Raw genomic sequence first — 57,298 nt, 5'->3', positions numbered from 1 at the left:
TGGCCTCGATGCGTTGGGTGCGCGTCGTCGAGACGAAGATGCTGCCCCCGGCGACCCCGCAACCCGCGATCTGTGGTCGGTCCGGCCACGTCCACAGCACCTTGGGTCCGCCTTCTTCGAGCACCTGCACGCGATCCTCGGTGGCCGTCTGGTCGGCGACGTAGACCGTCCCGGTGGAAGCGTTGGGACACAACGCCACCGACGAACCGAAACCGGATGCGAGGATCGCCGGGCGCGGGCCGTCGCCAGAGGTGAACGAGGTCACCAGCAGTACCTTGCCCGCGAGGGATGACGGATCGTCCGCGGCCGCGGGATTCCCGGCATTGCCGGTGGCGACGACGAGTTCGGTCGGGGACCGGAAGTACATCGCGCCCATGTTCCCGGTGGCGCCCTTGGGGATGCCGGTCAGGATCGGCTTGGGCACGTCTCCCGGTGCCAGGCGGACGATGCGGTTGTCCGAGGGGGTCGTGATGTAGGCGTAGATCAACCGGTCCTGAGAATAGGTGGGGGAGTAGGCGAAATCGATCAGACCGCCGTCACCGGACGCATCGACCGGCGTCTCTCCCAGGGTCCGGGCAGGACCGTAGCGTTTGGTCGTGATGATCTTGCCGGTCGTGCGTTCGGCGACGACGGTGACCTCGCCCTGCTCGTCGCCGGGCATCACACCGCCGGTGGACGCGAGGCACGTCGCGATCACCGCGGGGTCGGGGTCGACGCACGGGCCGGTCGGTGGCGGTTGCGTCTCGCGCGGGGTCTCCGGCGGTGGCGTCGGCTCGGGCTGGCCGCTCGGCCGGTTGTTCGGGCTGAACGCACCCGCCTCGCGTTGATTGTCCTGGGCGCTGAAGTCCGCGCAGCCGCCGACCAGCACCACGACCGCCGTCAGCACCGTCACCAGCACTCGCCACCGGGCCCACACCCGGCGGTCCGCCGTCGCGGCTGAACTCGTCCGGGCATCGTCGCGCGTGCCCGTCGGGCGCCCCTTCCACATGGCGTCCACAGTAATGGTGCTCCGGGTGACGGTGCCCCGAGCGTGGTGCCCCGACTCACCCCGTCGGGGTCCGGTGACCGCAGTCCGCGAGCCTCTAGAGTCGGGCGTGTGAGCGAACGCGACACGTCGGGCACCAGCGAGCGCGACACACCGGCGACGAGCCCCTACGACGAACCGACCGGACAGATCCCGGTCCCGGGCGGCGCGACCGGCGCACCCGGCACGGGACCCGGGGCGGGCAGTTCGCGTCCCGACGCCGGCCCGCCGACGCCACCCGCGGTGACCGACCGCGACGACTTCTACAACCGGCACGCCCGGCGGTCGCCGGCCCCCTACTCCCGGGTGGACGATCTCGACGACCTCGATCCCGGCGACGTCGAGACCCGTTCGGTCGCCGCTGGTCCGCCCGCGGCTCCTCGGTCCGGTCCGGCGCCGACGCGACCGGCCGCGACGACCGCGGGGCCCGGCGCCGGAACGGGTGCATCGTCCGATGACGACTTCGAGACCGTGCAGTTCGCCAAACAGCCCGGCCCCGTGCGTGTGCAGACCGCCGACGACGCGGTCACCACCCCGGAGCCCGCCCTGCCGCCGGTCGGCACCGCGCGCTATGACTTCGTCGATGACGACGACGATCTGATCTCCCGCGCCCGAGCGCACGACGCCGCGTCCGACACCGAAGTACTTGACGACGAGCCGCGCGGTCGACGTCGGTTCGGGCGGCGCCGAACCGACGACGACACCGATGATCGTCGCGATGTCGCGGTCGACGACGACCTCGAGGACGCGCTCGCGAAATCGCGACGCGGCACCATCGACCTGGGTTTGCTGCTGTTGCGTGTTGCACTCGGCGGCCTGGTCGGTGCGCACGGCCTGCAGAAGCTCTTCGGGTTGTGGAACGGTCCGCAGCTGAGCGGCTTCGAGTCCATGCTCGTCGACGCCGGCTTCACCGCCGACTACGCCCAGATCCTCGCGATCGTCGGTGCGCTCTCGGAGACGATCGGTGGACTGATGGTGATCCTCGGACTGCTGACCCCGATCGGGGCGTCGGCGATCCTCGGCACCATGCTCGTCGCCGCGGCCTACAAGATGTCGATGGCCGATGGCTTCTCGTTCTTCGCCGCCGCCGGCGGGGTCGAGTTCGAGCTCTTCCTCGCGGTGGCCGCGGCGGTCGTCATCCTGACCGGCCCGGGTCTGTACTCACTCGACTATCCACGGGGTTGGGCGCGACGGCCGTTCGTCGGCTCGTTCCTCTGGCTCATCGTCGGCGTGGCGGCAGCTGTCGCCGTCTGGGTCCTGGCCAACGGGAGCAACCCGCTCATCTGAGTCGGCACCGACACAGAACGCGGGGACGTATCGGAATCCGATACGTCCCCGCACTCTGTGCTGAGTAGTCAGTCGACCTGACGCACCGCGCCGCGGTCGGCAGACGTCGCGAGCTTGGCGTACGCGCGCAGTGCGGTGGTCACCGTGCGCTGACGATCCTTCGGCTGCCATGGCCGTTCGGAGGCCTCCATCTTGGCGCGCCGCTCGGCGAGCACCTCGTCGTCGACCAGGACCTCGAGGCGGCGGGTCTTGACGTCGATGAGGATCGGGTCGCCGTCCTCGACGAGTCCGATGGCACCACCCGACGCGGCTTCGGGGGACATGTGACCGACCGAGAGGCCCGACGACCCGCCGGAGAACCGGCCGTCGGTGATGAGGGCGCACTTCTTGCCCATCCCGGTGCCCTTCATGAAGGCCGTCGGATGCAGCATCTCCTGCATGCCGGGGCCGCCCGCGGGACCCTCGTACCGCACGACGAGGACCTCGCCGGCCTGGATGGTCTTGGAGAGGATGACCTGGACGGCGTCTTCCTGGCTCTCGACGACACGGGCCGGCCCTTCGAAGTGCCACAGGTCCTCGTCGATGCCCGCGGTCTTCAGGACAGCGCCGTCGGGGGCGAGGTTGCCGCGCAGCACGCACAGACCGCCCTCGACGGTGTAGGCGTGCTCGAGGTCGCGGATGCAACCGCCCGCGGCATCGGTGTCGAGCGAACTCCACCGGTTCGACGTCGAGAACGGAGTGGTGGTGCGGACGCCGCCCGGTGCGGCGTGGAAGAGCTCGACGGCCTCGTCGATCGCCTTGCCGCCGCGGATGTCCCAGTCGTCGAGCGCCTGGGCCATGGTCGGGGTGTACACGGTCGACGCGGTGTCGTCGAGCAGGCCCGCGCGGCGCAGTTCTCCGAGGATCGCCGGGATTCCGCCGGCCCGGTGGACGTCCTCCATGTGGTAGTCCGAATTCGGCGAGACCTTCGACAGACACGGCACGTTGCGGCTGATCTCGTCGATGACCCCGAGGTCGAAATCGGCGACCTCCCCTTCCTGCGCGGCGGCGAGGATGTGCAGGACGGTGTTGGTCGAACCGCCCATCGCGACGTCGAGGGCCATCGCGTTGCGAAACGCGGTCGGCGTGGCGATGTTCCGCGGCAGCACCGATGCGTCGTCGTCGCGATACCAACGTGTCGCCGCATCGACGACGACCGTGCCGGCGCGCGCGAACAGGGCGCGGCGGGCCTCGTGGGTGGCCAGCGTCGAGCCGTTGCCTGGCAGTGCCAGTCCGAGAGCCTCGGTGAGGCAGTTCATCGAGTTGGCCGTGAACATGCCCGAGCACGAACCGCACGTGGGGCACGCCGACCGCTCGACCTCGTCGAGTCCGGCGTCGTCGACAGCGCTGTTCGCCGACGCCGAGATCGTGGTGATCAGGTCCGACGACGGATGTGCGACATCGCCGACGACGACTGCCTTGCCGGCTTCCATCGGCCCGCCGGAGACGAACACCGTCGGGATGTTCAGGCGCATCGCGGCGTTGAGCATGCCGGGAGTGATCTTGTCGCAGTTGGAGATACACACCAGCGCGTCCGCGGTGTGGGCGTTGACCATGTATTCGACCGAGTCGGCGATGATCTCGCGACTGGGCAGCGAGTAGAGCATGCCGCCGTGACCCATCGCGATGCCGTCGTCGACGGCGATGGTGTGGAACTCCCGCGGCACGCCACCGGCGGCCCGCACGGCCTCGGCCACGATGTCGCCGACGTCTTTCAGGTGCACATGCCCCGGCACGAACTGGGTGTACGAGTTGGCGATGGCCACGATCGGCTTGCCGAAGTCGTCGTCGGTCATCCCGGTGGCGCGCCACAGGGAGCGGGCGCCGGCGGCTTCGCGGCCGACGGTGGTGGTACGTGACCTCAGAGCAGGCATGGGTTCCTCGAATCGATCGTGTGGCTCAGGCGGGCCCGGCGCGATCGGACGTGCGGTGACGGACCGGCGCCGGACTCTTCGGCTCAACACCGCGACCCCGGGTGTGTTCCCACGGGCTGTGGCCGGGGCGGAACTGTGTTGACGGGCGCCGCCTCGCTGAGGGTGGGCGTGAGGGAGCGCCGAGAAGCAGGCTACTCCGCTGTGACAAGGGGGCACAAAACGATTCGGACGGCGGCTCTGGCACGACCTTCCCGCCGCCGCCCGTGGGTCGGGATCAGATCCCCAGCACCGCCTTGGCGATCGAGAAGTAGACGAGGAGACCGGTGGCGTCGCAGAACGTCGAGATGAACGGCGTGGAGAACACCGCGGGGTCGACGCGGATCGACTTCGCGATCAGCGGCATCACGCCGCCCACGGTCGCGGCCAGGGTGCACACCGACAGGATCGTCAGTCCGATGACCGCGCCGATGTCGAGACCGTAGACGAGTGCGGCGACGGCGAAACCGGCGAGTCCGAGTAGCGCGCCCATGGTCAGTCCGACCCGGACGTCCTTGGCGGTGACGCGTGCGACGTCGCGCGGCGTGACCTCGTCGGTGGCGAGCGCGCGGGTCACGGTCGTCGCCGCCTGCGAACCGGTGTTGCCGCCGATCCCGGTGAGCAGCGGGATGAACAGCGCCAGCGCGACCCGCTGCTCGAGGGTGCCCTCGAAGATCTCCAGCACGTTGACGGTGAGGATCGCCGACACCGCGAGGACGAACAGCCACACGATCTGCGCCCGGGTGATCGACAGGATGGAGGACACCAGGTAGGGCTCGCGCAGCGGTTCGCGCGCTCCGGCACGCGCCTCGTCCGTGTCGCGGGCCTGCTCGACGACCTCGACGGCGTCATCGATGGTCAGGACGCCGACCAGGCGGCCGTCGCTGTCGACGACTGGCATGGCGAGGATTCCCCGTCCACACACCGCTGTGCGGTGGCCTCGGCGTCATCCTCGGCATGAGCGAACATCGGCTTGTTCATCAGGTCGTGGACGGGTTCGGCCGGGTCGGCCAGGAGCAGGTCGCGCAGGCTGACCACACCGCATAGCGAGCGAGCGCCGTCGAGGACGGGCACCGTGTACATCGTCTCCGCGGCGTGTCCGCGTTCTCGCACGCGGGCCAACGCGTCGCCGGCCGGTTCGTCCTCTCGGGCGTGGACGAACTCGGGACTCATCCGACGCCCCACCGAACCGCGCGGGTAGCCGAGAACCACCGCGGTCATGTCGCGTTCGGCCGGGGTGAGCTGCTGGATCAGCGACTTGGCGACGCCCGCGGGCAACTCGTCCAGCAACTCGGCGCGATCGTCGGGGTCGAGGTGGTCGAAGGCGGCGGCCACGTCCGCGGTGCCCAGATCGTCGATGAGGCGGCGCTGCGAGCCGGCCGACAGATCGTCGAACACCTCCACCGCGAGGTCCTTGGCCAGCAGACGGAACGCGACGCCACGGGATTTGTGGGGGAGCCGGTCGAGCAGGGCGGCGATGTCGCCCGCGGGCATCGCGGACAGCGTCGTCCCGACGTCTGCGAGGCGACCTGCCGAGATCAGTTCGTCGAGTTCACCGGCGTCGAATGTTCGGGTGTGCTCCACGGCCGCACTCTATCGCCGGGCGCGAGGTGAGGGTCACCGGACGGGTGCCGTCCGGGCGCGACGCCTACTCGGCGGAACGCGCCGCCTCGAAGGGGTCCGGGATGCGGCCACCACTGACGAGCGACAACGCGGGAAGATCGCGGAAGCCGATGGCCGGCAGACGAAATCGACTGCCATCTGTCAGGACTGCACGCACCGAACTCCACTTCGGGAACTGCAGTCCGGCGATGTCGGACCAGGCGATCTCGGTGGTCGAGAACATCCGCACCGAGGTGAGTCCGTTCTCGGTGACCACGGTCCGCAACCGGTGGATCCACAGCCAGACCAGGACCGGGACGATCAGGGCGAAGGCAAACCACGGGGAGGCGCCGACCAGGAGCACGACCACCAGAGCGGCCATCGGGACCGTGAAGTAGGCGGTCCGATTGATACGGAACGTCACCGGATAGTCGAATGCGACGTCGTCGGCAGGGGTCGCGCTGGTCTTCGGGTCTACGGGGTCGGTGGAATCAGTCGGCACCGTTCCATTGTGCCAACCGGCCCCGAGGTCCCTCGTCGACGGGTTCGTCGTGCCGCGCCGACATCGAGGTGCGCAGACAACCGACCCGACCAGTGATTTCCCAGATGGTGAGACGGTATGGTCCGGAGTTTGACTCAGAAGCGAACACAGTCCTACCGTGAACCCGTGATGCAGAACGGGATCCTCGTAGTAATCGGCTGGCGCGTCTTCGCCTGACCGGTCACCTCGCAGACCCCCAACCGGCATCGACGCGCCACCCTCGAACAGCGGAAGCTGTCGGGGGTTTTTTCATGCCAGGTACTTCCATCACCGATATCGGATTCCACAACCAAGATGAGGATCGTGCAGTGAGCGCACCAACAGCACGCACCGACGCCGGCCGCAACGAGCCGACGCGCAACGCAGGACTGCGGCAGCAGTCTCCGGCGGCGGGCAACCTCCGTGCGGTAACCCAGCACACCGTTGCTCCCGAGCGTGTCAGCGGCGCCCAGTCTGTGGTTCGTTCCCTCGAGGAGCTCGGTGTCGAGGTCGTCTTCGGCATTCCGGGTGGCGCGGTCCTGCCGGTCTACGACCCGCTGTTGGACTCGCAGAAGGTCCGCCACGTCCTCGTCCGTCACGAGCAGGGCGCAGGTCACGCCGCGACCGGGTACGCCCAGGTCGCCGGACGGGCCGGCGTCATGATGGCCACGTCCGGTCCCGGTGCCACCAACCTGGTGACCCCGCTGGCCGACGCCCAGATGGACTCGGTGCCGGTCGTCGCGATCACCGGCCAGGTCGGTCGCGCGCTCATCGGCACCGATGCGTTCCAGGAAGCCGACATCTCGGGTATCACGATGCCCGTCACCAAGCACAACTTCCTGGTCAGCCGGGCGATCGACATCCCGAAGACCATCGCCGAGGCGTTCCACATCGCCGAGAGCGGTCGTCCCGGCGCGGTCCTGGTCGACATCCCCAAAGACATCTTGCAGGCCCAGACCACGTTCTCCTGGCCGCCGCAGATCGACCTGCCCGGCTACCGTCCGGTGACCAAGCCGCACGGCAAGCAGGTTCGCGAGGCGGCCCGCATGATCAACGCCGCGAAGTCGCCGGTGCTCTACGTCGGCGGCGGTGTCATCAAGGCGAACGCGTCGGCCGAGCTGCTGGAACTGGCCGAGCTGACCGGCATCCCGGTGGTCACCACGCTGATGGCGCGCGGCGCGTTCCCCGACAGCCACCAGCTGCACCTGGGCATGCCCGGCATGCACGGCACGGTGGCGGCGGTCGCGGGCCTGCAGCGCAGCGACCTGCTGATCACCCTCGGCGCACGCTTCGATGACCGGGTCACCGGACAGTTGTCGTCGTTCGCGCCGAACGCCAAGGTCATCCATGCCGACATCGACCCCGCCGAGATCGGCAAGAACCGGCCCGTCGACGTGCCGATCGTCGGTGACTGCAAGGCGGTCATCGCCGAGCTCACCGAGGCGCTGCGCGAGGAGCGGGCGACGAGCGGCTCGACGCCCGACATCTCGCAGTGGTGGTCCTACCTCGACAACCTGCGTCGGACCTATCCGCTGAGCTACGACCGTCAGACCGACGGCTCGATGTCGCCGGAGTTCGTCATCCAGGCCCTCGGCAAGGCCGCCGGCCCGGACGCGGTGTACTGCGCCGGTGTCGGCCAGCACCAGATGTGGGCCGCACAGTTCATCTCCTACGAGAAGCCGCGCACCTGGCTCAACTCCGGTGGTCTGGGCACGATGGGCTACGCGGTGCCCGCCGCCATGGGCGCCAAGGCCGCCGACCCCGACGCCGAGGTCTGGGCGATCGACGGTGACGGCTGTTTCCAGATGACCAACCAGGAACTCGCCACCTGCGCGATCGAGGGCATCCCGATCAAGGTGGCGCTGATCAACAACGGCAACCTGGGCATGGTCCGTCAGTGGCAGACGCTGTTCTACGAAGAGCGTTACTCGAACACCGATCTGTCGACGCACTCGCGGATGATCCCCGACTTCGTCAAGCTCTCGGAGGCGCTGGGCTGCGTGGCCTTCCGCGTCGAGCGCGAGGAAGACGTCGACGAGGTGATCGCGAAGGCGCGGGAGATCAACGACCGCCCGGTGGTCATCGACTTCATCGTCGGCAAGGACGCCCAGGTGTGGCCGATGGTCGCCGCCGGTACCGGCAACGACGAGATCATGGCCGCCCGCGACATCCGGCCGCTGTTCGACGACGACGAGTCGGCGTCGGGTCCGGTGGAGATCCACCAGGCGATGGATGGCCATCAAACGGTCGACAACGCGCCGGCCGATCGCGCAAACCAGAAGGACGAGCAGTGAGCACCACCCATACCCTCAGTGTCCTGGTCGAAGACCGACCCGGCGTCCTCGCGCGGATCTCGGCGCTGTTCTCGCGGCGCGGATTCAACATCGAGTCACTCGCCGTGGGCCCCACCGAGCTCAAGGGCATCTCGCGGATGACCATCATGGTCTCGGTGGAGGACTTCCCCCTCGAGCAGGTCACCAAGCAGCTCAACAAGTTGATCAACGTGATCAAGATCGTCGAGCAGGACCCGGCGAGCTCGGTCTCGCGCGAGCTGATGATGGTCAAGGTGCGGTCGGATTCGACGGTGCGCACCGAGGTCATCGAGGTGGTGAACCTGTTCCGCGCCAAGGTGATCGACGTCTCGCCCGAGTCGCTGACGATCGAGGCCACCGGCACGTCGGAAAAGCTCGAAGCACTTCTGCGGATGCTCGATCCGTATGGAATCCGGGAGATCGCGCAATCGGGCGCGGTGACCCTCGGTCGGGGACCGAAGAGCATGTCGGCCAACCGCTGACAGAGAATCCCGCTGTCGTCGCGCTCATCTGAGCATCGGCGAGGAGCGACAAGGGAATTACGAATCCCGACGGATTCTTCAGAATCCGCCAGGGACACCACATATCGAAGGGAAACATAGTGGCCATCGAACTGTTCTACGACGACGACGCGGATCTGTCGATCATCCAGGGTCGCAAGGTCGCGGTGATCGGCTACGGCAGCCAGGGCCATGCGCATTCGCTGTCGCTGCGCGATTCCGGCGTCGACGTCGTGATCGGTCTGCGTGAGGGCTCCAAGTCGAAGGCCAAGGCCGAGGAGCAGGGCCTCAAGGTGCTCACCGCATCCGAGGCCGCCGCCTGGGCCGACGTGATCATGGTGCTGGCGCCCGACACCTCGCAGGCGAAGATCTTCACCGAGGACATCGAGCCGAACCTGCAGGACGGCAACGCGCTGTTCTTCGGCCACGGTCTCAACATCCACTTCGGCCTCATCAAGGCGCCGGAGAACGTGACCGTCGCGATGGTCGCCCCGAAGGGCCCCGGCCACCTCGTGCGCCGCCAGTTCGTCGACGGCAAGGGCGTTCCCGCGCTCATCGCCGTCCACCAGGACCCCAAGGGCGAGGGCCAGGCGCTCGCACTGAGCTACGCCAGCGCCATCGGCGGTGGTCGTGCCGGAATCATCAAGACCACCTTCAAGGAAGAGACCGAGACCGACCTCTTCGGCGAGCAGGCCGTGCTGTGCGGCGGCACCGAGGAACTGGTCAAGACCGGCTTCGAGGTCATGGTCGAGGCGGGTTACGCCCCCGAGATGGCCTACTTCGAGGTGCTGCACGAGCTCAAGCTGATCGTCGACCTCATGTACGAGGGCGGCATCGCGCGCATGAACTACTCGGTCTCCGACACCGCCGAGTTCGGCGGCTACGTGTCGGGCCCGCGGGTCATCGACGCCGACACCAAGGAGCGCATGCGCGGCATCCTCACCGACATCCAGGACGGCACCTTCGTCAAGCGCCTCGTCGCCAACGTCGAGGGCGGCAACAAGGAGCTCGAGGGCCTGCGCAAGGAGAACGCCGAGCACCCGATCGAGGTCACCGGCAAGAAGCTGCGCGACCTGATGAGCTGGGTTGATCGTCCGATCACCGAGACCGCCTGAGTCGCAGCGGTATTGCGCTGAACGCAGCGCCGACAGCGGGTCCGCACCGATGTGGTGCGGACCCGCTTGCGTCTCCGCACACCCACCCCTTTTCGGTAAACCCACCGGGGTCGCGGGGTGAGGAAATACCGAAAAAGGGTGGGTTCGGCTCGACGGGTTTAGTGTCGACCTGGTGGACAGCCAAGGGATCGTTCTGCCGCCGCCGGTCTATGTCGACGTCGACGGGGAGCGTTTTGCGACATATGTTCTCGAGCCGGCGGGGCACACCGACATCGATGTGGTGGTGTGCCACGGGACCCCGTGGTCGGCGTACGTGTGGGCAGGCGTGGCGCAACAGATCGGCCTCGGTCGCCGGGTCTTCCTGTGGGACATGCCCGGATACGGGCAGTCGATGGTCAGGGACGCACCGGTGGATCTGGCGACCCAGATGTCGAGATTCGCTGTGCTGCAGTCACAGTGGGGTCTGACGCGGCCGCACGTGATCGCACACGACATCGGGGGCGCGGTGGCACTGGGTGCGCATCTGCTCCACGGTCGCGAGTACGCGTCGTTGTTCCTCTGGGACATCGTGACTCTGGATCCGTGGGGGTCACCCTTCTTTCGACTGGTCGCCGACAACACCGAGGTCTTCGAGCAACTTCCCGACCCCTTGCACGCGGCGTTGGTGCGCGAGTACATCGCCGGTGCCGCGCGGCATCGCCTGACCGACGATGACCTCGACGAGCTGACTCGTCCGTGGCTCGGCGGGGCCGGCAAAGGTGGGTTCTATCGTCAGATCGCGGCATTGCGGCCGGAGCACACCAGACCCGTCGCGGAACGCCTGGCGCAGGTGCGGTGCCCGACACGGATCGGCTGGGGCGCCGACGATCCGTGGATTCCCGTCGAGCAGGCCACGCAGCTACGAGACCTCCTGCCCGACCGCCGCGACCCCGTGATCCTCGACGGTGTCGGACATCTCGCACCGCTGGAGGCGACGGCAGCGGTCACCCGGGCGATCGAGGACTGGCTCGGGGCGGTGACGTGACCGCGGTGACCTCACCGACGACGCCGCGGCTGCCGGAAGTTCTCCGGTAGCCGCGGCGGTGATCGTGATCGTCACATGGCGTGTGCAGGCAGACCCCGTTCCCGTACGTGGGCAGTCTCGAGTCCGGACCGCCGGGAGACGATGTCGACGAGTTCGTCGTAGGTGCGACACACCACCGCGGAACCGGTGGGGGCGCTGACCACCCATCCCGAGGGGATGGCCCGAACATGGTCGCGGCGCAGCAGCTCCGACATCCGCCGGGCCACGTCCGCACGCCGGCGAGGCCCGGACACGAACTCCGCGGCCCAATCCGGCGGTGCGCCTGCGCAACCTCCGCACATCAGGGCATCACGTCGCCGGAATTGGGGCCGAGTACCTGCCCGACGAACAGGTTGCCACCCGGATCGGAGGCGAGGAGCACGGCTGCCGGTGCGATCTCCTCGGGCCGGCCGAACCGTCCGAGGGGGAGTTCGGCGCGCTTGTCTCGCTTCCACCCGTCGTCGATGCCCTCGACCATGGGGGTGTCGATCGGACCGGGTGCGATGGCGTTCACGAGCACGCCACGTCCCGCGGTCTCGAGCGAGATCGACTTCGTCATCGCGATCACGCCAGCCTTCGCCGCGGCGTAATGCGCCAGCGAGACACCGCCTTTGATACCCAGCTGCGAGGCCACGTTGATGATGCGCCCGGCGCCCTGGGCCAACATCGGCCGCAGCGCCGCCCGGTTGCACAAGAAGACGCTGGTGAGATCGATGTCGATGGTCTCGCGCCACATCTCGGTGGACATGTCCACGGTCGGCGACTGGGTGAGGATGCCGTGTGAGCAGACGAGGATGTCGAGTCCACCGTCCTCGTCGACCATCCGCGCGACCAGCGCATCGACCTCGGGCTCGGATGTCGCATCCAGAACGACCCCGCGCCGGGCGCCGACCTCGTCGGCGACTGCGGTCACCCGATGATCGCGATCCGCAAGCGTCACAGTGGCGCCCTCGGCGAGATAGGCCGACGCGATCGCACGCCCGATTCCCGACGCCGCGCCGGTGACCAGAGCGCGCCGGTCCCGGAGAATTCCGGTCATGTCAGATCCTCTCTTTCAGCCCGTTGTTCAGTCGCGCATAGCGGTGGTCAGTGCGCCGTCGACGACGATCGCCTGACCGCTGACATAGGAGGCCTGCGGACTCGAGAGGAAGGCGATCACCTCGGCTACCTCCCGTGGATGGCCGACCCGACCCCAGGGGATGTAACCCCCTGCCCGGTCCAAGCCCTCGGGGCCGAGCGAATTGACGGCGTCACTCGACTGCGGAGTTCGGATGAGGCCGGGGATGATGGCGTTCGCGCGGATGCCCCGGGGCCCGTATTCGACGGCGAGACTTCGAGCCAGACCGATGATCCCGGCTTTGGCCGTCGCGTAGTGGGCGTGGTTCTGCCAGCCGTAGACACCGCCGGCGATCGACGAGATCACGGTCACCGATCCGCCTTCGGTCATGTGGCGCAGTCCGGCGCGAGCCGTCCGCATGACGCCATGCAGGTCGACGGCCATCATGTCGTGCCATTGTTCGTCGGTGATGGAATCGAACGAGGCCTCGCGGAGGATTCCCGCGTTCGCGACCGCGATGTCGAGCCGTCCCCACGCCGACACGAGGTCCGCGGCGAAGGCGTCCACCGACTCGGTCGAGCGCACGTCGACCTCGACGATCCGCCCCTGTCCACCGGCGTCGCTGACGTCCCGCAGCGTCGTCTCCGGATCGTGCGGGTCGCCCGGGAATGTCCCGATCCCCACGCGCACGCCTCGTTCGGCCAGGCAGACCGCGGTGGCGGCGCCGATGCCCGAAGCGGCGCCGGTGATCATGGCGACGGCCGGGTCGGTCATGCCTGTGCTCCTGCCGTCGTCGTGGGGCCCGCGGGCACACCGGCCTGCGGCGGCGTGTCGGCGACCTTGCGTGCGCCGAGCACGATCACCGCCGACGCGATGGCGCCGAGCGCACCGACCCAGAGCGCGGCGGTCGAGTAACCGACCGATGCCGCGGTGAGACCGGTCAGGATGAAGCCCGAGATGATCGCTCCGGGTTGCGACATCGCGCCGATGAAGGCACTTCCCGTTGCGCGACAATCGGTGTCGAAGCACTCCGCCTGGAAGAACATGATGGCGGCGTACGGGCCGAGGAGGAAGAACAGGCCCATCATGTAGGTCACGAGCACGAAGATCTGACTCGACGGTCCGAGCAGCATCGCGCCGAAGAACAGACCCGAGAGCAACCAGCCGACGGCAATGGTGTTGCGCCGCCCGAATCGGTCGCCGGCCCAGCCGTGCGCGAGGTAACCCGCGACCGCGACCAGATTCGACAGCACCACGAGGATGAGGGTGCTCGAGGCGTCGATCCCCTTACCCTTCTCCAGCACCGTGGTACCCAGGACCGAGAAGGTCTGGATCGCGAACCAGTTGAGCAGCCAGGCCAGGGACAACACGACCGTGTTGCGCAGGTGCTTGCCGGTGAAGATCCGTTTGAAGGGTGCCGAGGTCTGCTCGACCGTGGCGGTCGCGGCCGCGAGGGCCTCCGCCTCGTCGTGCTTTCCGGCCTTGCGGAGTTGCTTGACCGCGTGCTGCGCCTCGAATTGCGGGCTCTCCTTGAGGGTGCGGCACACGAGGGCGACGATGACCGCGGGAATGGTGGCCAGCAGGAACGCGATCCGCCAGGAGTCCGCGCCGAAGATGGCCGTCACGATGGCGACGAATCCGGCCGCGAGCAATGCGCCGGCCGGCCAACCGGTCTGGACCATCGAGTAGACGAACCCACGACGCTTCTTGATCTTCTCGTCCTCGGTCAGCTCGTAGAGCTCGTTGAGATACGTGGCGTTGACCGACTGCTCGGCGAGGCCGAGGCCACTGATCGCGCGGACGCCGATCAGCGAGGTCGCGCCGAACGTCGCCGCCGTGGCCGCCGACGACGCCGCGGTACCGCCGACCGAGATGATCATGCCCTTGCGACGTCCGAGCTTGTCGACCATGGGACCCACGAGGAGGACCACGATCGCGGTGCCGACGCTCACCAGGGTGGAGACCAGGAGTGCGTGACTGGTCGACCAGCCGAACGACTCCTCGATCCGCGGGAGCAACGTGCCGAACAGGATGAAGTCGTACACCGCGATCGTCCAGGCGAAGAACGCGATTCCGGACGCGCGTCGGGTCTCCTTGCCGGTGACACGACGCAGCCCCGGGGGTGGGGTGGTGGATTGAGACATGGTTGTGCTCTCTTGCTCAGTGGGATGTGCGAAGCCGGCGCGTCATCGGGTCGGCATAGGGGAATGGGCGGTGCGGCAGTCGGCGGCCCGGAAGTCAGCGGCGCGGCGAGCGCTTCTTGAAGTCTTCGGCGATGGTGTCGAAATCCGCCCAACGGATACCGTCGTGCGAATTGATGTGCTCGATCAGGCGCTCGAGCATGAGCAACACCTGCGGCCGGCCGGAGACGTCCGGGTGGATGGTGAATGTGAAGACGGCGTAGTCGCTTTCGCGATAGACCCAGTCGAACTGGTCACGCCACATCTCCTCGATGTGTCGCGGATTGACGAATCCGTGGCTGTTCGGGCTGCCCTTGATGAACATCATCGGGGGGAGATCGTCGAGGTACCAGCTCGCCGGGATCTCGACCAGGTCGGTCTCCTCACCGCGGACGAGCGGTTTCATCCATTCCGCGGCCGGCTTGTCGTAATCGATCGGGGTCCATGAGTCACCCACCCGGACGTAGTACGGCTCGAAGTCACGATGCATCAGCGAGTGGTCGTAGGTGATCCCGCGCTCGACGAGCAACTCGTTGGTGACCTTGCTGAACTCCCACCATGGCGCGACGTATCCGGTGGGCCGCTTGCCGGTCCGAGTGCTGATCAGATCGATGCAGTGATCGAGGATCTCCGATTCCTGCTCACGTGTCATCGCGATCGGGTTCTCGTGACTGTATCCGTGCAAACCGATCTCGTGTCCCGCGGCGACGACCTGATCGAACTGTTCGGGGAATGTCTCGACGGAGTGCCCCGGCCAGAACCAGGTTGCCGGGAGATCGTATTTCGCGAGCAGGTTGTTGAGGCGGGGGACGCCGACCTCACCCGCGAACACTCCGCGAGAAATGTCCCCGGGAGAGTTCTCGCCGCCGTATGAGCCGAGCCAGCCGCCGACCGCGTCGACGTCGATGCCGAAAGCTACGAAGATTTCCTTGGCCATTGTTTCAGTCCTCCTTGGTGTTCGGGAGCTCGTTGTCGTGGATGAGGGTCGTGTGGATGTCGGTGGAAACGTCGGAATTCGATGCCCGGTTCGGCGACACATCTGCATATGTCTCGATCAAGTGGGCGAGGGGCTGGTCGCGCGTCCGGCCGGTGGACAGCAACAGCGCCAACAGAATCCGTGCCTGCGTCGCAGGCAGGCCGGAGACGGGTGGGACGCCGGCGCCGACCAGATCCGCACCGCCGCCGTTGCCGTAGACGCCGCGGACGGGTCCGGCCGGTACACGGGTGGACAGGACGAGCGCCAGGCCGTCATCGACGAGGTCGGCCGCGGCTTCGACGATCGCCGGGTTGCCGTTGCCGATACCGGTTCCCGCCAGCACGATTCCGGCGGCGCCGCAGGCCGCAGCCGCGCGCAGCAGCGCGTCGTCCGCACCGGGATAGACGTCGACGAGATCGACACGCGTGTCGTCGAATCCAGCATCTGGGCGTGGCAACGGGTCGGGTCGCGGCGCCGTGGGCCCGAAGCGGACCTGCCCATTCGTCACCTTCCCCGACGAGGCAGAGACGACGGAGCGGAATGCATCGAGTGCGGTCGTGTGGATCTTTCGTGCCCCCCGGGCGGGGATGATCTGTCCGGCGAAGACGATCATGACGCCACGGTCGCGGGCGGTCGGCGTCGCGGCGACGCGGACGGCGTCGGTGAGGTTGCCCGGACCGTCACCGTCGGCGTTGTCGCCGGCCCGTTGGGCACCCGTCAGGACGACGGGACGGGGATCGTCGTGGACGAGGTCGAGGAGGATCGCAGTTTCCTCCATGGTGTCGGTTCCGTGCGTGATCACCACGCCGTCGACCCGTTCCGTGGACCGGGTGAGAAGTGCGCCGACCGCGTCACTGATCTGCCGCAGATGTCCGAGTGTCAGCCGGTAGGAGCCCACCGTCATCAGATCGACCGTCTCGATCTCGATGTCGTCGAGGCCCGCCCGTTCGACTAGTTGCGCGGCGGTCTTGGTCGCCACGACCCCGGCGTCGGTGGCCTCGGAGGCAATGGTGCCGCCCGTGGCGACGATGGCGATCCGCGTCATCGGTTGCGGCTCGAAGGTGTGGTGAGGCCCCCGATGGCGGGAGCGATTCGGATGACTGTGACGTGCATGACGTGAAGTGAAGCACAACCCAAACGTTTGACGCAATCGTTTGTGTAACTTCCGCCAAACGAATGTGTAAATCGCGACGTAACAGAAGTCGTTGGGTACGCTGTGGGCCATCGACGAGAGAGGGCCGGGTTGAGAAAGCCAGTACAGGGGACGGCGAGGGGGCCGCTGACACTCCGCATGATCGCCACCGAACTGGGGGTCAGCCCGTCAACCGTGTCCCGGGTGCTCAACACGCCCGGCGACGCCGCGCTCCGCTGGGGGTCCTCCGACACTGTCGCCCGGATACGCGCATTCGCCTCCGAACATGGCTATTCGCCGAACCCCCAGGCATCGAGCCTGCGGACCCGTCGCTCCGGACTGATAGGCGTACTCGTACCGCGGCTACAGGACTACGTACTCGCCACCATCTACGAGGGAGTCGAGGAGGCGGCCTACGACTCGGGACTCTCGACCTTCGTCACCAACTCACTGGACAAGCCCGATAATCAACGCTCGCGGACCCGCATGATGATCGACCGCCGTGTCGATGGCCTGATCTACGGGGACGCTCATCTCGATCACCACTTCCTCGACGAGATCTATTCGGAGGGAGTCAAATTCGCGCTCGTGTCACGAACGGCGGGGGACTATCCCTCGGCGACGGTCGACGACGTCAAGGGCGGACGGCTGGTCGGTGGGCATCTGTACGACACCGGGCGGCGAGATGTCGCGGTCCTCGCCGGCTGGGAGTTCGCGTCCACCGCACGTGACCGCACCAACGGCATCGTGACCGCGTTCGCCGAACAGGGCGTCGAGATCCCGGACGACCGTATCGTCTATTCGGGTTTCGACCCGGCCGGCGGTCGTGCCGCGGTCGAGCAGCTGCTGGAGACCGGGTCGGTGCCGGATGCCATCTTCGCGACGAACGACTTCGCTGCCATCGGAGCCTTCGGGGCCCTGCGCGATCGCGGGATCCGGGTACCCGATGACGTTGCACTCGTCGGTTACAACGACACGCCCATCGCAGCGGGCGGGGCCGTCCCACTGACCACGATCCGGTCGCCCATGCACGAGATGGGCAGACGAGCGGTTGGCTTGCTGCTCGAGGTCATCGGCGGCCGGACGCCCGAGTCGGTCGTGCTCGAGCCTGAGCTGATCATCCGATCGAGCAGCACCTCCGTGAGCGAGCAGGCGGGCGACCCGCCATCCGTCGAGGCCTGACGGGCGAACACCACATGCAGCGGCGTCGCGTACGTCACCCCGGACACGACGACGCCCCGGAGGGAAACCATCCGGGGCGTCGGTGGGGGTGGGACCCAGAGTCGTCAGGCGACCCGGAATCCCTTGTAAGCGTCGAGCGAAGCGATCCGCTTCAGGATCGGCTGGATGTTGGTGCCGGTCTCGGGGCCGAGGCAACCGAGGAAGTAGTAGGCGTTCACCATGCCCACCAGCCGGTCGCCGACGACCACGGGGCTACCGGAGTCACCTTCGATGACGCACATCTGGCTGACGTGCACGTCGCCGTCGGAGAACCAGGCGATGCCGCAGGTGTTGCCGGTGGTCCGGCCTTCTTTGCAGGCGATGGTCGGGAAGGCGAGCGGCGCCTGGTCGACCGAGCGGATCGTCACGCCGCGGACCGTGCGCAGCGGCACGACTCGCGAGGCGTCGAGTTCGACGATCGCCATGTCGAGATCCGGCGCGGTGTAGGTGATGGTGCCTGCCTGGCCGCGGTCCTGGAACGTCTCGGAGTAGACCTTCTGGCCGGGAGTGCCACAATGTCCCGCGGTGACCCCGATGAGCTTGTTGGTCTTCGAGCGGCCGATGGTGGTCAGGGTGCAGGCCGCGGCCGAGTTGCCGCCCTTGAGCACCAGGATTCCGGACCCGCCTCCCATGAAGATCTTCGCCGGTGCGGCGACCGCGACGCCCCCTCCCCAGCCGGCCAGCACCGTCGCAGTCAAAACCGCCAACAGTACTGTCAGCTTCTTCGTCATCCGCACTCCACTTCTCGGGTCAACCAGTTCTCGATCACGGGCATCGCCGCCCGTCGGGAACTTCGCGATGGGCGGCAAGCACACCGTACCGGGCGCCCCACGCGCGCACGGCGGCGTGGGATCGAGCCGCGGTCGGTTTGCAACACTTCTGTGATGCGCCGCGCGAGTTGCCGTAATGCGCGTCACACTCTACTCGTGCCGGGGGACAGGGCTCTCGTTTCGGGGTAGACCGCGTGCTCGACGGGACCTACCACACCTTTAAGCTGTCGTACGGAGTCGTCATCGACACTCCGTACCGACGTTCGTGAAACCGCACTCCCCGAACCTGGAGAAATGACTGTGAGCTCTGCTGGCCGCCCGGTTGTACTCATCGCCGACAAGCTGGCGCCGTCCACCGTGGAAGCACTCGGTGACGGTGTCGAGGTGCGATGGGTCGACGGCCCGGATCGTCCCAAGTTGCTCGAGGCGGTCGTCGACGCCGACGCCATCCTGGTCCGCTCCGCGACGACCGTGGATGCCGAGGTCCTCGACGCGGGCAAGAAGCTGAAGATCATCGCCCGGGCGGGTGTCGGTCTGGACAACGTCGACGTGCCTGCCGCGACCGAGCGCGGCGTCATGGTCGTCAACGCCCCGACCTCGAACATCCACACCGCGGCCGAACATGCCGTCGCGCTGCTGATGGCCGCGTCGCGCCAGATCCCGGCCGCGGACGCCACCTTGCGCGAGAAGACCTGGAAGCGTTCGTCGTTCAACGGCGTCGAGATCTTCGACAAGACGGTCGGTGTCGTCGGACTCGGCCGCATCGGCCAGCTGGTGGCCGCGCGGCTGGCAGCTTTCGAAACCCACATCATCGCCTACGACCCCTACGTGTCGCCGGCTCGTGCGGCCCAGCTCGGGATCGAGCTGGTCAGCCTCGACGAACTCCTCGAGCGCGCCGACTTCATCACCGTCCACCTGCCGAAGACCCCGGAGACCCTGGGCCTCATCGGCGCCGAGCAGCTCGCCCGGACCAAGAAGGGCGTCGTCATCGTCAACGCCGCCCGCGGTGGTCTCATCGACGAGCAGGCACTGGCCGACGCGATCAACTCCGGTCAGGTCCGCGCGGCCGGCCTGGACGTCTTCGCCACCGAGCCCTGCACCGACTCGCCGCTCTTCGAGCTGCCGCAGGTCGTCGTGACGCCCCACCTCGGCGCATCGACCAGCGAGGCGCAGGATCGCGCGGGCACCGACGTCGCCAAGAGCGTCCGCCTAGCGCTGGCCGGTCACTTCGTCCCCGACGCCGTCAACATCACCGGGGGTGCCGTCGACGAAGAGGTCGCACCGTGGCTCGAGGTCGCTCGCAAGGCGGGCGTGCTCGTCGGCGCCATCAGCAAGGAGCCGCCGACCTCCATCGTCGTCGACGTACGGGGTGAACTCGCCGCGAACAACGTCGACGTGCTCGGCCTGTCCGCGCTGCGCGGCCTGTTCTCCGCGGTGCTCGACGAGCCGGTCACCTTCGTCAACGCCCCCGCGGTCGCCGAGGGACGCGGCGTGACCAGCGAGGTCACCACCGCCCCGGAGAGCCCCAACCACCGCAGCGTGGTCGACGTGAAGGCCGTGTTCGCCGACGGCTCGACCCACAATGTCTCGGGCACCCTGTCGGGTCCGCGCCTGGTGGAGAAGATCGTCAACATCAACGGCCGCAACTTCGACCTGCGTGCCGAAGGGCACAACCTCATCGTCAGCTACGCCGACCAGCCGGGTTCCCTCGGCAAGATCGGAACGCTGCTCGGGAACGCCGGCATCGACATCCTGGCGGCCGGTTTGTCGCAGGACGCCGAGGGCGGCGGCGCGACCATGATGCTGCGCGTGAGCAGCGTCCTCGACGACCAGGTCGTCGCCGCGATCGGTGACGCGGTCAGCGCAACCCTCATCGAACAGGTCGACCTCGCATGAAACTCGCAGTCATCGCCGGCGACGGCATCGGTCCCGAGGTCATCGGCGAGGCGCTGGGCGTCCTCGACTCGGTCGTACCGTCGGTGAGCACCACCGAGTTCGACCTCGGCGCGCGCCGCTACCACCGCAACGGCGAGCTGCTCACCGAGGACGACCTCGAGTCGCTTCGTCGTCACGACGCGATCCTGTTGGGCGCCATCGGCGATCCGTCCGTACCGTCGGGCGTGCTGGAGCGCGGTCTGCTCCTGACGATGCGATTCGCACTCGACCACCACGTCAACCTGCGGCCGTCGCGCCGCTTCCCCGGTGTCTCCTCGCCCCTCGCGGGCGACCCCGACATCGACTTCGTGGTCGTGCGGGAGGGGACCGAGGGGCCCTACACCGGCAACGGTGGCGCCATCCGTGTCGGAACCCCGAACGAGGTCGCCACCGAGGTCAGCGTCAACACCCGATTCGGTGTGGAACGCGTCGTGCGCAACGCATTTCAGCGTGCCCAGCAGCGTCGCAAGAAGCTGACGCTGGTCCACAAGACCAACGTATTGACCTTCGCCGGGTCGATGTGGAGTCGCGCGGTCGAGGAGGTGGGTGCCGAGTTCCCCGACGTCACCACCGACTACTGCCACGTGGACGCGGCGACCATCTACCTGGTCACCGACCCCGGCCGCTTCGACGTGATCGTCACCGACAACCTGTTCGGCGACATCATCACCGACATCGCCGCCGCGGTGAGCGGTGGTATCGGGCTGGCTGCGTCGGGCAACATCGACGCCACCGGCGCCAACCCGTCGATGTTCGAGCCGGTGCACGGCTCGGCACCCGACATCGCCGGGCAGGGCAAGGCCGATCCGACAGCCGCGATCCTGTCGGTCGCGCTCCTGCTCCAGCATCTCGGCGACGACGACGCCGCGGCCCGGATCGAGAAGGCCGTCGCCGACGACCTCGCCGAGCGCAGCGGTACGTTCAGCACCTCAGAGATCGGTGCGCGTATCCGCGAACGGCTGTAGTTCGCAGGCATATTCACCAGCAAGGGACGAACCCGCCACCAATTCGGTGGAGGGTTCGTCCGTTGGTGGTGGGTTCAGGCGTCGACCAGCTCATCGGGTTCTCGCATCCGGTCGCGCGGGACCAGGGGCGTCGAGACGAGCGGTGCCAGGGCGGTCGCGGCGAAGGCGATCGGGAAACCGACGGTCGCGATGAGTGCTCCGAGAAGCGGTGTGGTCGCCGCGGTCACCAGATACTGTCCGGTGTTCTGTACGGCGAGTCCGCGGCCGCTCCATTCCGGTCCGACGTACTCGGCGATGGCGGTGAACGCCAAGCCGTTGTCGGCCACCGAGATCACACTCGCCACCGCCATGAGCGCGGGCGCGAGTGGGCTGTCGAACCAGTCGGCGATCGCGAGCGCGGACATGGCGGCGACACCGGCCACCGCGATCACGCGGACCGGTCGCATCCGCGACATCCAGGCGTCCGACCACCGTCCGGCGACGATCCGGCCCAGTGCACCGATGATCTGGGTCACGGTGATCAGGGTTCCGGCGCCGGCCGGTGACCACCCGTGCGCGACGATCAGCCAGGTCGGTACGAAGGTCCACAGCATGGACTGGGGGATGACCAGCAGCATGCTGACGATGTGGATGCGTGCGAGGAAAGAGTTGTCGCGGTAGGGATTCATGCGCGGGGGAGGGTTGCCGACCGTCGACGCGGGAGCCGGCCGACGCGGCGGATCGGTGATGCCGACGACCACCGCGACGAGTCCTGCAGCAGTCACCACGGCTGGGATCGCTAGTGCCGCAGCGGGTCCCGAACTCGCTGCGACAACCGGCATGGTGAGAGCGCAGACGCCGATCCCCAGCGGTTGTGCCATCTGCCGGATGCCCATCGCAGTCCCACGCTGGTGTGCGGGAAACCAGCCGACGACGATGCGGCCGCTGGCCCCGTTCGCCGCACCCGAGCCGAGACCACCCACGAAGAGCGCGGCACCCACGACGGCATAGGACGCATCGGCTGACGCGGCGACGGCCGCCCCGGTCGCGCCGGCGAGCGAGATCGACAGCGACAGCAATAGGATCCGTCGTTCGCCGCAGCGGTCCAACAGGATTCCCCACGGGATCGTCGCCGCCATCAGTCCGACCGTCGGGATCGCGGCAAGCGCCGAGGCCTGGGTGAGGGTGAGTCCGGCGTCGGTGTGCAGCGTGGGGATCAGGTAGGCGACACCGCTGACCACACAAGTCGTGGTGAGCGCGGCGAGCAGCGAGCACCCGAGGATGATCCACCTTCGGGCAGTGGTGATGTCGTCGACATCGGTCATGGTCTACTCACCTCGCTGTCTGTCCGGACCCGGTGAACCGGGGTTGGCTATCTCAATATATGAAACAGTATGACCACATTGTAAAACCGGCACCGACGTCCGCCAATTCGTCTCCCAACGTGTGGGATCGGCGGTGCGATAGGGTCTGGACATGCGCTTAGGTCGAATTGCGAGTCCTGACGGCGTGGCCTTTGTGTCCGTCGAGGGCGACGGAGACGACGCCGTCGTCAAGGAGATCGCCGAACATCCCTTCGGTACGCCGACGTTCACCGGCCGGTCGTGGAAGCTGGCGGATGTTCGGGTGTTGGCGCCGATCCTCGCCAGCAAGGTGATCTGCATCGGCAAGAACTACGCCGCACACGCGGCGGAGATGGGCGGCGAGGCGCCGGCCGACCCGGTGATCTTCCTCAAGCCCAACACCTCGATCATCGGCCCCGAGGTACCCATCGTGCGTCCGCCGTCGTCGCAACGGGTCGATTACGAGGGAGAACTCGCGGCCGTCATCGGACGCCCGTGCAAGGATGTGAAGGCCGCGCAGGCGAAGGACGTGATCCTCGGATACACGGTCGCCAACGACGTAACCGCCCGCGACCACCAGCAGGCCGACGGTCAGTGGACCCGCGGCAAGGGGTACGACACCTTCTGTCCGCTCGGCCCGTGGATCGACACCGCGCTCGATCCGTCGGACGTCGAACTCGTGACGGAACTCGACGGCGAGGTCAAGCAGCGGACCCGGACATCGCTGATGCTCCACGACGTCGGTGAGATCGTCGAGTGGATCTCGCGCGTGATGACCCTGCTGCCCGGCGACGTGATCCTCACGGGCACCCCGGAAGGGGTCGGGCCCATGGTCGCCGGTCAACGTATCTCGGTGACCGTCGACGGTATCGGTACGCTCTCCAACCCGGTGGTGGACAAGTGACAGCTCCCAGCACGGCCCGTGTCAACGGGATCGACATCTCCTACAGCCTCGCCGGGTCGGGCCCGCTCGTGGTCATGGTCATGGGAACCGGAAGTCCCGGCCGCGTCTGGAAGGCGCATCAGGAACCCGCGCTGGTGAAAGCCGGCTTCACCGTCGTGACGTTCGACAACCGCGGTGTCGCACCGTCGTCGGAGTGTGCCGAGGGTTTCACGCTCGACGACATGGTCGCCGACACCGCGGCCCTGATCGAACACCTCGGCCGCGGTCCGGCGATCGTGATCGGCACCTCGTTGGGTGCCCGGATCACCCAGGAACTGGCGCTGGCCCGCCCCGACGTGGTCAAGGCGGCGGTGATGGTTGCGACGTACGGCCGCAACACCCCACTGCAGGAAGCGATCTCGGCCGGTGAGCGGGCCCTCTACGACAACAAGATCAAGCTGCCACCGGAGTACGAGGCCGCCATCACCGCGCATCTCAACCTGTCGCCGCACACGCTCGACGACGACCGCACCGCGCGAGACTGGCTCGACATCATCGGGTTCTCCCCGCAGACGATCACCCCGGGCGTCCGCGCACAGCTCGAACTCCACAACAAGGAGTCCAACCGTCTCGCGGCGTACCGCGGCATCACCCGGCCCGCGCTGGTCGTCGGATTCGCCGACGACCGGACCCTGCCGGCGAAGCTGGCGCGCGAAGTCGCCGAGGCCATTCCGGGCGCGGAGTACGTCGAGATCGAGCGGGCCGGTCATTTCGGTTATCTCGAACAGCCGGCCGAGGTGAACCGGGTCCTGGTGGAGTTCTGCGAGCGCCACCGGGCCTGACGGCGGGCGTGCGGGGGCGGCGGTCGGCTTCGATACGCTGAGCCTCATGACCAGTAGTGAGGCCGTTCGCGTCCGATTCTGTCCATCCCCGACCGGCACTCCCCACGTGGGACTCGTGCGGACCGCGCTCTTCAATTTCGCGCAGGCCCGGCACGACGGTGGCACCTTCGTCTTCCGCATCGAGGACACCGACTCGTCGCGAGACAGCGAAGAATCCTACGAGGCCATCCTCGACGCCTTGCGCTGGCTCGGTCTCGACTGGGACGAGGGGCCGGAGGTGGGCGGTCCCTACGGTCCCTACCGGCAGTCCGAGCGGCGGGAACTCCATGCCGACGTCGTCGCCCGCCTTCTCGAGGCCGGCGAGGCCTACGAGGCGTTCTCGACCCCGGAAGAGGTGGAGGCCCGGCACCGCGCCGCCGGACGCGACCCCAAGCTCGGGTACGACAACTTCGATCGTGACCTGACGCCCGAGCAACGTGCGGCCTACCTCGCCGAAGGACGTAAACCCGTTGTCCGCCTGCGGATGCCGGACACCGACCTCACCTGGGACGACCTCGTGCGCGGCACGACGACGATCAAGGCGGGTACCGTTCCCGACTTCGCGCTGACCCGTGCGACCGGCGATCCGCTCTACACGCTGGTCAACCCGGTCGACGACGCGATGATGAAGATCACCCATGTGCTGCGCGGCGAGGATCTCCTGTCGTCGACTCCGCGGCAGCTCGCGCTGTACGACGCGCTGATCCGAATCGGCGTCGCCGACGCCGTGCCGGCCTTCGGGCACCTGCCCTTCGTGATGGGTGAGGGCAACAAGAAGCTCTCCAAGCGCGACCCCCAGTCGAACCTCTTCCACCATCGCGACCGCGGTTTCATCCCCGAGGGTCTGCTCAACTACCTCGCGCTGCTCGGCTGGGGTTACAAGAGTGATGTCGACGTCTTCAGCCTGGCCGAGATGATCGCGGCTTTCGATGTGCGACAGGTCAACTCGAACCCCGCACGGTTCGATCAGAAGAAGGCCGACGCCATCAACGCCGAGCACATCCGGATGCTCGAGGTCGCCGACTTCACGGCGCGGCTGCGGTCGTATCTCGTCGCGCAGGGCAAGCTCCCCGAGAGCGCCGACGACGAGACCTTCGCGGCTCTGGCCGAACTCGTGCAGACGCGTATCCAGGTCCTCGGCGACGCCTGGGACCTCATCTCCTTCGCCTACGTCTCCGACGACGAGTTCACGATCGACGAGAAGGCGGCGAGCAAGAACCTGGGCGCCGACGCGGTGCCGGTCCTGGACGCCACCATCGCCGCGGTCGAGTCGCTGGACTCCTTCACCACCGCCGCACTGCAGGACGCACTGAATGCTGCGCTGGTGGACGATCTGGGGCTCAAACCGCGCAAGGCGTTCGGTCCCGTACGCGTGGCGGTGACCGGCTCCCAGGTCAGTCCGCCGCTCTTCGAATCGATGGAGATCCTGGGTCGCGACAAGGCGCTCGCGCGGCTGGCCTCGGCACGGGAGATCGCAGCCAAATAGTGCCGCTGAGCTGCACGTTTGTGGACTTACGGTAACCCTTTGATACTCTCTTTCTCGGCAGTTTTCCGCAAGGAGAACCAAGCCAATGGGGTATGGTGTAATTGGCAACACAGCGGTTTCTGGTACCGCCATTCTAGGTTCGAGTCCTGGTACCCCAGCGGACAGAAAGAGATCGAGACCGTGCTAAGGTCTTGATCGCCGGAAGTTCCCATGGCCCCGTCGTCTAGCGGCCTAGGACGCCGCCCTCTCAAGGCGGTAGCGCGGGTTCGAATCCCGTCGGGGCTACGAGAAACACCCTTCCTCTGCGATGCAGGGGGAGGGTGTTTTTCATTGCGCGACAGACCATCTCGTCCGTGTTGCGATGATCACACCGAAACACGGACAAGGGTCGGAAGGTGTCGCGCCGGGACTGCGGTCAGAGGAATTCGGCGGTGGTGCCCGAGGCCGGCATCTCGGGGATGCCGAGCTTGCGGTGGTCCCAGGAACGGGTGCGGGACGGACGGATCCGGACGGCGACGCGCTTGTTCATCATCTGCTCGACGAATGGTCGCGACTCTTCGGTGTAGGGCGCTGTGTAGCGTTCCCAGACGCTGATGCCGACCTTCAGGCACGAGTCCGGGTCGTCGAGGATCTCGGCAGTGCCCTCGAAGGTGACGCCGCGCAGTGTGTCGTAGGTGTCACCGTCCTCGATCATCACCGAGCACCGGTTGTTGCGACGGATGTTGACCGCCTTCTGCGACTTGGATTTGGTCTCGAACCAGATCTCGCCGTCGATGATCCCGTACCACATCGCCACGAGGTGGATGCTCCCGTCCGCTCCGGTGGTGGCGAGGGTCGCGGTCCGGCTGCGCGCCACGAACTCCGCGATCTCGGCCTCGGACATGACGATCTGATTGCGTTGGTTGACTCCCATTCCCCGACGCTAGCCCACCGGCGGGTCCATCGGAACCGCTCCGGGTGCAACGGCTCTGGGTCAGGGACGTGCGGCCTGGAGGCGTTTGTGGATGGCGTCGGCGGCGGCGAGCAGATCGGCGGCCCAGCGTGCACCGGGTCGTCGGCCCATCCGGTCGATCGGCCCGGACACCGAGATCGCGGCGACCACGTCACCGTTGCCGTCGCGCACGGGAGCCGACACACTCGCGACTCCGGCGGCGCGTTCACCGGCACTCTGGGCCCACCCGCGCCGGCGGATCTCGTGCAGTGCGCGCTCGCTGAAGACGCTGTCCGGCACGAGCGCGCGCTGGGTGGCAGGGTCGGCCCAGGCGAGGAGGACTTTCGCCGCGGACCCTGCGCTCATGGGGAAGCGGGTGCCCACCGGCACGGTGTCACGCAGGCCGGTCGGTGGTTCCATCGCGGCGACGCAGACGCGTTCGGCACCTTCGCGGCGATAGACCTGAACCGATTCGCCGGTGATGTCGCGGAGCCGGGGGAGGACCATGAGAGCCGACTCGGTGACGGGATCGTGTGCCGAGGAGGCGAGTTCGCCGAGGACGGGGCCGGGCTGCCAGCGGCCGGTGACATCCCTGGTCAGAAAGCGGTGCGTCTCGAGTCCCACGGCGAGTCGATGTGCCGTCGCCCGGGGCAGACCGGTGCGCTCGCAGAGCTCGGAGAGATTGCACGGCGCCTCGGCGATCGCGTGCAGCACCGCCACGGACTTGTCGAGCACTCCGATTCCGCTGCTGACCGCGGATGCGGTATCCTTTCCCATAGGACGATACTAGCTGTCCAAATAGTGAGATGCACGTTCGAAACACAGCCAGAACGTCAACACCGCGTGCAGAGTCCGAAGAACCCGAGCAGATAACGAGTGAAGCCATGAGCAACAGCCCAGCCCAGCCGCTGACTCTCGCCGAGAAGGTGTGGCGCGACCATGTCGTCGTCCCCGGTGACGTCGATGCGTCCGGCAACACCAATCCCGACCTGATCTACATCGATCTCCACCTCGTCCACGAGGTCACCAGCCCCCAGGCCTTCGAGGGTCTGCGCCTCGCCGGTCGTCCGGTCCGCCGACCGGATCTGACCATCGCGACCGAGGACCACAACGTCCCGACGGTGGACATCGACAAGCCCATCGCCGATCCCGTGTCGCGGACCCAGGTCGACACGCTGCGCAGCAACTGCGAGGAATTCGGCGTCCGCCTTCATCCCATGGGTGACGCCGAGCAGGGCATCGTCCACGTGGTCGGGCCGCAGTTGGGCCTGACCCAACCCGGCATGACCGTCGTGTGCGGTGACAGCCACACCTCGACGCACGGTGCCTTCGGAGCGATCGCGATGGGTATCGGTACCAGTGAGGTCGAGCACGTCCTTGCGACGCAGACCCTCTCGCTGCGCCCGTTCAAGACGATGGCGATCAATGTCGACGGCGAGCTCCCGCCCGGTGTGACGAGCAAGGACCTGATCCTCGCGATCATCGCGAAGATCGGCACCGGCGGCGGGCAGGGTTACGTGCTGGAGTACCGCGGGGAGGCGATCCGCAAGCTCTCCATGGAAGCGCGGATGACGGTGTGCAACATGTCGATCGAGGCAGGCGCCCGGGCGGGGATGATCGCACCCGATGAGGTCACCTACGAGTTCCTCAAGGGCCGCCCGCATGCCCCGTCGGGTGCCGATTGGGATGCTGCCGTTGCCTATTGGGACAGTCTGCGCACCGATCCCGGTGCCACCTTCGACGCCGAGGTGCACATCGACGCCGCCTCGCTGACCCCGTTCGTCACGTGGGGGACCAATCCGGGACAGGGTGCACCGCTCGGCGCCGCGGTACCCGACCCGGCGGAGTACGGCGACGAGGTCAAGGCTAGTGCCGCGGCCAAGGCGCTGGAGTACATGGGCCTCGAGCCCGGAACGCCGCTGCGCGACATCAAGGTCGACACGGTCTTCGTCGGCTCCTGCACCAACGGGCGGATCGAGGACCTGCGCGAGGTCGCCGGCATCCTCAAGGGGCGCAGGGTCGCGGACGGGATGCGGATGCTCATCGTGCCCGGTTCGATGCGGGTGCGTGCACAGGCCGAGGACGAAGGACTCGGCGAGATCTTCCTCGCGGCCGGCGCCGAATGGCGGCAGGCCGGGTGCTCGATGTGCCTCGGCATGAACCCCGACCAGCTCGCCCCGGGCGAGCGGTGTGCGTCGACCTCCAACCGCAATTTCGAAGGGCGCCAGGGCAAGGGTGGCCGAACGCACCTCGTGTCTCCAGGAGTGGCAGCGGCCACCGCGCTGCGCGGCACCTTGTCCGCGCCCGCCGACCTGGACTCGCAGCCGGCGCCCGCCGATCTCGGTTGAGTCACGGTCCGACCCATATCCCAGCCACATCATTCGAACAGGGGCTTTTCTCATGGAACCGTTCACCGAACACACCGGTATCGGTGTCCCGCTGCGTCGCAGCAACGTCGACACCGACCAGATCATCCCGGCCGTCTATCTGAAGCGGGTGACGCGCACCGGCTTTGAGGACGGTCTGTTCGCCGGTTGGCGGACCGATCCCGACTTCATCCTCAACAACGAGCCCTGGAGCCGCGGGTCGGTCCTGGTCGCCGGTCCCGACTTCGGCACCGGGTCGTCGCGTGAACACGCGGTCTGGGCGCTGTCCGATTTCGGCTTCCGCGTGGTGATCTCGTCGCGTTTCGCCGACATCTTCCGCGGCAACTCGGGCAAGGCGGGTCTGGTGGCCGCGCAGGTCGAGCAGCCCGACGTCGACCTGCTGTGGAAGCGCCTCGAGGAGAATCCTGGCCTCGAAGTGACGGTGAGCCTTGTCGATAAGACGGTCACCGCCGGAGACCTCGTGGTGCCGTTGGCAATTGATGGCTACACGCGGTGGCGTCTGATGGAGGGTCTCGATGACATCGGACTCACGTTGCGCCAGGTAGAGGCGATTTCCGAGTACGAGTCGGCGCGTCCGGCATTCAAGCCGCGCACCCTCGCGGACTGATTCCGCACCGCCGCGGCGGGGACATCTCGCCGCGGCGGCACCGTCGTGAGCTGCCATGCCATTTCGCAACACGGCGTCCTAATTGGCGTGGAAGATGGACGTTTTCACATCCGACGTTTACCGTGTGTTGGTAGCTGGCCGAAACTCGGTCAGATCAGCTTGCGGAGGTACTCATGAACAAGGCGGAGCTCATTGATGAGCTGACCAAGAAGCTCGACGCGGATCGCAAGACTGCGACTGAAGCCGTCGAGCTCGTCGTCGACACGATCGTGCGCGCAGTCAACAAGGGCGAGAGCGTGACGATCACCGGCTTCGGCGTATTCGAGAAGCGGAAGCGCGCACCGCGCGTCGCCCGTAACCCGCGCACCGGCGAGACCGTCAAGGTCCGCGCGACCTCGGTGCCGGCGTTCCGTCCGGGCGCTCAGTTCAAAGCTGTTGTGGCGGGCAAGCAGAAGCTGTCCGCGACCGGTCCGGCTGTGAAGCGCGGAAGCGGGGCCACCACCACGGCAGCCAAGAAGGCTGCGCCGGCGAAGAAGACGGCCGCCAAAAAGACGACCGCCGCCGCCAAGAAGACCACGGCGGCCAAGAAGGCTCCGGCGAAGACCACGGCGGCCAAGAAGACCACCGCGGCGAAGAAGGCTCCGGCGAAGACCACGGCGGCCAAGAAGACCACCACTGCGGCGAAGAAGGCTCCGGCCAAGAAGGCGGCGCCGGCGAAGAAGGCCACCGCGGCGAAGAAGGCTCCGGCCAAGAAGGCTGCCGCGAAGAAGACCGCGGCGAAGAAGACCACCCGTCGCTGACCTGCGGGACAACCGCGGTCGACGACCACAATTCAGCCCCCGGCGTACTTCCCCCGCCGGGGGCTGAATCGTGTTCGGGGTCAACCGGCGGAGGGGCGCGGGACTCAGGCTGTCGGGAGCGGCCCGGCGATGTGATCGGCCGCCACCAGCCGGCCGTCGAACAGGGACAGAACCCACACACTGCCCTTGCGGTTGGAGGCCTTGGGAAGCGGGATCGAGTCGCGCTCGGACCACCAGTCCATGAGGGGCGGGATCACCTTGCCCTGACTGCAGACCGCCAGGGTCGACGTCGTGTCGGCGGCGAGTTCGAGGATCCGGCGTTGCGCCGCTGCCGGATTGGTCCGATACGTCTCCTCCGACAGATCCGGCTCGCTGTGCAACTCGACCCCCAGCCGGTCGCGTAGCGGTTCCAGGGTCTGCTCACAGCGGACGCGATCGGCCGAGTGCACCCGGCTCGCCCCGAACGCGATCAGCAGTGGGGCGAGGGCGGCGGCTTGCGCCCGGCCGAGTTTGTCGAGGGGCCGCAACCGGTCGTCGCCCTTGTAGGTCGAGCGCCGACCGGCCTTGGCGTGCCGTACCAACAGGAACGTGTGCAGGTCCGCGGGTAGCCGCACGAACTCCTCGAGGATCGTGCGATCGAGCGGATAGCTCAACATCTCCCGGGCCTCGTCGACGGAGAGCCACCGCAGCTCGTCGACCTCGTGCCCGGCGACGAACTCTCCGTCGGACGCTCGCGCCGACCAGTAGCGCACATGCTTGCGGGTACTGCCGAGGTCGTAGTGGACGTCGTCCAGGTGCCGGCCGAGAACGACGTGTTGGCCCGTCTCCTCGGCGATCTCGCGCACCGCCGTGTCGATGAGGGTCTCGCCCGGCTCGGCCTTTCCCTTGGGCAGCGTCCAGTCGTCGTACTCGGGGCGGTGGACGACCGCGATCTCGACATCGTCGATCTCGGCGGCATCGTTCCCGGTCGGACCGGGGACAACCGGTCGCCAGACCACACCGCCGGCGGCCCACACCTCATTAGTCTTCTTCGCCATGTCGATGGTGATCGTAGAGGTCGAAGGTTACGCGTCGGTGCCGGTCACGAACTGGTCTCCGGCCGACGACGATTGCGCCGCATCATCTGTCGCTGATGGTCGCGCACCTCTTCGCCCTCGGCGGGTGAGGCCACCCAGCTCCCGTCGGACTGCAGGACCCAGCAGCGGGTCCGCGGATCGAGGGCGGAGGCGAAGATGTCACCGAGTTCACCGGCCAGACGCTCGTCACGGACGTTCACCATGACCTCCACGCGCCGATCGAGATTGCGGTGCATCATGTCCGCGCTGCCGAACCAGTACTCGTTCTGCGCACCGAAATACAGGATTCGGGAGTGCTCGAGGAACTGCCCCAGGATCGACCGCACGTGGATGTTGTCGCTGTAACCCTCGACCCCGGGCCGCAGCGCGCTGATGCCACGGACCACGACATCGACGGGTACCCCGCTCTGCGAGGCCCGGTACAGCGCATCGATCACCTGCTCGTCGACCAGTGCATTCGCCTTGAGCTGGATTCTCGCGCGCGTGTCGCCGTCGCGGAACAGCTCGATCTCGCGATGGATCCGTTTGATGATGCCCGCCCGGATGCCGTGCGGCGCAACGAGGATGTTGCGGTACTCCTGCTTGCGGGAGTAACCGGTCAAGGTGTTGAACAGGTCGGTCAGGTCGGCGCCGATGTCGGGGGCGGCGGTCAGCAGGCCCACGTCCTCGTAGAGCCGCGCGGTCTTCGGGTTGTAGTTGCCGGTCCCGATGTGGCAGTACCGCTTGATCGTCGAGCCCTCTCGACGCACCACCAGGCAGGTCTTGCAGTGGGTCTTCAAACCGACGAGGCCGTAGACGACGTGGACGCCGGCCTGTTCCAGTTTGCGGGCCCACTTGATGTTCGCCTGCTCGTCGAAGCGGGCCTTGATCTCCACCAGCGCGACGACCTGCTTCCCGGCCTCGGCGGCGTCGATGAGCGCGTTGACGATCGGGGAGTCGCCGGAGGTGCGGTACAGCGTCTGCTTGATGGCCAGGACCTGCGGGTCGGCCGCGGCCTGCTCGATGAACCGCTGCACGCTCGTCGAGAACGAGTCGTACGGATGGTGGACGAGTACGTCACCGTCGCGAAGGGTCGAGAACACGCTCTTGGGTGTCTCTCGCTCGCCGAACGCGGGGTGGGTGGCGGGGACGAACGGACGGTCCTTGAGATGCGGGCGGTCGAGCGCGTAGATCTCGAAAAGTGATGACAGATCGAGGAGTCCGGGCACCTGGATGACGTCGGCGGGGTCCACCTCGAGCTCGCGCAGCAACAACTCGAGCATGTGCTCGCTCATGTCGTCGGCGACCTCAAGCCGCACCGGCGAGCCGAACCGACGGCGCGCGAGTTCTCGCTCGAGCGCCTGGAGGAGGTCCTCGTCGCGGTCCTCTTCGACCTCGAAGTCGGCGTTGCGGGTGATCCGGAAGACGTGGTGCTCAACGATTTCCATACCCGGGAACAACGTCCCGAGGTTGGCCGCGATGAGACTCTCCAACGGCAGGAACACCGCGCTCCTGGCGGCCTTGTCGTCGTCGGGCGCCCGAGCGGGCGACAGCCGGTCGACGCGGATGAAGCGGTTCACGTTGTCCGGTACCTTGACCCGCGCGAAGTGCTCGCCGCTCTCGTTGACGTCGCGGACCGTGACCGCGAGGTTCAGCGACAACCCGCTGATGTACGGGAACGGATGAGCGGGGTCGACCGCCAGGGGCGTCAGGACCGGAAATACCTCGTCCTGGAAATAATCGGTCATCCGCGCCTGCTGCTCGGCGGTGAGCTGCGACCAGGACACCACGTAGATGTCGTTGTCGGCCAACGCCGGTCGGACCGAATCGAGGAAGACGCGCGCGTGCCGGTCGGCGACGGTCTGCGCGCGTCCGGCGATGCGCATGAGTTGTTCTCGCGGCGACAGGCCGTCGGCGGACCGGACCGACAGGCCGGTCTCGTCGCGCCGCTTGAGTCCGGCCACCCGCACCATGAAGAACTCGTCGAGGTTCGAGGCGAAGATGGCGAGGAACTTCGCACGATCGAGGAGCGGCAGGGAGATGTCCTCGGCGAGCGCGAGCACCCGGGAGTTGAAGTCCAGCCAGCTCAATTCCCGGTTGAGGTAACGGTCCTCGGGCAGGTCGGCGGATTCGTCGGGCACCAGGGTGGCGGCCGGCGGGGCGTGCGGGATCGGTGTCGTGGTGACCGTGGCGGTCTGCGATACGTCATCGTCGGCGGGGCTCACCCCCCAATGATGACCCATCGCCGTCCCCGGCGTACACGCCCGCCGGTCGGACGCTTGTCGAGTGCGGGTCGGGGTCAGAGATGACGCAGCGCAGCGACGGTGTGCGGTCCGAGGCCGAGCTCGCGGGCGACGCCCAGGTCCGCCGCGGTGTCGACGTCGGTGCGCAGGTCGGCCCACTCCCGGCCGGCCGGGTCGAGTTCGACGGCGCCGGCGGCCCGGTGGGCGGCCGCCGAACCGGGCCCGAAGCGGGGAGCGGGGACGTCGGTACCGGTGCCGTGCAGCAGCACCGTCCCGGATCCGTCCCGGTCGGTGACGAAGCTCGAGCGGTGTTCACCGGCGGCGCGCAACACGGCGGCGACGGACGTGCTCGTCGCCGCCGGCAGATCGGCCTGCACGTACATCAGGCCCGTCGACTCGGGCCACGCCTCGCGCGCCCAGCGCGCACCGTCGACGAACGCGGAGTTGAGACCGGCGTCAGTCGGTGACCGGTGCGGCGACTCCCGCAGGCCGCGCATGCCCGAGCGCCGCGCCGCGGCGAGCACCTCGTCGTCGGGGCTGACGACGACGAGCCGAGAGATCCCGGCACCGCGCAGGGCGTCGACGGTGTCGAGGAACATCGCCAGGACGAGGGAACCCCGGGCGACGGGGTCGTCACCCTCGAATGCGGTGGACAGCGTCGCCGCCAGTCGTGACTTCGCGCGGTGCAGATTCTTGACCGCCAGCACGGCCGCGACCGACGTCGCGACGGGCTCGTTGCCCCCCGCGTCGACGACCGTCGAGTCGGCGCCCGCGCCGACGGTGCTGTGTTCCATGCCGACCATCATGATGCACCGACCCCTGGTCGGTGACATTCCGGGTCGGCCACACCCGGCAGGGCACTAGGGTGAGCAGGGTCGGCCGTCCGGCCGGCGCCGGCGGTGGGAATACGGAATTGGGCTTGCCCGGTGGGAGGTTGCGGTGCGCGCAGCGGTGATGGGTGCGGGTTCCTGGGGAACCTCGGTGGCGAAGGTGCTGGTCGATGCCGGTACCGACACCGTGATCTGGGCGCGGCGACCCGAACTCGCCGAGGCGATCAACACCGAGCACGTCAACGCCGACTATCTACCCGGCATCGCGCTGCCCGCCGCGCTCACCGCGACGAGTTCGGCGGTCGATGCCCTGCTCGGCGCCGACGTCGTCGTCTGCGGTGTCCCGTCGCAGTCGTTGCGCCCCAACCTGACGCAGTGGACGCCCTACATCGGGTCGGATGCGTCGCTGGTGTCGCTCGCCAAGGGCATCGAATCCAACACCCTGCTACGGATGAGTGAGGTCATCGCCGAGGTGACCGGTGTCGCCGACGACCGGATCGCGGTGCTGACCGGGCCGAACCTGGCACGCGAGATCGCGGAGGGTCAACCGGCGGCGACCGTGATCGCCTGTGCCGACGAGGCGCGGGCGGTGACGCTGCAGAGCGCGTTCAGTACGCGATACTTCCGGCCGTACACCAACACCGACGTCGTCGGATGTGAGATCGGCGGCTCTGCGAAGAACGTCATCGCGCTGGCCTGCGGGATGGCCAGCGGCATCGGGTTCGGTCAGAACACCCTGGCGACGATCATCACTCGTGGGCTCGCCGAGACGATCCGGTTGGGTGTCGCGGTGGGCGCGCAGATCGAGACGCTGGCGGGTCTCGCCGGGATCGGGGATCTCGTCGCGACGTGTTCGTCGCCGTTGTCGCGCAACCGCACGTTCGGCGCGCGGCTGGGGGAGGGTGCCACCATGGCGCAGGCTCAGGAGGCCACCAACGGGCAGGTCGCCGAGGGCGTCAAGTCGTGCTCGTCGGTGCGTGCGCTGGCCGAGCGACACCAGGTGCCGATGCCGCTCACCGACGCGGTCCACCAGGTCTGTCACGACGGCATGTCGGTGGCCGACGCGGTCAATTCGCTGTTGGGCCGCAGCACCAAGCCGGAGATCTACCGGGACTGAGCGCCCGCCGCCGATCAGCCGAAGTCGAGCGGTCCCCGTTCGAGGGTGCGGTCGATCAGTCCCGAGATGTCGGTGATGGGTCCGTTGCCGGCGTTCGTCGGAATCCACATCGCGACATAGGGTCGGTGGTCGACGCACACATAGGCCTGGCCCGAGCCGTCGACCGTGTCCGTGATGAACCACTGGACCCCGGCCTGGCCGGCGGCGTGAATCTCCTGGAGATTGCTGGTTGGAGACAGCTCGGCAGGTCGGGTCACCCCGCACCGAAGTGTCATGTCGTCGCCCGGGCCGGTCGACGGCCACGTCGCGCGGTCGCCGGAGACCTCTTTGGTGCCGAAACCCTCGAAGGTGTCCGGTGCTTCGGTGAGCAAGCGGGTGCACTCCGCGGCGACCGGGCCGACGGAGTCGTAGGACTCGATCGGGGTCACCGGATCGGGGCGCAGCGCGGCGAACACGATGAAGCCGGCGAGCACCATCACGGGAATGGCTACCAGGGTCGCGACGAGTGCGGGGCTGAGACGTCCGCCGCCGCCATACCGCGCGGAGTCCTCGGCGGATTCGCCGTCGACGGGATCCTGCTGGGTGTCATCCGAACCTGCTGACGTCACCCCACAACAGTAGGAGTCGGTCTGCCGAACCCGCGCACGGGGACCCGTCAGGATCACCCGTCGTCAGCGGCCGGCCGACGCCCCTCAGCGCGTTGTGGGGACCACCGGGCAGGTCAGGGTGCGGGTGATCCCGTCCACCTTCTGGATCTGCGGAACCACGTTCTCGGTCAGGTGGGTGGCATCGGAGGCGTCGACCCGGACGATCACGTCGTACGGCCCACTGACCTCTTCCGACGAGGCGACCCCGGCGATCTCGGCGATGGTCGCGGCTGCGAGGGCGGCCCTGCCGACCTCGGTCTGGATCAGTATGTATGCCTGAACCACGGACATCCTCTCCGTCTGTGTCGTTCCCGGGCCACATCGTATGGGGCACATCGTCGACACGGGCTGTCGTACCGGCGGCTCGGCGCATGCGCGGTCGTCGGGCAGTGCACGACTGCCGCGGGCGGCCGGACAGTTGCGGATCGCTCCCGCCCGGCGGGCCCATACACTGTGGCACACATTGTCACCGACAACCCCGTGCGCGCGCGACCGGAAGAGGAAAGGCCCCGACGAGTGACCTTCGACGAGACAGGTCGGCAGGACCGCGCGATCGACCGGACCGACACGGTCGGGGCGATCGGTGAGCGTGCCGTGATCGCCGCGTTGACCGCGTCCGCGACCTCCGGTGAGCCCGCCGACGACATCGTGATCGGATCCGGTGACGACGCAGCCGTTCTCGACATCGGGGGATCGGCGGTGATCAGCACCGACACCGTCGTCGAGGGGCGCCACTTCCGATTCGACTGGTCGACGCCGGGGCAGGTCGGCGCCCGCGCGGTGGTGCAGAGTGCCGCCGACGTCGCCGCGATGGGCGGCCGCACAACGGGTCTCGTCGTGTCCATCGCGTGTCCGGCGGACACGCCGGTCGGCGTCGTCCTCGACCTCAACGACGGCGTGGTCCGCGCGGCACACGGACAGGGGGCCCGGGTGCTGGGCGGCGACCTCGTCGCGGCCGGTCAGGTGGTGGTGAGTGTCACCGCGGTCGGCGCGCTCGAGGGTCGGCCCCCGGTCTCGCTGGGCGGTGCCCGGCCTGGTGACGTCCTCGCGGTGAGCGGTCCGCTGGGGGCCAGCGCCGCGGGACTCGCGGTGCTGTCCGATCCGCGTCCGGTGGTCAGCGATTGGTCGGAACTGGTTGCACTGCACCGAGTTCCGAAACCCGACCTAGCCCAGGGGCCGGTCGCCGCGGCGGCAGGTGCGCACGCCATGACCGACATCTCCGACGGTCTGGTCGAGGAACTGCTCACGATGTCGAGGGCTGCCCAGGTCGCCATGACCGTGCATGGCGACGCCGTACCGCGGCGCCCGGATCTGGCTGCCGCGGCAACCGAACTCGGGGCGGACGTCGACCGCTGGGTACTGGCCGGCGGCGAGGACCATCACCTGCTCGCGGCGTTCGGCGGGCCCACGGTGCCGCCGGGGTGGACCGTCATCGGCTCGGTGGGGGAGAAGTCCTCGTCGGCGCCCGAGGTCTGGGTCGACGACCGCCGGGTCGGTGGGCCCGACGGTCTCGAACTGCACGGGTGGCAGTCCTTCGCCGACCCGACTGGTGACTGAGGTCCCCGGGGCGCACCATTAGAGTCGCCTCATGGCGATCTACGCACTCGACGACCGAGAACCGGTCCTGGGACAGGACACCTACGTGCACCCGGACGCGGTGGTGATCGGCGCGGTCACCCTGGGCGACGGTGTCTCGGTGTGGCCGGGCGCGGTACTCCGCGGCGACTACGGGACCATCACCGTCGGCGCCCGCAGCAACATCCAGGACGGCACCGTCATCCACTGCACGGTTCTCGACCCGACCGTGATCGGCGAACGGTGCGTCGTCGGACACAACGCGCACATCGAGGGCGCGACGATCGGAAACGACTGCCTCATCGCCTCGGGATCGGTGGTCCTGAACGGGTCCACGGTCGGCGACGGCGCGATCGTCGGAGCCGGCGCGGTGGTCCCGTTCAAGTTCGACGTTCCCTCGCGACGGATGGCGCTCGGTGTACCGGCCCGGCTCCGCGACGGCTACGAGGTACCGGAGGGGCACACCGAACTCAACTGCGAGATGTACTTCCAGAACGCGCAGCACTATCGCACCGCCCTGAAACGACTGGACTGACGACCGCCCACGACGGAGGCAATCGAGTGACCGCACCACCCAAACCCCTTGCCGAACTGATCGACCCGGGCTGGGCGCAGGCGCTCGCCCCGGTCGAGCCGCTCATCACCGAGATGGGCCGGTTCCTGCGCACCGAGATCGCCGAGGGACGGCGCTATCTGCCTGCGGGACAACATGTCCTGCGGGCATTCACGCGCCCCCTCGACGAAGTGCGCGTGCTGATCGTCGGGCAGGATCCATACCCGACGCCCGGACACGCCGTCGGACTGAGCTTCTCGGTGGCGCCCGACGTGCGCCCGATCCCGCGTTCCCTGACGAACATCTACACCGAATACTGCGCCGATCTCGGCTATCCGATGCCGACCACCGGGGATCTCACGCCCTGGGCGGACAACGGTGTGCTGCTGTTGAACCGCGTGCTCACGGTGGCCCCCGGCGAGCCGGCCTCTCACCGGGGGAAGGGCTGGGAAGAGGTGACCGAGTGCGCGATCAAGGCGCTTGCCGCCCGCGACGAGCCGCTCGTCGCGATCCTGTGGGGCCGGGACGCCGCGGGACTGGAGAAGTGGCTGCCCGACGTCCCGACCATCGTGTCGGCGCATCCGTCACCGTTGTCGGCCTCGCGCGGGTTCTTCGGGTCCCGACCCTTCAGCCGGGCCAACGAGGAACTGATGGACCTCGGGGCCGAACCGGTGGAGTGGCGTCTGCCGTGACCCTTCGAGGCTCGTCGACCTCGACGCGCTCCTTCGTCGCTTGCTCGGCCCAGCGGCTGGCGCTCCCCGCACCTCAGTACCTGCGGCCTGGCGGCCGTCGTGGATCGTGAAAGAACACTCTTGAGCGTCCACATCTCTGCTCCCTGAGGTGCGAGCGAAGCGAGCCACGAAGGGCTCCGCAACCTGTCTCACCAGGCCCTTCGTGGCTCGTCGCTGGCGCTCCTCGCACCTCAGGGAGCAATGGTCATGTCGTTCTTTCGGATCAGGGGGCGGTGGTGGCGCGGCCCCGGGTGAAGTCCGGCGCGCGCTTGCCGACGAAGGCGTCGACTCCCTCGATGCCCTCGGGCAGTCCGGACCGTTCGGAGATGGAGCGGGCTTCGAGGGCGAGGTGCTCGACCAGCGTGGTGTCGGCGGAGACGGCCAACAGATGCTTGGTCATCGCGTCGGCGTCACGGGGACCCGACGCGATGGCCTCGGCGGCCGTGCGCGCGGCGGAATCGACCTCGTCGTCGGCGACGATCTCCGACAGCAGCCCCCACTGCTGGGCCTCGTCGGCGCTGATGACGCGGTCGGTCAAGATGATCTGGCGTGCCCGGGCAGCGCCGACAGCGCGGGGGAGGGTCCAGGTGAGACCCCCGTCGGGAGTCAGACCGATACCGCGGTAGGCGGGCCGCAGCCGGGTCGACGGACCACCGACGGCGACGTCGGCGTGCAACACCAGCGACATGCCCGCGCCGGCGGCCCAGCCCTTCGCGGCGACGACGACGGGGCGGTCCGCCTCATACAGGGCGCCGACGAGCTGGTGGAAGTTGTCGGCGATCTCGCGCAGATAGGTCGGGCGGTCGTCCGCACCGGCGAAGGCGCGCACGTTGCCGCCGGCGCAGAAGTTCTTGCCCAGCCCGACGAGCAGGACCGCCCCCACGTCACGCTGTCCACGCGCGACCTCGCGCAGTGCCTGGGTTCCCGCGGCGAGGGCGGCGTCGTCGAGCGAGTTGCCCGCACCTGTCGTCGAGACCGCGATGGTGAGGACGCCGTTGCGCTCGTGCACCAGAGCGTCGGAGGCGTCTACGGCAGCGGGGGTGGTGGGGTTCGATGAGGCCATGCGCGAAACCCTATCGCGCACACACCAAAGACCCGATGCCGGGGAGCTTGCGCTCATGGCATCGGGTCTCGTGCTCTCGAACTCCCACCCGCGGACGGGCGAGGAGGTCAGACAGCTGCGGTCTTGCCGGCCTTCAGGCAGGAGGTGCAGACGTTCTTGCGCTTGCGGTTGCCGGGGGCGACCTCCACGCGAACGGACTGGATGTTCGGGTTCCAGCGGCGGTTGGTACGGCGGTGCGAGTGAGACACCGACTTGCCGAAGCCCGGGCCCTTGCCGCAAATATCGCAGACGGCAGCCATCGTCGAACTCCCTTGGTAGATGATCATGGTCTGGTGTTCAGCCGCTCGGATCGATCGGCACCACCGGTGGGTGTGCGCGCTCGAGGCGAAAGGCAACCCTGCAAGGATAACCAGGTCGTGGTGGCGTGACCAAATCCGAGCCGATCCGCCACCCGGTCCCGCTCGGTCGCGCCGCACGGTCGGACACCCCGAGTAACCTTGCCCACAACCTCACCAGCCGGTCACGTTGCGCGCGAGAGCACAGTACGTCGCGCGCCGCGTCTGCGAGAAAGAGCCACCGTGTGATCGCCCGCACCGTCAACCCGCAGTTGCTGCGCGATTGGGCCCGAGTCTCGGTCGAACAGCTCGAGTCGCTGCGCGGCGAGATCAACGACCTCAACGTGTTCCCGATCCCCGATTCGGACACCGGGAGCAACATGCTCTTCACGATGCGGGCCGCGGCCGAGGCGGTCGAGAAGACGCCGCCCGACGCGTCGCTGCCCGAGGTCGCCCGCGCCATGGCCGACGGCGCGGTGGCGCAGGCGCGGGGCAACTCGGGGATCATCCTCTCGCAGGTGCTGGTCGGACTCGCGGACGGTGCGGAGATCCTGGGCGACACCGACGCCCTGACGTTCGCCGAACTGTCGACGCTGGGTCTGCGTCTCGGTTCGCTCGCGGCCACCCGTGCGGTGAGCGAACCGCGCGAGGGCACGGTCCTGACGCTGGTGCGGGTCGCCGCGGAATCGGCCGCGGCGCACGAGCACGAGTCCCCGGCCGACCAGGTGCGCGCCGTCGCCGACGACTGCGCCGAAGCGCTCGAACGCACCCCGGAACAGCTGTCGGTGCTCGCGAACGCGGGCGTGGTGGACGCGGGCGGGCGTGGCTTCCTCGCGATCGTGGACGCCATGGTCAAGGTCATCACCGGCGTCTCGCACCGCCGCCGGCGTTACCGGGGCATCCTCACCGACAGCACCACGCTGGGTCACGGACCGGACGACAGCTGCCTCGACGGGAGCGACCAGGACTTCGAGGTCATGTACCTCCTCGACGGCGCGGCCGGCGAGCAGATCGCCGAACTGCGCGAACGTCTGGACGAACTCGGCGACGCGGTGGTGATCGTCGGCGACAGTTCCAGCGGTGAGGGCGAACGCTTCTCGGTACACGTCCACACCTGCCACCCGGGTGCGGCGGTCGAGGCCGGCGCGGGCCTCGGGCAGCTCTCGGATGTCCGGATCACCTGCTTCGCTCTCGATGCCATTCGGGCACAGGCGGATTCGGCTGAGCCGCCGCCCCGGCACAAACGGGCGGTGGTGGTCGTCGTGTCCGGTGACGGCGCGGCCGAACTGTTCGGCGAGGCCGGTGCGGTCGTGCTGCGCGCCGACGACGGGCTCACCGCCCACGAGCTGGGCCGCGCGATCCGCGACACCGACAGCGCGCACGTCGTCGTCATGGCCAACGGCGCATTGACATCGCAGGATCTCGTCACGGTCGCCACCGAGGTGCGTTCCACCCAGCGTTCGGTCCTGATGCTGCCGACGTCGTCGATGACCCAGTGCCTCGCCGCTCTCGCCGTGCACGATCCGAGCGAGGTCCCCGACGTCGACGCCTACGCGATGGCCGAGGCCGCCGCCGGGGCGCGCTGGGGATCGCTGCAGTCGGCGACCACGAGGATGATGACGCTGGCGGGGATGAGCGAGGTCGGTGACGTGCTGGGGCTGATCGGCGACGACGTGCTCGTCGTGGCGCCGGATCAGACGTCGGCGTGCACCGCCCTCGTCGACCTCATGCTCTCCACCGGAGGCGAGCTCGTCACGGTGCTCGCCGGGGTCGAGGTCGACGAGGCCGCCCTCGAGGCCGTCGCGGAGCAGATGCGGCGCAGCTACCCCGGCATCGAATTGGCGGTGTACCGCACCGGACAGCGCACCGATCTGGTCCAGGTGGGTGTTGAGTGACCGAACTGGCACTGTCGGATTCGCTGTCCGACGTCCTGGGGACCAAGCCCGCCGAACAGCTCGCCACCGTCGGCGTGCACACGGTCGGGGAGCTGTTGCGGTACACGCCCCGCCGGTACATCCGACGCGGCCACGTGGTCGACCAGGAGCGGCCCGAACCGGGTGAGTGGCTGACGATCGTCGGACGGATCACCAAGTCCGATCTCATCAAGATGAGGAGCCGCAAAGGGTCGTTCCTCAAGGTGAAGGTCACCGACGACAACGACGTCTACGAGGCCAGCTTCTTCAACGCCCACCGCCTCAAGGGGCTGTTCCGACCCGGTGCACGGGTGATGATGGCCGGCGCGGTCAAGTACTTCCGCGACCAGATCCAGTTGTCGCATCCGGAATGGATGATCCTTCCCGACGGCGATCCGGAGATCGAGGACGTCGTCGGTTCCAAGATGCTGACCGAGATGTACGCGATCGAGGAGCAGATCACCGGAGAGCGCGGCGATCACCCCCTGGTCACCATGTTCGACCGCGACATCCTGCCGATGTACCCGGCCAACAAGAACATTCAGACCTGGGACATCCTCGGCGCGGTCCGTCGGGTCCTGAGTGAGAGCGCGCCGATTCCCGACGCACTCACCGAAGCCGAACGCCGCGCGCGGGGTCTCGTCAGCACCGACGAGGCGATCCGCAAGATCCACCTGCCCGATGCCGAGGACGACGTGAAGGTCGCCGCCCGTCGGCTGAAGTTCGATGAGGCGCTGGCCATCCAGACCGTGCTGGCGCAGCGCCGGCTGGCGGGGCGGAGCGAGTCGGCGCCACCGTGTCCACGCGTGCCCGGCGGTCTCGAGGACAACTTGCGTGACCGACTCCCGTTCACCTTGACCGACGGTCAGGTCGAGGTGGGGGAGGAGCTCGCCGAGGATCTGGCCCGCGCGCAGCCGATGTCGCGGCTGTTACAGGGCGAGGTCGGGTCCGGGAAGACACTCGTGTCGTTGCTGGCAATGCTGCGGGTCGTCGACAACGGGTACCAGTGCGCTATCCTGGCCCCGACGGAAGTGCTTGCCGCACAGCACTACCGGACGATGAAGACGATGCTGGGCGACCTCGCCGAGGCGGGCGAACTGACCGCGGCCGACGGCGCGACGCGCCTCGCGCTGCTGACGGGTTCGATGAAGACCAAGGGCCGGCGCGAGACGCTCCTCGACGTGGTGACGGGCCAGGCCGGGATCGTGATCGGGACCCACGCGCTCCTCGAGGACAAGGTCGAGTTCTTCGACCTAGGACTCGTCGTGATCGACGAACAGCATCGCTTCGGCGTGGAGCAGCGAGATGTGTTGCGCGGCAAGGGACGCGACGGACGGATACCGCATTTCCTCGTGATGACCGCGACGCCGATCCCGCGGACCGTCGCCATGACCGCCTTCGGTGACCTCGAGACCTCGGTCCTCCGGGAGCTGCCGCGCGGCCGGCAGCCGATCACCACGTCGGTGGTGCCCACCGGGAAATCCTCATGGGTCGACCGGGTGTGGTCGCGCGCCAACGAGGAGATCGATGCCGGCCGTCAGGTCTACGTCGTGTGCTCGCGCATCGGCGACGGGCCCGAACCCGAGCCCGACGACAACGAGGAGAAGGGCCCGCGGACGACCTCGGTCCTCGAGCAGTACGAGGCCCTCGTCGCCGGCCCGTTCGCGCACCGACGCGTGGAGCTCCTGCACGGCCGCCTACCCGCCGACGAGAAGAACGCCGTCATGGATGCTTTCGGCCGGGGCGAGGTGGACGTGCTGGTGTCCACCACCGTCATCGAGGTGGGTGTCGACGTGCCCAATGCGACCACGATGGTCATCGTCGACGCCGATCGGTTCGGCGTGAGCCAGCTGCATCAGTTGCGCGGTCGCGTGGGGCGCGGGCGGCATGCGGGTCTGTGCCTGCTGATGACGAATGCCCGGGACGGCTCGCCGTCGATGGACCGCCTCCGCGCCGTGGCCGGTTCGAACGACGGATTCGAGCTCGCGCGAGTCGATCTCGAGCAACGGCGGGAGGGTGATCTGCTCGGGTCCCTGCAGTCGGGCGTCAACACGTCGTTGCGGTTCCTGTCCCTGCTCGAGGACGTCGAGGTCATCGAGGACGCCCGCGAACTCGCGGAAGACGTGGTGAGCGAGGACATCACGCTGCTCGAACACCGGCCGCTCGCCGACCTCGTCGACGGAATCCTCGTACCGAACAAGATCGCGTACCTCGACAAGTCCTGACCGGCTCGGCCTGAGCCCAGTTGTCGCGTGTCGGTGCGCCTGGCGCCACGTTCTGCGACATCGGTACCCGGCCGATCGACACACGGAACCAGAAGGTCGCCGTGTGCGTCTGAGAATGCATGGTGATGCGTTCGCCGACGCTGCGACGACTCCGCATGCGGATCCGATGGATGCGCTGGACGCCGCGGGACTCGCCGTCCTGGTCGCCACGGCAGTGGGCGGTGCTCGTCGCCGCGGTCGTCACAGCAGTGGTGGTCGCCGTCGGCGTCGACGCCTTTCGGGCCGGTCCCGACACCGACCCGAGGATTCGGGCGATGGCGGGGCAGGCGGCGTCGCTGCTCGCCTCGATCCCGATCAGTGCGGGGCGTACCGACCGACAGGATTACGACCGGTCCGCGTTCGGCACCGCGTGGTCGGACGCCGCGTCCGTACCCGGAGGCGGCAACGGATGCGACACCCGTAACGACGTGCTCGCCCGGGATCTGCGCGACATCCGAGCCGGCCCGACGTCGAGTTGTCCGCGTGCCGTACTGGCGGGCGAACTGCGGAGCCCGTACACCGGCGACTTCGTGGTCTTCCGGCGCGATCGGAGCGCGTCGGCGGTGCAGATCGACCACATCGTGCCGTTGTCGTACGCCTGGGACATGGGAGCGTGGGCGTGGCCGCCCGACCGGCGGTTGGACTTCGCGAACGACCCCGCCAATCTCGTTGCCGTCGACGGGCGTTCGAACCAGGACAAGAGCGACTCCGAACCCGCGCGCTGGATGCCGCCGGTCCGGGGATTCTGGTGCCAGTATGCGATACAGTTCGTGACCGTCACGGCTGCATACAGATTGACGGTCGACGAGCCCTCCCGACGCGTCCTGTCGGAGGCGCTGCGGTGTGCGGACTGACGACCATGCGCCGCCGCGTCAATGCGCGCCCGCGCCCTCCGAGTTGTGCAACAGGTTCAGTCCGACGACACCCGTGAGGATGAGGAAGATGCATCCGAGCCGAGCGAGGCCGGCCGGTTCTCGCAGGAACAGGATTCCGTAGATCGCGGTACCGAACGCGCCGATCCCCACCCAGACCGCGTAGGCCGTGCCCAGGGGGATCGAGCGGATCGCGTAGGCGACACCGGCCATGCTCACGATCACCCCGATGATGAACAGGGCCGTCCACATCGGACGTGTGAAGGTGTTCGACTTCTCCAGAGCTGCCATGTAGATGATCTCGACCAGACCCGCGGTCACCAGGACAAGCCACGCCACTTCGCGATCGCTCCCGTCTTCGGACATCTGTACGGCGTCACAGTAGGCGGGAGACGGGCGGGATGCGCGCCGAGATCAGTCCGAGAACGACGGAGGTCCTCCCGCCGGCCGCTTCACCTGTGCGAATGCCGAGACGCCCGCGAGCGTCACCAGAGACGAGAAAAGTGCGTCCGCTTCGTCACCGGTCGGGATGTCGGAGAGGACGGGACCGAAGAAATGGTTGCCGTCGATCCCGGTGATGGGGCTCCCGCCGGCCTCGCCCAGAGCATCCTGGCCTCGTTGGTGCGACGCGCGCAGGGCGTCGTCGAACGACTCGTCGTCCATGGCCTCGGCCAGGCCGACGGGGAGGCCGGTGTCGACGAGGATTTCCGACACCGTCGCGGGAGTCATCTCGTCGCCCGCGTGGTGCAGCCGTCGGCCGATCGCCGAGTAGAGCGGTTCGAGGGAGTCGGTCCCGGACTCGTCGACGGCCGCCGTCAACACACGTCCGAGCCTCCGCGAGGTGTCGAGTTGCTGCCGCTGCTCGTCGGAATCCGGCTCCTGGTCCTCGTTCAGGATGGCCAGACTCATCACGTGCCAGTCGACGGAGGCATCGTGTGCCTGCGCCTGGTCGATGAGCCACCGCGAGGCCGCCCACGCGAAGGGGCACACGGGGTCGAAGTGGAAATCGAAGTGGGTCATGAGAACTCCGTTGGTCTCGGACGAATGTGCAAGGGGTTCAGGACTGTGCGGTCAGGGAATCGATCGCGGCGCGCAACTTCACCGCGGCATCACGTGCGACCGGTTCGAGGTCCGGTTCGCCCGAGACCTGGACCATGAGATCGGGGTTCATCGCCTCGACCAGCGTGTGGTCGGGGTTCCCCGGGTCGGAGCGGACGACGACGTTGCACGGCAACAGCAACCCGATCTGCCGCTGGACGCCGAGCGCCCGATGCGCCAGCGGCGGATTGCACGCGCCGAGTATCAGGTACGGCTCCATGTCCTCATCGAGTTTCGTCTTGAGCGTCGCCTGGACGTCGATCTCGGTGAGGATGCCGAATCCCTGATCGGCGAGCGCGGCTCTGGTCCGTTCGACCGCCTCCGGGAAGGGGTGCGGCAGCGTGGTGGTCAGTGCGAGTGACATCGTGTGTCCTTTCTTGTCGGCCCTCAAGGGGCGTGTACCCGATTCGGGTGAGGTCAATGCTTGAAGCTGATCGACGGGAGGATCCGGCGCAACCAGGATGGTGTCCACCACGCCGCCCGGCCGGTGATGCGTAGCAGCGCCGGCAGGAGGGTGAGGCGGATCAGGACGGCGTCGAGCAGGACTGCCACACCCAGGATGATCCCCATCTCCTTCGGAGGGAGTGGTTGGGCCAGGGCGAAGGTGAAGAAGACGGCGACCATGACCGCAGCTGCGGCGAAGATGATCCGCCCGGAGTGGGCCATGCCGTCGACCTGCGCGGTCGATGGATCCCCGGAGCGTTCGTAGTGTTCTTTGGCGGTGGCGAGGAGGAACACGGTGTAGTCCATCGCGATCGCGAAGATCATGGCGAAGAAGAACACGGGGGCCCAGCCGTCGAGAAATCCCTGAGGTGTGAAGCCCAGCAGGTCTGCCAGGTGCCCGTCCTGGAAGATCAGCTTCGCGACGCCGAACGCCGCGGCGGTGGACAGCAGGCTCACCACAGTGCCGATGAGTGCGATCAGCGGCGCTTGGAGTGACACCAGCAGCAGGACGAAACCGAGGACGAGAATGACGGCGACGACCAGCGGGAAGTAGTCGTTCAGAGCGTGCTGCAGGTCGAGGTTCTCGGTGGGCGCGCCGCCGACGAGAGCGCCGTCGGGCAATGCGTCACGCAGGTCGTCGACGATTGTGGCCATCTGGCCGGCGGACGGGTCGACGGTCGGAAGAGCCTGCATGAGAACGAGGTCCGAGTCGTCCGCGGCCGGCGTCGCGGGAGTGACCATGGTGATCCCCGGGGACTGCGCCGCGACCGCGGCGGCCTGCTGCGCCTCGTCGGCGGGTGCGACGATTTGCAGCATCCCCGGTGCGCCCTCGCCCATCTGCGACTGCACGAGTTCATAGCCCTGGCGGACGGGCGCGTCGGCCGGGACGACGCCGATGGAGGGCATAGCGACCTTCAACCCGACGACCGGGATCGCGAGCGCGACGAGAACAACCAGGGAGCCGGTGGCGACAGCCCACGGATGGCGCTGCAGGAAGCCGCCCCAGCGTGCGAACACCGGCGATCGGTGCTGCTGGCGGCGCGCGTACGGCAGCGAGACCGCGTTGATCCGGCCACCCAGGGCGCCCAGCGCGGCGGGTAGGAGAGTGAGGGTTGCCGCGAGGACGAAGGCCACCGCGAGCATGATGCCCACCGCCATCGTGCGCACCGCCGGTGCCGGAACCAGCAGCACGGCCGACAGGCTCACCAGAACCGTGATGCCGGACAGCAACACCGCCTTGCCTGCGGTGTCCATCGTCTGCGCCACCGCCGCGCGCATGTCGTCGCCGTGCTCCCGGACCGAGTCGCGGAACCGCGACACCAGGAACAGTGCGTAGTCGATGCCCAGCGCCAGCGCGAACATCATCGCGAAGTTCATGGCCCACACCGAGATCGGGGTGACCTGGTTCAACAACACCAGGCCGCCCGCGGATGCGACGAGACCGGCGATGGTCAGCAACAATGGGAGACCGGCCGCGACGAGCGACCCGAAGGCGAGCACCATGATCGTCAGCGTGACCGGCCATGAGAACAGCTCGGCCTTGATCATCGCGTCGTGATTGGCCTCGTTGAAGTCGCTCCACAGGGCCGAGGCACCCGTCGGGTACACCTCGATCCCGTTTCCGGACAGGGCGATCAACGCGTCCTTGTGCTCATCGACAGCGCGCACCATCTCGTCGGTGTCGGCGGCCGCGCCCACTATGACGATCCCGGTGTGGCCGTCCGGGCTGATCGACGTGCCGGGCTGTGGCGGGACGACCTGGGCGAACCGGCTGTCCGTCCCCGCCAGTGCAGCGATCTCGCCGACCACCTCTCGAATCGCGGGACCGTCGACCGTGTCGCGCTCGGAGTGGACGACCACATGGACCGCTGCCGACGAGTTCCCGCCGAAATGTTGCTGAGCCAGCTCGCGGACCTGCACGGACTCCGACCCGTCGGCCTGCCAGCCCGCGCCCGCGAGTGCGGAAAACACCGACGGCGCCGCGGCTCCCAGGACGAGCAGGACGAGGAGCCACACGCCGAACACCCAGCGGGCGTGCGCGGCCATGGCCGCACCCCACCGGCCGAGGCCCCCGGGCGGGGAGCCCGCGGGGTCGGTAGTGGTCGCCTCGTCGGACAGAGGTGTGATCGGCGCCATGGATATCCTTTCGTATATACCCCTGGGGGTATCTGTCTGGCGGCTAACATACCCATGGGGGTATCTTGACGTCAAGAATTCAGCACCCAACCGGACGTCGGTGGTGCACGACAGCGAGGAGGCCTCGATGGCCGATGACAAGAGGCCCCACGTGGCCGTCGGCGACGATGCGATGAGTGCCGTCCTCAACCGTCTACGCCGAGCGCAGGGGCAGCTCGCCGGCGTGATCGCGATGATCGAGGCCGGGCGTGACTGCAAGGATGTAGTCACCCAGCTCGCCGCGGTGTCCCGCGCGCTCGACCGCGCCGGCTTCAAGATCGTGGCCTCGGGAATGCGGCAGTGCATCGAGACCGTTGACGGTGAGCAACCGCCGTTGACCGAGGCAGAGCTGGAGAAACTCTTCCTCGCACTCGCCTGAGGCGCCGACCGTGGATCTCGTTGGGGACTCCGAAACTGCGGCGTTACTCTGAGAACGGCACTGTCCGGGCGGTTGCGCCCGGAACCACCGAAGTCGAGGATGTTGATGAGCGCACCCACCGCAGAGCAGTCCGTCGCCGAAGGCGGCTCCGGCGCCGAGAAGTCCGACACCGAGAAGGTCGTTCTCGGGCTTGCCCGTGCCGCCAAGTCGGCGTCCCGCTCGCTGAGCGGTCTGACGACCGCGGGCAAGAACGAGGTCCTGCTCGCCGCGGCCGACGCCATCGAGGCGGCCACCGACACCATCCTGGCCGCGAACGCCGAGGACATCGCACGTGCCGAGGCGGCCGACATCGAGGTGAGCCTGCTCGACCGGCTGCGGCTCGACGCGTCGCGCGTGGCCGGTATCGCCAACGGTCTGCGGCAGGTCGCCGTGCTCCCCGACCCGATCGGTGAGGTGGTTGCGGGGAAGACCCTCCCCAACGGGCTGCAGCTGCGTCAGCTGCGCGTGCCCCTGGGGGTCGTGGGCATCGTGTACGAAGCGCGCCCCAACGTCACCGTTGATGCGTTCGGGATCTCCTTCAAGTCCGGGAACGCGGTGCTGCTGCGTGGCTCGTCGTCGGCCGCGTCGTCGAACGCCGAACTCGTGCGCGTGCTGCGGGAGACCCTGTCGGCCAAGGGGGTCAGCGCGGATGCGGTGTCGCTGCTGCCCAGCGACGATCGGTCCAGCGTGACCGCGCTCATCCGGGCGCGCGGACTCGTGGACGTGGTCATCCCCCGTGGCGGCGCGGGCCTCATCGAGGCCGTGGTGTCGAATGCGACGGTCCCGACGATCGAGACCGGCGTCGGCAACTGCCACGTCTACGTCCACGCACTCGCCGACCTCGATGTCGCGGCGCGTGTCATCCTCAACTCCAAGACCCGCCGGCCGAGTGTCTGCAACACCGCGGAGACCGTGCTCATCGACAAGGCCGTCGCGGCCGACGCGCTGCCGCGGATCACCTCGGTGCTGCAGACCCAGGGCGTGGTCATCCACGGCGACGAGCCGGGTATGGAGCCGGCCACCGAGGACGACTGGTCCATGGAATACCTGTCGATGGACATCGCGATGAAGGTGGTCGACGGGCTCGACGCCGCGGTCGCCCACATCGACACCTACGGAACCGGCCACACGGAGGCGATCATCACCACCGACCTGGCGGCCGCCGACGAGTTCACCCGGCGCGTGGATGCCGCCGCCGTCATGGTCAACGCATCGACCGCCTTCACCGACGGCGAGCAGTTCGGCTTCGGCGCCGAGATCGGCATCTCCACCCAGAAGCTCCATGCCCGCGGCCCGATGGGTCTGCCGGAACTGACCTCGACCAAATGGGTGGTCTGGGGCAACGGCCACGTGCGGCCCGCCTGATGAGCGCGACGACCCCGGACGCGGGGACCGCGGGATACACCGGCTCGGGCCCGGCCGTCGTGCCGTCGTTCGAGGGTGTCGACGACGTCGTCGGTCGCCTTCGCGCGACGGGTTACCTCGCCGACGACGCGACCGCGACCTCGACCTTCCTGGCCGACCGTCTCGGCAAGCCGTTGCTGGTCGAGGGGCCGGCGGGTGTCGGCAAGACCGAACTCGCCCGGTCCATCGCGGCGGCCACGGATGCCGAACTCATCCGCCTGCAGTGCTACGAGGGCATCGACGAGGCCCGCGCGCTGTACGAGTGGAATCACGCCAAGCAGATCCTGCACATCCAGGCGACGGGGGACCGCGCGTGGGATGAGGCCAAGGCCGACATCTTCTCCGACGAGTTCCTCCTGCCGCGGCCGCTGCTCAAGGCGATCTCGCGCGAGGGTGCCACCGTGCTCCTCATCGACGAGGTCGACAAGGCCGACGTCGACATGGAGGGTCTGCTGCTGGAAGTGCTCAGCGATTTCGCGATCACCATCCCGGAGATGGGAACCGTTGCCGCTCAGCGTCGTCCGATCGTCTTGCTGACATCGAACGCGACCCGTGAACTGTCCGAGGCACTCAAGCGTCGTTGTCTGTACCTCTACATCGACTTCCCGGATGCCGAGCGCGAGAAGGAGATCCTCGCGTCGCGGGTGCCGAACCTGTCGGATTCGCTCAGCGCCGAGCTGGTGCGGATCGTCGGTGTCCTACGCACACTCGACATCCGCAAGAAGCCGTCGGTGGCCGAGACGATCGACTGGGCGAACACTCTGTTGGCGCTGGGAGCCGGGGAGAAGGCCACGGCGAAGAGCGGTGGCGGATTCGACGACGGACTCATAGCGCGGACGCTCGGTGTCGTGCTGAAGCACCGGCCGGACCTCAAGACGGCTCTCAAAGAACTCAAGCTGGGCTGATGACGGCTCCGCTCGTCGCGCACCTCACCGATTTCGTCGACGAGTTGCGTCGTCGCGGGATCGTGGTCGGGCCGTCGGCGCTGATCGATGCGGCGAGTGCGATGGAGGTCCTCGATCTCCTCGAACGCCCCCGTCTGCGCGAGGGGCTCGCGACGACACTGCTCGTCGATCACGCCCATCGCGGTGTGTTCGACCGGGTCTTCGACCTGTGGTTCCCGCTCGGCGCCGGAATGCGCACGGTGACCGAGGATCTCCCGCGGACCCCCGACGGCGAGCTCGATGTCGAGGCGGTCCGGGACGCGCTGGCGGAGATGCTCGCTGACGACGCGTCGGCGAACGACGGCCGGCTCGACCAGGCCATCGCGATGATCGTCGACGAGTTGGGGCGTTACGGATCGACTCGGGGCGAGGCGTTCTCGGCCTATCAGGCCATCACCGCGGTGAGTCCGCAGACACTGATCGCGAAGATCGCGGCGGCCATGGCCGGTGATGGCGACGGGGACGGCGGGCGGGCCGGTACGGAACCGCTCTACCGGCAGGCGGCGCGCCAGAAGGCCAATGATCTGCGTGCGGCGATCGAGCGAGAGACACAGCGGCGCATGGCCGACCGCAATGGCCGCGAGAAGGTCGGCGCCTACGCGGTGCCCCCGCTACCGGAGAACGTCAACTTCCTGTCGGCGGGTGCCAAAGAACAGGTGGAGATCCGCAAGACCATCGAACCGCTGGCAAGATTGCTGGCCGCGAAGCTCGAGACGAGGCGACGGCGCGCTCACCGCGGCGCGGTCGACGTCCGGAAGACGCTGCGCGCCTCGATGTCCACCGGTGGGGTGCCCATCGAACTCAGTCACCGCAAGCCCCGCCCGGGGCGGCCCGAACTCATCATCATCTGCGACGTCTCGGGGTCGGTGGCCGGGTTCAGTCAGTTCACGTTGCGCTTGGTGTATGCACTGCGGCAACAGTTCTCGAAGGTGCGGGTGTTCGCCTTCGTCGACACCGTCGACGAGGTGACCGACTACTTCGACCACGGCGAAGAGGATTTCGGTGCGGCGATGCACCACATGATCTCCACCGCGCGGATCTCCACCCGCGACGGTCACTCGGACTACGGCAACATGCTGGCCGGGTTCGTCGCCGACTACGGCGATACGCTGACCCACCGGGGTGCGTTGCTGATCCTCGGGGACGGGCGGAACAACTATCACGATCCGCACGCCGACGCGCTCGCCGAACTGGTGGAACGGGCCCGGCACGCCTACTGGCTCAACCCGGAGGCCAAGCAGCACTGGGGCACGGGTGACTCGGTCGCGACCGATTACGCGGACGTGATCGACATGTTCGAATGCCGGAACGCCACACAACTGGGCACGGTCATCGCCGACCTCCTGCCGATCTGACCAGCGCTGCCGATTCGCATCAGTGCTCGACGCGTAGACTGACCGTCCATGTCACCCGACCGCCCGCGTGCGCGCCGTATCGGCGTGATGGGCGGCACGTTCGACCCGATCCACAACGGGCACCTCGTCGCGGCCAGCGAGGTCGCCCACCGGTTCTCGCTGGACGAGGTGATCTTCGTCCCGACCGGCCGTCCCTGGCAGAAGATCGGCGAGGCGACGACGGTGAGCCCGCCCGAGGACCGCTACCTCATGACGGTCATCGCGACCGCGTCGAATCCGCAGTTCAGCGTCAGTCGTGTCGACATCGACCGCGACGGCGACACCTACACCGTGGACACGCTCCGCGACCTGCGAGCGCTGCTTCCGGAAGCCCAGCTGTACTTCATCACCGGTGCCGACGCGCTGGAATCCATCCTGTCGTGGCAGGACTGGGAGGAGCTGTTCGGCCTCGCCCGTTTCGTCGGCGTGAGCCGCCCGGGGTACGAGCTCGACGCCACGCACCTGGCCCACCATCTCGAGGCCATGCCCGCCGACACCCTGCATCTGCTGGAGATCCCGGCGCTGGCGATCTCGTCCACCGAGTGCCGGACGCGCGCGTTGCAGGGTCGGCCCGTCTGGTACCTGGTGCCCGACGGCGTCGTGCAGTACATCGCCAAGCGGAAGCTGTATCGTGCGCCCCGGGCGTCGTCGCCCGGTGTCTCCGCCCCGGCGCTTCCGGGGGCCAACCGCCCCGAGCGGCTCCCGCCCGAGGAAATTCCTCCCGGGGAGTTGCAGGGCGATACCGACGGGTCGGGCCGCGCCCTGGGCGAACAGGCCGTGACCGAATGAGAGGACAAGTGTGACTGCGTCAGCTGAAGCGCTGGAGATGGCCAAGGTGGCCGCCCTGGCCGCGGCCGAGAAGCTCGCCCATGAGGTGACGGTGATCGACGTGTCGGAGCAGTTGGTGATCACCGACGCCTTCGTGATCGCCTCCGCCGACAACGAGCGTCAGGTGAACTCGATCGTCGACGAAGTCGAGGAGAAGCTGCGGGAGGCCGGCCACAAGCCGCTGCGGCGCGAGGGCACGCGCGAAGGTCGTTGGGCACTGCTCGATTACGCCGACATCGTGGTGCACATCCAGCACACCGACGAACGACGCTTCTACGCGCTGGAGAGTCTGTGGAAGGACTGCCCGGTGGTCGAGGTGGACGGGCTGTCGTGAGTGGCGGTCCCGACTCACACGACACCGCCGTCGAACGTCTCACCCCGGTGGTGCGGCGCCTGATCCTGTTGCGGCACGGTCAGACCGAGTACAACGCGGCGAGTCGGATGCAGGGTCAGATCGACACCGACTTGTCCGAACTCGGTGTCCGGCAAGCTGGTTCGGCCGCGGTCGAGCTCGCCAAGCGGCAACCGGTGGTCATCTGGTCGTCCGATCTGCGGCGGGCCCGCGACACCGCCGAGGCGCTCGCGCAACGAACCGGTCTGCCGGTGACCACCGACGTACGCCTGCGGGAGACGCATCTCGGTGAGTGGCAGGGTCTGACGCACCTCGACGTCGATGCCGCGATGCCGGGCGCGCGCGCCGTCTGGCGCGATGACGCGACCTGGACGCCGCCGGGTGGGGAGAGCCGCGTCGACGTCGCCCGCCGCTCCACCCCCCTGGTCGACGAGTTGATCGAGCTGCTGCCGGAGTGGGGCGTCGGCGACAACCCGGAGGCGCCGGTGGTGCTGGTGGCCCACGGGGGAGTGATCGCGGCGATGACCGCGGCGCTGCTCGGGCTGCCGGTCGAGAACTGGCCTGTCTTCGGGGGGCTCGCGAACACGAGTTGGGTGCAGCTGTCGGGGCACAGCATGCCCGGCGAACTGCCGCGGTGGCGCCTGGACGTGTGGAACGCGTCCGCCGAGGACTCCGACCCGGCGGTGCAGTGAGCGACGTCCGCCGATGACCGAGGCCGCCGGACCCGGTCCATCCGCTGCCGATGCGCGGGAGCGATGTGTGCTGGTGTTGTCCGACTCGCTCGCGTACTACGGTCCGCAGGGCGGTCTGCCCGCGGATGACCCTCGGATCTGGCCGATGCTCGTGGGCGCTGCGACGCGCTCGGAGGTGCGGCTGTTCGGCCGGATCGGGTGGACGAGCCGGGACGTCTGGTGGGCCCTCACCCAGGACCCGAACATCTGGGCCACCGTGCCCCGCGCCGACGTCGTCGTGCTCGCATTCGGAGGGATGGACACGCTGCCCTCGCCGCTTCCGACTGCTTTCCGGGAGCAGATCCGCTACATCAGGCCGAACGGGTTGCGGCAGCGAATACGCGCGGCCTATGCGTGGATACAACCGCGGGGGTCGCACCTCGGATGGCCGCTCGCGCTGCCGCCGCACGTCACGATCGAGTACCTGGAGAAGATCCGCGCGGCGCTCGCCCAGTTGCGTCCGGACCTCCCGATCGTCGTGTGCCTGCCGCCCACCCACCGCAGTCCGTATTACGGCAACGTCCATGCCGGGCGGATCCCGACGACCGCGGCGATGTCGCGATGGGCGTCGAGCCACGGCCTACCGTGTGTCGACTTCTACCCGGTCACCAGGGACGCCTTCGACGACGACACCGCCGAGATGAATCCCGACGGAATCCACTGGGGTTTCTCGTGCCATCGGGGCATCGCCGACCTGGTCGCCCCGGTCGTCGACGCCGTCCGGCGGCGCGCGAATCGCGACGCCGCGGGCCCGACCCCGACGCCCGTGGAGGCCCGGCGCGTGAACCCGTTAACGTAGACGCGTGCCTGTCGTCGTCGTCACAGACTCCTCGTCCCGGCTGCCGCGGTCGGTGACCGAGCACTACGGGATTCGGCAGGTCCCACTGCACCTCGCCGTCGGCGACGAGGACTACCGCGAAGGTGTCGACGACATCCCGGCCGACATCGTGACGACGCCGGGCGTGACCACCTCCGGTGCCAACCCCAACGACCTCTCCGAACATTTCGAGTCCGCGCTCGAGGCGAGTCAGGGTGCCGGCGTCGTCGCCGTGCACATGTCGCGCCGGTTGTCGGGGACCTGGAGTTCGGCGCGGATGGCCGCGGAGAAGTTTTCCGGGCAGGTTCGGGTCGTCGATTCCCGATCTGTCGGTCTCGCAGTCGGTTTCACCGCCGTCGCGGCCGCCCAGGCCGCCGCCGGGGGAGCCGACCGGGACCGCGTGTACGAGTCCGCCATCCGACAGGCAGCGACCGTCGACTCGCTGCTGTGTGTGCAGCAGCTCGACAATCTGCGCAACAGTGGCCGGATCAGCGCCGCGGGCAAGCTCTTCGGCTCGGCGCTGTCCATCAAACCGATCCTGCACATGGTCGACGGGACCCTGACGCTGAAGGAACGTCATCGCACGTTCT

General features: G+C 68.0%; 54 protein-coding genes, 2 tRNA genes and 1 pseudogene (2 of these 57 only partly in view). 32 read left to right on the top strand and 25 right to left on the bottom strand.

Going from position 1 to position 57,298, the window contains the following annotated elements; translation table 11 throughout:
• Positions 1-898, bottom strand: the 5' portion of a protein-coding gene (locus B1818_RS12555; RefSeq protein ID WP_058252196.1) for a PQQ-dependent sugar dehydrogenase. It extends 206 nt beyond the left edge of the window; only the first 898 of its 1,104 coding nucleotides appear in the window; it begins with the start codon at positions 896-898; the stop codon falls past the left edge of the window.
• A 198-nt stretch (positions 899-1,096) separates the two neighbouring features.
• On the opposite strand from B1818_RS12555, the gene B1818_RS12550 reads away from it, so the two are divergent.
• Entirely contained in the window at positions 1,097-2,311 is a 1,215-nt protein-coding gene (locus B1818_RS12550; RefSeq protein WP_078112931.1) for a DoxX family protein, read from the top strand.
• Between the two features lie 68 nt (positions 2,312-2,379).
• Here the strand turns inward: B1818_RS12550 and ilvD are convergent, their stop codons facing one another.
• The 3 genes and pseudogenes from ilvD to B1818_RS12535 all read right to left on the bottom strand — a co-directional run bounded on the left by ilvD (position 2,380) and on the right by B1818_RS12535 (position 6,364).
• Positions 2,380-4,224, bottom strand: a complete 1,845-nt coding sequence (gene ilvD, locus B1818_RS12545) for a dihydroxy-acid dehydratase (protein ID WP_078112930.1) — start codon at positions 4,222-4,224, stop codon at positions 2,380-2,382.
• Positions 4,225-4,498: 274 nt separating this feature from the next.
• Positions 4,499-5,844: pseudogene (gene mgtE / locus B1818_RS12540) on the bottom strand (magnesium transporter).
• Between the two features lie 64 nt (positions 5,845-5,908).
• A complete protein-coding gene (locus tag B1818_RS12535; protein ID WP_078112929.1) occupies positions 5,909-6,364 on the bottom strand; it encodes a PH domain-containing protein in 456 nt (151 codons plus the stop codon).
• A 347-nt stretch (positions 6,365-6,711) separates the two neighbouring features.
• Here B1818_RS12535 and B1818_RS12530 point away from each other — a divergent pair, with 347 nt between their 5' ends.
• The 4 genes from B1818_RS12530 (at position 6,712) to B1818_RS12515 (ending at position 11,333) form a co-directional block, all read left to right on the top strand.
• Positions 6,712-8,676, top strand: a complete 1,965-nt coding sequence (locus B1818_RS12530) for an acetolactate synthase large subunit (RefSeq protein WP_058252142.1) — start codon at positions 6,712-6,714, stop codon at positions 8,674-8,676.
• On the top strand, positions 8,673-9,176 hold the full coding sequence (gene ilvN, locus B1818_RS12525) for an acetolactate synthase small subunit (RefSeq protein ID WP_058252141.1): 504 nt from the start codon (positions 8,673-8,675) through the stop codon (positions 9,174-9,176). Before B1818_RS12530 ends, ilvN begins: the two co-directional genes overlap by 4 nt.
• A gap of 119 nt (positions 9,177-9,295) precedes the next feature.
• Positions 9,296-10,309, top strand: coding sequence for a ketol-acid reductoisomerase (gene ilvC / locus B1818_RS12520; RefSeq protein ID WP_058252140.1), 1,014 nt, complete (start codon positions 9,296-9,298; stop codon positions 10,307-10,309).
• 172 nt (positions 10,310-10,481) lie between these two features.
• Complete coding sequence (locus B1818_RS12515) at positions 10,482-11,333, top strand: alpha/beta fold hydrolase (RefSeq protein WP_078112928.1); 852 nt, start codon at positions 10,482-10,484, stop codon at positions 11,331-11,333.
• Between the two features lie 71 nt (positions 11,334-11,404).
• Here the strand turns inward: B1818_RS12515 and B1818_RS12510 are convergent, their stop codons facing one another.
• The 6 genes from B1818_RS12510 to B1818_RS12485 all read right to left on the bottom strand — a co-directional run bounded on the left by B1818_RS12510 (position 11,405) and on the right by B1818_RS12485 (position 16,630).
• Positions 11,405-11,587, bottom strand: a complete 183-nt coding sequence (locus tag B1818_RS12510; RefSeq protein ID WP_065632750.1) for a hypothetical protein — start codon at positions 11,585-11,587, stop codon at positions 11,405-11,407.
• An 86-nt stretch (positions 11,588-11,673) separates the two neighbouring features.
• Positions 11,674-12,411, bottom strand: a complete 738-nt coding sequence (locus B1818_RS12505; RefSeq protein ID WP_078112927.1) for an SDR family NAD(P)-dependent oxidoreductase — start codon at positions 12,409-12,411, stop codon at positions 11,674-11,676.
• Between the two features lie 27 nt (positions 12,412-12,438).
• A complete protein-coding gene (locus B1818_RS12500; RefSeq protein ID WP_058252137.1) occupies positions 12,439-13,203 on the bottom strand; it encodes an SDR family NAD(P)-dependent oxidoreductase in 765 nt (254 codons plus the stop codon).
• Complete coding sequence (locus tag B1818_RS12495; RefSeq protein ID WP_058252136.1) at positions 13,200-14,573, bottom strand: MFS transporter; 1,374 nt, start codon at positions 14,571-14,573, stop codon at positions 13,200-13,202. The genes B1818_RS12500 and B1818_RS12495 overlap by 4 nt, the downstream gene beginning before the upstream one ends.
• Positions 14,574-14,667: 94 nt before the next feature.
• Positions 14,668-15,546, bottom strand: coding sequence for a polysaccharide deacetylase (locus B1818_RS12490; RefSeq protein WP_058252135.1), 879 nt, complete (start codon positions 15,544-15,546; stop codon positions 14,668-14,670).
• 4 nt (positions 15,547-15,550) lie between these two features.
• Positions 15,551-16,630 (bottom strand): asparaginase, encoded by a 1,080-nt coding sequence (locus B1818_RS12485; RefSeq protein ID WP_078112926.1) that lies wholly within the window; start codon positions 16,628-16,630, stop codon positions 15,551-15,553.
• 198 nt (positions 16,631-16,828) lie between these two features.
• Here B1818_RS12485 and B1818_RS12480 point away from each other — a divergent pair, with 198 nt between their 5' ends.
• On the top strand, positions 16,829-17,899 hold the full coding sequence (locus B1818_RS12480) for a LacI family DNA-binding transcriptional regulator (RefSeq protein ID WP_323055845.1): 1,071 nt from the start codon (positions 16,829-16,831) through the stop codon (positions 17,897-17,899).
• A 104-nt stretch (positions 17,900-18,003) separates the two neighbouring features.
• Here B1818_RS12480 and B1818_RS12475 read toward each other — a convergent pair whose 3' ends face one another.
• On the bottom strand, positions 18,004-18,669 hold the full coding sequence (locus tag B1818_RS12475; protein WP_078112924.1) for a trypsin-like peptidase domain-containing protein: 666 nt from the start codon (positions 18,667-18,669) through the stop codon (positions 18,004-18,006).
• 339 nt (positions 18,670-19,008) lie between these two features.
• On the opposite strand from B1818_RS12475, the gene serA reads away from it, so the two are divergent.
• Together serA and B1818_RS12465 are read left to right on the top strand one after the other, a co-directional pair.
• Positions 19,009-20,604, top strand: coding sequence for a phosphoglycerate dehydrogenase (gene serA / locus B1818_RS12470; RefSeq protein ID WP_078112971.1), 1,596 nt, complete (start codon positions 19,009-19,011; stop codon positions 20,602-20,604).
• Positions 20,601-21,608, top strand: a complete 1,008-nt coding sequence (locus B1818_RS12465; protein WP_065632707.1) for a 3-isopropylmalate dehydrogenase — start codon at positions 20,601-20,603, stop codon at positions 21,606-21,608. The genes serA and B1818_RS12465 overlap by 4 nt, the downstream gene beginning before the upstream one ends.
• 74 nt (positions 21,609-21,682) lie before the next feature.
• On the opposite strand, the gene B1818_RS12460 is transcribed toward B1818_RS12465, so the two are convergent.
• Positions 21,683-22,912 (bottom strand): MFS transporter, encoded by a 1,230-nt coding sequence (locus tag B1818_RS12460; RefSeq protein WP_078112923.1) that lies wholly within the window; start codon positions 22,910-22,912, stop codon positions 21,683-21,685.
• A gap of 151 nt (positions 22,913-23,063) precedes the next feature.
• On the opposite strand from B1818_RS12460, the gene B1818_RS12455 reads away from it, so the two are divergent.
• The 5 genes from B1818_RS12455 to B1818_RS12435 all read left to right on the top strand — a co-directional run bounded on the left by B1818_RS12455 (position 23,064) and on the right by B1818_RS12435 (position 26,465).
• Entirely contained in the window at positions 23,064-23,834 is a 771-nt protein-coding gene (locus tag B1818_RS12455) for a fumarylacetoacetate hydrolase family protein (RefSeq protein ID WP_078112922.1), read from the top strand.
• Positions 23,831-24,655, top strand: a complete 825-nt coding sequence (locus B1818_RS12450) for an alpha/beta fold hydrolase (protein WP_065632710.1) — start codon at positions 23,831-23,833, stop codon at positions 24,653-24,655. Before B1818_RS12455 ends, B1818_RS12450 begins: the two co-directional genes overlap by 4 nt.
• A gap of 46 nt (positions 24,656-24,701) precedes the next feature.
• Positions 24,702-26,180 carry a glutamate--tRNA ligase gene (gene gltX / locus B1818_RS12445; protein ID WP_078112921.1) on the top strand — a complete coding sequence of 493 codons (1,479 nt, stop codon included), beginning with the start codon at positions 24,702-24,704 and terminating at the stop codon, positions 26,178-26,180.
• A gap of 86 nt (positions 26,181-26,266) precedes the next feature.
• A tRNA-Gln gene (locus B1818_RS12440) sits at positions 26,267-26,338 on the top strand.
• A 54-nt stretch (positions 26,339-26,392) separates the two neighbouring features.
• Positions 26,393-26,465: transfer RNA gene (locus B1818_RS12435), tRNA-Glu, on the top strand.
• A 130-nt stretch (positions 26,466-26,595) separates the two neighbouring features.
• Here B1818_RS12435 and B1818_RS12430 read toward each other — a convergent pair.
• Positions 26,596-27,093 carry a PPOX class F420-dependent oxidoreductase gene (locus tag B1818_RS12430; RefSeq protein ID WP_058252126.1) on the bottom strand — a complete coding sequence of 166 codons (498 nt, stop codon included), beginning with the start codon at positions 27,091-27,093 and terminating at the stop codon, positions 26,596-26,598.
• 60 nt (positions 27,094-27,153) lie between these two features.
• On the bottom strand, positions 27,154-27,888 hold the full coding sequence (locus B1818_RS12425) for an IclR family transcriptional regulator (RefSeq protein ID WP_058252125.1): 735 nt from the start codon (positions 27,886-27,888) through the stop codon (positions 27,154-27,156).
• A gap of 107 nt (positions 27,889-27,995) precedes the next feature.
• On the opposite strand from B1818_RS12425, the gene leuC reads away from it, so the two are divergent.
• The 3 genes from leuC (at position 27,996) to B1818_RS12410 (ending at position 30,905) form a co-directional block, all read left to right on the top strand.
• Complete coding sequence (gene leuC / locus B1818_RS12420; protein WP_078112920.1) at positions 27,996-29,459, top strand: 3-isopropylmalate dehydratase large subunit; 1,464 nt, start codon at positions 27,996-27,998, stop codon at positions 29,457-29,459.
• Between the two features lie 52 nt (positions 29,460-29,511).
• Entirely contained in the window at positions 29,512-30,105 is a 594-nt protein-coding gene (gene leuD / locus B1818_RS12415) for a 3-isopropylmalate dehydratase small subunit (RefSeq protein WP_078112919.1), read from the top strand.
• Positions 30,106-30,278: 173 nt separating this feature from the next.
• The gene (locus B1818_RS12410; protein WP_078112918.1) at positions 30,279-30,905 is read left to right on the top strand and encodes an HU family DNA-binding protein; all 627 of its coding nucleotides are present in this window, start codon (positions 30,279-30,281) and stop codon (positions 30,903-30,905) included.
• A gap of 104 nt (positions 30,906-31,009) precedes the next feature.
• Here the strand turns inward: B1818_RS12410 and B1818_RS12405 are convergent, their stop codons facing one another.
• From B1818_RS12405 to cofC, 3 genes are all read right to left on the bottom strand, one after another.
• Positions 31,010-31,942 carry an NUDIX hydrolase gene (locus tag B1818_RS12405; protein WP_058252121.1) on the bottom strand — a complete coding sequence of 311 codons (933 nt, stop codon included), beginning with the start codon at positions 31,940-31,942 and terminating at the stop codon, positions 31,010-31,012.
• Between the two features lie 44 nt (positions 31,943-31,986).
• The gene (locus tag B1818_RS12400; protein ID WP_078112970.1) at positions 31,987-34,185 is read right to left on the bottom strand and encodes an RNA degradosome polyphosphate kinase; all 2,199 of its coding nucleotides are present in this window, start codon (positions 34,183-34,185) and stop codon (positions 31,987-31,989) included.
• A gap of 74 nt (positions 34,186-34,259) precedes the next feature.
• Positions 34,260-34,997 (bottom strand): 2-phospho-L-lactate guanylyltransferase, encoded by a 738-nt coding sequence (cofC, locus tag B1818_RS12395; protein ID WP_078112969.1) that lies wholly within the window; start codon positions 34,995-34,997, stop codon positions 34,260-34,262.
• 145 nt (positions 34,998-35,142) lie between these two features.
• On the opposite strand from cofC, the gene B1818_RS12390 reads away from it, so the two are divergent.
• Positions 35,143-36,150, top strand: coding sequence for an NAD(P)H-dependent glycerol-3-phosphate dehydrogenase (locus tag B1818_RS12390; RefSeq protein WP_058252120.1), 1,008 nt, complete (start codon positions 35,143-35,145; stop codon positions 36,148-36,150).
• 14 nt (positions 36,151-36,164) lie between these two features.
• On the opposite strand, the gene B1818_RS12385 is transcribed toward B1818_RS12390, so the two are convergent.
• Both B1818_RS12385 and B1818_RS12380 read right to left on the bottom strand, forming a co-directional pair.
• Positions 36,165-36,758: a DUF3515 domain-containing protein gene (locus B1818_RS12385; protein ID WP_058252119.1), complete on the bottom strand. Its 594-nt coding sequence runs from the start codon at positions 36,756-36,758 to the stop codon at positions 36,165-36,167.
• Positions 36,759-36,842: 84 nt separating this feature from the next.
• Positions 36,843-37,088 (bottom strand): Lrp/AsnC ligand binding domain-containing protein, encoded by a 246-nt coding sequence (locus B1818_RS12380; protein WP_058252118.1) that lies wholly within the window; start codon positions 37,086-37,088, stop codon positions 36,843-36,845.
• Positions 37,089-37,313: 225 nt separating this feature from the next.
• On the opposite strand from B1818_RS12380, the gene B1818_RS12375 reads away from it, so the two are divergent.
• Genes B1818_RS12375 through B1818_RS12365 form a run of 3 tightly spaced genes read left to right on the top strand, consistent with a single transcriptional unit; the run spans position 37,314 to position 39,617 of the window.
• Complete coding sequence (locus tag B1818_RS12375) at positions 37,314-38,354, top strand: thiamine-phosphate kinase (RefSeq protein ID WP_078112917.1); 1,041 nt, start codon at positions 37,314-37,316, stop codon at positions 38,352-38,354.
• 31 nt (positions 38,355-38,385) lie between these two features.
• The gene (locus B1818_RS12370; RefSeq protein WP_058252116.1) at positions 38,386-38,907 is read left to right on the top strand and encodes a gamma carbonic anhydrase family protein; all 522 of its coding nucleotides are present in this window, start codon (positions 38,386-38,388) and stop codon (positions 38,905-38,907) included.
• Positions 38,908-38,933: 26 nt separating this feature from the next.
• Entirely contained in the window at positions 38,934-39,617 is a 684-nt protein-coding gene (locus tag B1818_RS12365; RefSeq protein WP_078112916.1) for a uracil-DNA glycosylase, read from the top strand.
• Between the two features lie 262 nt (positions 39,618-39,879).
• Here the strand turns inward: B1818_RS12365 and B1818_RS12360 are convergent, their stop codons facing one another.
• Together B1818_RS12360 and rpmB are read right to left on the bottom strand one after the other, a co-directional pair.
• Positions 39,880-40,719, bottom strand: coding sequence for an enoyl-CoA hydratase/isomerase family protein (locus tag B1818_RS12360; RefSeq protein ID WP_078112915.1), 840 nt, complete (start codon positions 40,717-40,719; stop codon positions 39,880-39,882).
• Between the two features lie 107 nt (positions 40,720-40,826).
• Positions 40,827-41,018 carry a 50S ribosomal protein L28 gene (rpmB, locus tag B1818_RS12355; RefSeq protein ID WP_004023092.1) on the bottom strand — a complete coding sequence of 64 codons (192 nt, stop codon included), beginning with the start codon at positions 41,016-41,018 and terminating at the stop codon, positions 40,827-40,829.
• Between the two features lie 281 nt (positions 41,019-41,299).
• On the opposite strand from rpmB, the gene B1818_RS12350 reads away from it, so the two are divergent.
• From B1818_RS12350 to B1818_RS12340, 3 genes are all read left to right on the top strand, one after another.
• Positions 41,300-42,949 (top strand): DAK2 domain-containing protein, encoded by a 1,650-nt coding sequence (locus B1818_RS12350; protein WP_078112914.1) that lies wholly within the window; start codon positions 41,300-41,302, stop codon positions 42,947-42,949.
• Complete coding sequence (gene recG / locus B1818_RS12345; protein WP_078112913.1) at positions 42,946-45,192, top strand: ATP-dependent DNA helicase RecG; 2,247 nt, start codon at positions 42,946-42,948, stop codon at positions 45,190-45,192. Before B1818_RS12350 ends, recG begins: the two co-directional genes overlap by 4 nt.
• A gap of 119 nt (positions 45,193-45,311) precedes the next feature.
• A complete protein-coding gene (locus B1818_RS12340) occupies positions 45,312-46,085 on the top strand; it encodes an HNH endonuclease family protein (RefSeq protein WP_058252111.1) in 774 nt (257 codons plus the stop codon).
• An 18-nt stretch (positions 46,086-46,103) separates the two neighbouring features.
• On the opposite strand, the gene B1818_RS12335 is transcribed toward B1818_RS12340, so the two are convergent.
• The 4 genes from B1818_RS12335 to B1818_RS12320 are packed head-to-tail and all read right to left on the bottom strand — an operon-like array spanning position 46,104 to position 49,781.
• Positions 46,104-46,469: a multidrug efflux SMR transporter gene (locus B1818_RS12335; protein WP_323055846.1), complete on the bottom strand. Its 366-nt coding sequence runs from the start codon at positions 46,467-46,469 to the stop codon at positions 46,104-46,106.
• 48 nt (positions 46,470-46,517) lie between these two features.
• Complete coding sequence (locus tag B1818_RS12330; protein WP_078112912.1) at positions 46,518-47,123, bottom strand: hypothetical protein; 606 nt, start codon at positions 47,121-47,123, stop codon at positions 46,518-46,520.
• Positions 47,124-47,160: 37 nt separating this feature from the next.
• Positions 47,161-47,565 carry a DUF302 domain-containing protein gene (locus B1818_RS12325; RefSeq protein ID WP_058252109.1) on the bottom strand — a complete coding sequence of 135 codons (405 nt, stop codon included), beginning with the start codon at positions 47,563-47,565 and terminating at the stop codon, positions 47,161-47,163.
• A gap of 53 nt (positions 47,566-47,618) precedes the next feature.
• Positions 47,619-49,781 (bottom strand): MMPL family transporter, encoded by a 2,163-nt coding sequence (locus B1818_RS12320; protein WP_065632725.1) that lies wholly within the window; start codon positions 49,779-49,781, stop codon positions 47,619-47,621.
• Between the two features lie 127 nt (positions 49,782-49,908).
• Between B1818_RS12320 and B1818_RS12315 the strand changes: the two genes are divergently transcribed.
• From B1818_RS12315 to B1818_RS12275, 9 genes are all read left to right on the top strand, one after another.
• Positions 49,909-50,199, top strand: a complete 291-nt coding sequence (locus B1818_RS12315) for a metal-sensitive transcriptional regulator (RefSeq protein WP_197414683.1) — start codon at positions 49,909-49,911, stop codon at positions 50,197-50,199.
• A 105-nt stretch (positions 50,200-50,304) separates the two neighbouring features.
• Complete coding sequence (locus tag B1818_RS12310) at positions 50,305-51,603, top strand: glutamate-5-semialdehyde dehydrogenase (protein WP_058252189.1); 1,299 nt, start codon at positions 50,305-50,307, stop codon at positions 51,601-51,603.
• Positions 51,603-52,547 carry a MoxR family ATPase gene (locus B1818_RS12305; protein WP_175401209.1) on the top strand — a complete coding sequence of 315 codons (945 nt, stop codon included), beginning with the start codon at positions 51,603-51,605 and terminating at the stop codon, positions 52,545-52,547. Before B1818_RS12310 ends, B1818_RS12305 begins: the two co-directional genes overlap by 1 nt.
• A complete protein-coding gene (locus B1818_RS12300; RefSeq protein WP_078112911.1) occupies positions 52,547-53,941 on the top strand; it encodes a VWA domain-containing protein in 1,395 nt (464 codons plus the stop codon). The genes B1818_RS12305 and B1818_RS12300 overlap by 1 nt, the downstream gene beginning before the upstream one ends.
• A gap of 48 nt (positions 53,942-53,989) precedes the next feature.
• On the top strand, positions 53,990-54,769 hold the full coding sequence (gene nadD, locus B1818_RS12295) for a nicotinate-nucleotide adenylyltransferase (protein ID WP_058252105.1): 780 nt from the start codon (positions 53,990-53,992) through the stop codon (positions 54,767-54,769).
• A 10-nt stretch (positions 54,770-54,779) separates the two neighbouring features.
• Entirely contained in the window at positions 54,780-55,142 is a 363-nt protein-coding gene (gene rsfS, locus B1818_RS12290) for a ribosome silencing factor (protein ID WP_004023080.1), read from the top strand.
• The gene (locus B1818_RS12285) at positions 55,139-55,852 is read left to right on the top strand and encodes a histidine phosphatase family protein (protein ID WP_058252104.1); all 714 of its coding nucleotides are present in this window, start codon (positions 55,139-55,141) and stop codon (positions 55,850-55,852) included. The genes rsfS and B1818_RS12285 overlap by 4 nt, the downstream gene beginning before the upstream one ends.
• A gap of 13 nt (positions 55,853-55,865) precedes the next feature.
• A complete protein-coding gene (octT, locus tag B1818_RS12280; protein WP_078112910.1) occupies positions 55,866-56,690 on the top strand; it encodes a diglucosylglycerate octanoyltransferase in 825 nt (274 codons plus the stop codon).
• Between the two features lie 4 nt (positions 56,691-56,694).
• Positions 56,695-57,298, top strand: the 5' portion of a protein-coding gene (locus B1818_RS12275) for a DegV family protein (RefSeq protein WP_058252102.1). 257 nt of this gene lie beyond the right edge of the window; the window shows 604 of its 861 coding nt (coding positions 1-604); it begins with the start codon at positions 56,695-56,697; its stop codon lies off the right edge, out of view.

Origin of the sequence: Gordonia sp. IITR100, from assembly GCF_002009645.1 — a bacterium.
GTDB classification, from domain to species: Bacteria; Actinomycetota; Actinomycetes; order Mycobacteriales; family Mycobacteriaceae; genus Gordonia; species Gordonia hongkongensis.
This window is presented reverse-complemented; position numbering and strand designations above follow the sequence as displayed.

Excerpts from the sequence above, each read along its gene's own strand:
- ilvD (WP_078112930.1), bottom strand. The coding sequence starts at position 4,224 with ATGCCTGCTCTGAGGTCACGTACCACCACCGTCGGCCGCGAAGCCGCC.
- B1818_RS12510 (WP_065632750.1), bottom strand. The coding sequence starts at position 11,587 with ATGTCGGAGCTGCTGCGCCGCGACCATGTTCGGGCCATCCCCTCGGGA.
- B1818_RS12505 (WP_078112927.1), bottom strand. The coding sequence starts at position 12,411 with ATGACCGGAATTCTCCGGGACCGGCGCGCTCTGGTCACCGGCGCGGCG.
- B1818_RS12500 (WP_058252137.1), bottom strand. The coding sequence starts at position 13,203 with ATGACCGACCCGGCCGTCGCCATGATCACCGGCGCCGCTTCGGGCATC.
- B1818_RS12495 (WP_058252136.1), bottom strand. The coding sequence starts at position 14,573 with ATGTCTCAATCCACCACCCCACCCCCGGGGCTGCGTCGTGTCACCGGC.
- B1818_RS12490 (WP_058252135.1), bottom strand. The coding sequence starts at position 15,546 with ATGGCCAAGGAAATCTTCGTAGCTTTCGGCATCGACGTCGACGCGGTC.
- B1818_RS12485 (WP_078112926.1), bottom strand. The coding sequence starts at position 16,630 with ATGACGCGGATCGCCATCGTCGCCACGGGCGGCACCATTGCCTCCGAG.
- B1818_RS12475 (WP_078112924.1), bottom strand. The coding sequence starts at position 18,669 with ATGACGAAGAAGCTGACAGTACTGTTGGCGGTTTTGACTGCGACGGTG.
- B1818_RS12465 (WP_065632707.1), top strand. The coding sequence starts at position 20,601 with ATGAAACTCGCAGTCATCGCCGGCGACGGCATCGGTCCCGAGGTCATC.
- B1818_RS12460 (WP_078112923.1), bottom strand. The coding sequence starts at position 22,912 with ATGACCGATGTCGACGACATCACCACTGCCCGAAGGTGGATCATCCTC.
- B1818_RS12455 (WP_078112922.1), top strand. The coding sequence starts at position 23,064 with ATGCGCTTAGGTCGAATTGCGAGTCCTGACGGCGTGGCCTTTGTGTCC.
- gltX (WP_078112921.1), top strand. The coding sequence starts at position 24,702 with ATGACCAGTAGTGAGGCCGTTCGCGTCCGATTCTGTCCATCCCCGACC.
- B1818_RS12430 (WP_058252126.1), bottom strand. The coding sequence starts at position 27,093 with ATGGGAGTCAACCAACGCAATCAGATCGTCATGTCCGAGGCCGAGATC.
- B1818_RS12425 (WP_058252125.1), bottom strand. The coding sequence starts at position 27,888 with ATGGGAAAGGATACCGCATCCGCGGTCAGCAGCGGAATCGGAGTGCTC.
- leuC (WP_078112920.1), top strand. The coding sequence starts at position 27,996 with ATGAGCAACAGCCCAGCCCAGCCGCTGACTCTCGCCGAGAAGGTGTGG.
- leuD (WP_078112919.1), top strand. The coding sequence starts at position 29,512 with ATGGAACCGTTCACCGAACACACCGGTATCGGTGTCCCGCTGCGTCGC.
- B1818_RS12410 (WP_078112918.1), top strand. The coding sequence starts at position 30,279 with ATGAACAAGGCGGAGCTCATTGATGAGCTGACCAAGAAGCTCGACGCG.
- B1818_RS12405 (WP_058252121.1), bottom strand. The coding sequence starts at position 31,942 with ATGGCGAAGAAGACTAATGAGGTGTGGGCCGCCGGCGGTGTGGTCTGG.
- cofC (WP_078112969.1), bottom strand. The coding sequence starts at position 34,997 with ATGGAACACAGCACCGTCGGCGCGGGCGCCGACTCGACGGTCGTCGAC.
- B1818_RS12380 (WP_058252118.1), bottom strand. The coding sequence starts at position 37,088 with ATGTCCGTGGTTCAGGCATACATACTGATCCAGACCGAGGTCGGCAGG.
- B1818_RS12370 (WP_058252116.1), top strand. The coding sequence starts at position 38,386 with ATGGCGATCTACGCACTCGACGACCGAGAACCGGTCCTGGGACAGGAC.
- B1818_RS12360 (WP_078112915.1), bottom strand. The coding sequence starts at position 40,719 with ATGGCCTCATCGAACCCCACCACCCCCGCTGCCGTAGACGCCTCCGAC.
- rpmB (WP_004023092.1), bottom strand. The coding sequence starts at position 41,018 with ATGGCTGCCGTCTGCGATATTTGCGGCAAGGGCCCGGGCTTCGGCAAG.
- B1818_RS12340 (WP_058252111.1), top strand. The coding sequence starts at position 45,312 with ATGGTGATGCGTTCGCCGACGCTGCGACGACTCCGCATGCGGATCCGA.
- B1818_RS12335 (WP_323055846.1), bottom strand. The coding sequence starts at position 46,469 with ATGTCCGAAGACGGGAGCGATCGCGAAGTGGCGTGGCTTGTCCTGGTG.
- B1818_RS12330 (WP_078112912.1), bottom strand. The coding sequence starts at position 47,123 with ATGACCCACTTCGATTTCCACTTCGACCCCGTGTGCCCCTTCGCGTGG.
- B1818_RS12325 (WP_058252109.1), bottom strand. The coding sequence starts at position 47,565 with ATGTCACTCGCACTGACCACCACGCTGCCGCACCCCTTCCCGGAGGCG.
- B1818_RS12320 (WP_065632725.1), bottom strand. The coding sequence starts at position 49,781 with ATGGCGCCGATCACACCTCTGTCCGACGAGGCGACCACTACCGACCCC.
- B1818_RS12315 (WP_197414683.1), top strand. The coding sequence starts at position 49,909 with ATGGCCGATGACAAGAGGCCCCACGTGGCCGTCGGCGACGATGCGATG.
- B1818_RS12310 (WP_058252189.1), top strand. The coding sequence starts at position 50,305 with ATGAGCGCACCCACCGCAGAGCAGTCCGTCGCCGAAGGCGGCTCCGGC.
- B1818_RS12305 (WP_175401209.1), top strand. The coding sequence starts at position 51,603 with ATGAGCGCGACGACCCCGGACGCGGGGACCGCGGGATACACCGGCTCG.
- B1818_RS12300 (WP_078112911.1), top strand. The coding sequence starts at position 52,547 with ATGACGGCTCCGCTCGTCGCGCACCTCACCGATTTCGTCGACGAGTTG.
- nadD (WP_058252105.1), top strand. The coding sequence starts at position 53,990 with ATGTCACCCGACCGCCCGCGTGCGCGCCGTATCGGCGTGATGGGCGGC.
- octT (WP_078112910.1), top strand. The coding sequence starts at position 55,866 with ATGACCGAGGCCGCCGGACCCGGTCCATCCGCTGCCGATGCGCGGGAG.